47 protein-coding genes, 1 tRNA gene and 1 riboswitch are annotated in these 50,743 nt (G+C 71.1%); of the genes, 31 read left to right on the forward strand and 17 right to left on the reverse strand.

The annotated features are described in order from the left end of the window. The coding region (locus tag QL985_RS04180) for a hypothetical protein (RefSeq protein ID WP_290147593.1) at window positions 1-922 on the reverse strand (922 nt) is incomplete at its 3' end. Between the two features lie 156 nt (window positions 923-1,078). On the opposite strand from QL985_RS04180, the gene QL985_RS04185 reads away from it, so the two are divergent. Together QL985_RS04185 and QL985_RS04190 are read left to right on the forward strand one after the other, a co-directional pair. Continuing rightward, on the forward strand, window positions 1,079-2,155 hold the full coding sequence (locus QL985_RS04185) for a glutathione S-transferase C-terminal domain-containing protein (RefSeq protein ID WP_039101839.1): 1,077 nt from the start codon (window positions 1,079-1,081) through the stop codon (window positions 2,153-2,155). A 315-nt stretch (window positions 2,156-2,470) separates the two neighbouring features. Further along, window positions 2,471-3,316 carry a CoA ester lyase gene (locus QL985_RS04190; protein ID WP_039101838.1) on the forward strand — a complete coding sequence of 282 codons (846 nt, stop codon included), beginning with the start codon at window positions 2,471-2,473 and terminating at the stop codon, window positions 3,314-3,316. A gap of 51 nt (window positions 3,317-3,367) precedes the next feature. Here the strand turns inward: QL985_RS04190 and QL985_RS04195 are convergent, their stop codons facing one another. Continuing rightward, window positions 3,368-4,069 (reverse strand): HAD family phosphatase, encoded by a 702-nt coding sequence (locus tag QL985_RS04195; RefSeq protein ID WP_259905912.1) that lies wholly within the window; start codon window positions 4,067-4,069, stop codon window positions 3,368-3,370. Window positions 4,070-4,172: 103 nt separating this feature from the next. Here QL985_RS04195 and malQ point away from each other — a divergent pair, with 103 nt between their 5' ends. The 11 genes from malQ (at window position 4,173) to QL985_RS04250 (ending at window position 16,580) form a co-directional block, all read left to right on the forward strand. Then, window positions 4,173-6,404 carry a 4-alpha-glucanotransferase gene (gene malQ / locus QL985_RS04200; RefSeq protein WP_039101835.1) on the forward strand — a complete coding sequence of 744 codons (2,232 nt, stop codon included), beginning with the start codon at window positions 4,173-4,175 and terminating at the stop codon, window positions 6,402-6,404. Window positions 6,405-6,890: 486 nt separating this feature from the next. Beyond that, window positions 6,891-7,127: a 50S ribosomal protein L28 gene (gene rpmB, locus QL985_RS04205; protein WP_012397434.1), complete on the forward strand. Its 237-nt coding sequence runs from the start codon at window positions 6,891-6,893 to the stop codon at window positions 7,125-7,127. A 1-nt stretch (window position 7,128) separates the two neighbouring features. Next, window positions 7,129-7,296, forward strand: coding sequence for a 50S ribosomal protein L33 (gene rpmG / locus QL985_RS04210; RefSeq protein WP_012397435.1), 168 nt, complete (start codon window positions 7,129-7,131; stop codon window positions 7,294-7,296). Between the two features lie 4 nt (window positions 7,297-7,300). Next, window positions 7,301-7,606 (forward strand): 30S ribosomal protein S14, encoded by a 306-nt coding sequence (gene rpsN, locus QL985_RS04215; RefSeq protein ID WP_012397436.1) that lies wholly within the window; start codon window positions 7,301-7,303, stop codon window positions 7,604-7,606. A 74-nt stretch (window positions 7,607-7,680) separates the two neighbouring features. After that, window positions 7,681-7,965 (forward strand): HU family DNA-binding protein, encoded by a 285-nt coding sequence (locus QL985_RS04220; RefSeq protein ID WP_019309967.1) that lies wholly within the window; start codon window positions 7,681-7,683, stop codon window positions 7,963-7,965. 159 nt (window positions 7,966-8,124) lie between these two features. After that, a complete protein-coding gene (locus QL985_RS04225) occupies window positions 8,125-8,715 on the forward strand; it encodes a hypothetical protein (protein ID WP_039101832.1) in 591 nt (196 codons plus the stop codon). 114 nt (window positions 8,716-8,829) lie between these two features. Then, complete coding sequence (locus QL985_RS04230; RefSeq protein ID WP_039101831.1) at window positions 8,830-9,495, forward strand: copper resistance CopC family protein; 666 nt, start codon at window positions 8,830-8,832, stop codon at window positions 9,493-9,495. Window positions 9,496-9,923: 428 nt separating this feature from the next. Further along, window positions 9,924-10,706 carry a copper chaperone PCu(A)C gene (locus QL985_RS04235; protein WP_039101830.1) on the forward strand — a complete coding sequence of 261 codons (783 nt, stop codon included), beginning with the start codon at window positions 9,924-9,926 and terminating at the stop codon, window positions 10,704-10,706. Continuing rightward, window positions 10,696-11,961 carry a Dyp-type peroxidase gene (locus QL985_RS04240; protein ID WP_039101829.1) on the forward strand — a complete coding sequence of 422 codons (1,266 nt, stop codon included), beginning with the start codon at window positions 10,696-10,698 and terminating at the stop codon, window positions 11,959-11,961. Before QL985_RS04235 ends, QL985_RS04240 begins: the two co-directional genes overlap by 11 nt. Window positions 11,962-12,046: 85 nt before the next feature. Then, window positions 12,047-14,197: a cytochrome c oxidase assembly protein gene (locus QL985_RS04245; protein WP_039101828.1), complete on the forward strand. Its 2,151-nt coding sequence runs from the start codon at window positions 12,047-12,049 to the stop codon at window positions 14,195-14,197. A gap of 310 nt (window positions 14,198-14,507) precedes the next feature. Further along, the gene (locus tag QL985_RS04250) at window positions 14,508-16,580 is read left to right on the forward strand and encodes an NHL domain-containing thioredoxin family protein (protein WP_039101849.1); all 2,073 of its coding nucleotides are present in this window, start codon (window positions 14,508-14,510) and stop codon (window positions 16,578-16,580) included. 15 nt (window positions 16,581-16,595) lie between these two features. Here the strand turns inward: QL985_RS04250 and QL985_RS04255 are convergent, their stop codons facing one another. Next, window positions 16,596-17,576: a hypothetical protein gene (locus QL985_RS04255; RefSeq protein WP_052239333.1), complete on the reverse strand. Its 981-nt coding sequence runs from the start codon at window positions 17,574-17,576 to the stop codon at window positions 16,596-16,598. A gap of 257 nt (window positions 17,577-17,833) precedes the next feature. Here QL985_RS04255 and QL985_RS04260 point away from each other — a divergent pair, with 257 nt between their 5' ends. After that, window positions 17,834-18,484, forward strand: coding sequence for a hypothetical protein (locus QL985_RS04260; protein ID WP_039101827.1), 651 nt, complete (start codon window positions 17,834-17,836; stop codon window positions 18,482-18,484). A gap of 261 nt (window positions 18,485-18,745) precedes the next feature. Here the strand turns inward: QL985_RS04260 and ugpC are convergent, their stop codons facing one another. From ugpC to QL985_RS04295, 7 genes are all read right to left on the reverse strand, one after another. Beyond that, window positions 18,746-20,065, reverse strand: coding sequence for a sn-glycerol-3-phosphate ABC transporter ATP-binding protein UgpC (ugpC, locus tag QL985_RS04265; protein ID WP_135010739.1), 1,320 nt, complete (start codon window positions 20,063-20,065; stop codon window positions 18,746-18,748). A 45-nt stretch (window positions 20,066-20,110) separates the two neighbouring features. Next, on the reverse strand, window positions 20,111-20,947 hold the full coding sequence (locus QL985_RS04270) for a carbohydrate ABC transporter permease (RefSeq protein WP_135010740.1): 837 nt from the start codon (window positions 20,945-20,947) through the stop codon (window positions 20,111-20,113). 6 nt (window positions 20,948-20,953) lie between these two features. After that, window positions 20,954-21,922 (reverse strand): sugar ABC transporter permease, encoded by a 969-nt coding sequence (locus tag QL985_RS04275; protein ID WP_135010741.1) that lies wholly within the window; start codon window positions 21,920-21,922, stop codon window positions 20,954-20,956. Further along, window positions 21,919-23,235, reverse strand: coding sequence for an extracellular solute-binding protein (locus QL985_RS04280; protein ID WP_135010742.1), 1,317 nt, complete (start codon window positions 23,233-23,235; stop codon window positions 21,919-21,921). Before QL985_RS04280 ends, QL985_RS04275 begins: the two co-directional genes overlap by 4 nt. A gap of 127 nt (window positions 23,236-23,362) precedes the next feature. Continuing rightward, window positions 23,363-24,283, reverse strand: a complete 921-nt coding sequence (locus tag QL985_RS04285; protein WP_135010743.1) for an AEC family transporter — start codon at window positions 24,281-24,283, stop codon at window positions 23,363-23,365. 169 nt (window positions 24,284-24,452) lie between these two features. Further along, the gene (panD, locus tag QL985_RS04290; RefSeq protein WP_047979125.1) at window positions 24,453-24,905 is read right to left on the reverse strand and encodes an aspartate 1-decarboxylase; all 453 of its coding nucleotides are present in this window, start codon (window positions 24,903-24,905) and stop codon (window positions 24,453-24,455) included. A 123-nt stretch (window positions 24,906-25,028) separates the two neighbouring features. Further along, window positions 25,029-25,099, reverse strand: a tRNA-Gly gene (locus QL985_RS04295). A 265-nt stretch (window positions 25,100-25,364) separates the two neighbouring features. Between QL985_RS04295 and dcd the strand changes: the two genes are divergently transcribed. Further along, window positions 25,365-25,943, forward strand: coding sequence for a dCTP deaminase (gene dcd, locus QL985_RS04300; protein WP_039102152.1), 579 nt, complete (start codon window positions 25,365-25,367; stop codon window positions 25,941-25,943). A 4-nt stretch (window positions 25,944-25,947) separates the two neighbouring features. On the opposite strand, the gene QL985_RS04305 is transcribed toward dcd, so the two are convergent. Further along, the gene (locus tag QL985_RS04305) at window positions 25,948-27,369 is read right to left on the reverse strand and encodes an MFS transporter (RefSeq protein WP_039102141.1); all 1,422 of its coding nucleotides are present in this window, start codon (window positions 27,367-27,369) and stop codon (window positions 25,948-25,950) included. A 218-nt stretch (window positions 27,370-27,587) separates the two neighbouring features. Between QL985_RS04305 and QL985_RS04310 the strand changes: the two genes are divergently transcribed. The 10 genes from QL985_RS04310 to QL985_RS04355 all read left to right on the forward strand — a co-directional run bounded on the left by QL985_RS04310 (window position 27,588) and on the right by QL985_RS04355 (window position 37,869). Next, window positions 27,588-30,692, forward strand: a complete 3,105-nt coding sequence (locus QL985_RS04310; RefSeq protein ID WP_039102142.1) for a Na+/H+ antiporter subunit A — start codon at window positions 27,588-27,590, stop codon at window positions 30,690-30,692. After that, window positions 30,689-31,219: a Na(+)/H(+) antiporter subunit C gene (locus tag QL985_RS04315; protein WP_039102143.1), complete on the forward strand. Its 531-nt coding sequence runs from the start codon at window positions 30,689-30,691 to the stop codon at window positions 31,217-31,219. The genes QL985_RS04310 and QL985_RS04315 overlap by 4 nt, the downstream gene beginning before the upstream one ends. Continuing rightward, a complete protein-coding gene (locus QL985_RS04320; protein ID WP_039102144.1) occupies window positions 31,209-32,846 on the forward strand; it encodes a Na+/H+ antiporter subunit D in 1,638 nt (545 codons plus the stop codon). The genes QL985_RS04315 and QL985_RS04320 overlap by 11 nt, the downstream gene beginning before the upstream one ends. Next, complete coding sequence (locus QL985_RS04325) at window positions 32,843-33,490, forward strand: Na+/H+ antiporter subunit E (RefSeq protein WP_019309987.1); 648 nt, start codon at window positions 32,843-32,845, stop codon at window positions 33,488-33,490. The genes QL985_RS04320 and QL985_RS04325 overlap by 4 nt, the downstream gene beginning before the upstream one ends. Further along, window positions 33,487-33,756, forward strand: coding sequence for a monovalent cation/H+ antiporter complex subunit F (locus QL985_RS04330; protein ID WP_039102145.1), 270 nt, complete (start codon window positions 33,487-33,489; stop codon window positions 33,754-33,756). Before QL985_RS04325 ends, QL985_RS04330 begins: the two co-directional genes overlap by 4 nt. Continuing rightward, a complete protein-coding gene (gene mnhG / locus QL985_RS04335; RefSeq protein WP_039102146.1) occupies window positions 33,753-34,118 on the forward strand; it encodes a monovalent cation/H(+) antiporter subunit G in 366 nt (121 codons plus the stop codon). Before QL985_RS04330 ends, mnhG begins: the two co-directional genes overlap by 4 nt. 129 nt (window positions 34,119-34,247) lie before the next feature. Continuing rightward, window positions 34,248-34,520, forward strand: coding sequence for a DUF4235 domain-containing protein (locus QL985_RS04340; RefSeq protein ID WP_039102147.1), 273 nt, complete (start codon window positions 34,248-34,250; stop codon window positions 34,518-34,520). Between the two features lie 167 nt (window positions 34,521-34,687). Beyond that, window positions 34,688-34,794, forward strand: a riboswitch (TPP riboswitch). A 56-nt stretch (window positions 34,795-34,850) separates the two neighbouring features. Beyond that, entirely contained in the window at window positions 34,851-35,474 is a 624-nt protein-coding gene (locus QL985_RS04345) for an ECF transporter S component (protein ID WP_259905495.1), read from the forward strand. Continuing rightward, a complete protein-coding gene (locus tag QL985_RS04350) occupies window positions 35,471-37,069 on the forward strand; it encodes an ATP-binding cassette domain-containing protein (RefSeq protein ID WP_121566598.1) in 1,599 nt (532 codons plus the stop codon). Before QL985_RS04345 ends, QL985_RS04350 begins: the two co-directional genes overlap by 4 nt. Beyond that, the gene (locus QL985_RS04355) at window positions 37,066-37,869 is read left to right on the forward strand and encodes an energy-coupling factor transporter transmembrane component T (protein WP_121566599.1); all 804 of its coding nucleotides are present in this window, start codon (window positions 37,066-37,068) and stop codon (window positions 37,867-37,869) included. Before QL985_RS04350 ends, QL985_RS04355 begins: the two co-directional genes overlap by 4 nt. 99 nt (window positions 37,870-37,968) lie before the next feature. On the opposite strand, the gene QL985_RS04360 is transcribed toward QL985_RS04355, so the two are convergent. The 4 genes from QL985_RS04360 to QL985_RS04375 form a co-directional block, all read right to left on the reverse strand. Next, the gene (locus tag QL985_RS04360) at window positions 37,969-38,868 is read right to left on the reverse strand and encodes an aminotransferase class IV (RefSeq protein ID WP_121566600.1); all 900 of its coding nucleotides are present in this window, start codon (window positions 38,866-38,868) and stop codon (window positions 37,969-37,971) included. Continuing rightward, window positions 38,865-39,518 (reverse strand): hypothetical protein, encoded by a 654-nt coding sequence (locus tag QL985_RS04365; RefSeq protein WP_223110228.1) that lies wholly within the window; start codon window positions 39,516-39,518, stop codon window positions 38,865-38,867. The genes QL985_RS04360 and QL985_RS04365 overlap by 4 nt, the downstream gene beginning before the upstream one ends. Further along, the gene (locus tag QL985_RS04370; RefSeq protein ID WP_223110227.1) at window positions 39,488-39,931 is read right to left on the reverse strand and encodes a low molecular weight protein-tyrosine-phosphatase; all 444 of its coding nucleotides are present in this window, start codon (window positions 39,929-39,931) and stop codon (window positions 39,488-39,490) included. Before QL985_RS04370 ends, QL985_RS04365 begins: the two co-directional genes overlap by 31 nt. 88 nt (window positions 39,932-40,019) lie before the next feature. Continuing rightward, a complete protein-coding gene (locus QL985_RS04375; protein ID WP_059281876.1) occupies window positions 40,020-40,733 on the reverse strand; it encodes a TetR/AcrR family transcriptional regulator C-terminal domain-containing protein in 714 nt (237 codons plus the stop codon). Window positions 40,734-40,995: 262 nt separating this feature from the next. On the opposite strand from QL985_RS04375, the gene QL985_RS04380 reads away from it, so the two are divergent. After that, window positions 40,996-42,450 carry an MFS transporter gene (locus tag QL985_RS04380; RefSeq protein WP_259905492.1) on the forward strand — a complete coding sequence of 485 codons (1,455 nt, stop codon included), beginning with the start codon at window positions 40,996-40,998 and terminating at the stop codon, window positions 42,448-42,450. Window positions 42,451-42,542: 92 nt separating this feature from the next. Here QL985_RS04380 and QL985_RS04385 read toward each other — a convergent pair whose 3' ends face one another. Further along, on the reverse strand, window positions 42,543-44,531 hold the full coding sequence (locus QL985_RS04385; RefSeq protein ID WP_059281874.1) for a BCCT family transporter: 1,989 nt from the start codon (window positions 44,529-44,531) through the stop codon (window positions 42,543-42,545). Window positions 44,532-44,863: 332 nt separating this feature from the next. Between QL985_RS04385 and dnaK the strand changes: the two genes are divergently transcribed. From dnaK to QL985_RS04405, 4 genes are all read left to right on the forward strand, one after another. Further along, window positions 44,864-46,732, forward strand: a complete 1,869-nt coding sequence (gene dnaK, locus QL985_RS04390; protein WP_019310000.1) for a molecular chaperone DnaK — start codon at window positions 44,864-44,866, stop codon at window positions 46,730-46,732. Continuing rightward, window positions 46,729-47,355 (forward strand): nucleotide exchange factor GrpE, encoded by a 627-nt coding sequence (locus QL985_RS04395; RefSeq protein WP_082698407.1) that lies wholly within the window; start codon window positions 46,729-46,731, stop codon window positions 47,353-47,355. Before dnaK ends, QL985_RS04395 begins: the two co-directional genes overlap by 4 nt. An 84-nt stretch (window positions 47,356-47,439) precedes the next feature. Further along, a complete protein-coding gene (locus QL985_RS04400; RefSeq protein WP_059281717.1) occupies window positions 47,440-48,462 on the forward strand; it encodes a DnaJ C-terminal domain-containing protein in 1,023 nt (340 codons plus the stop codon). Between the two features lies 1 nt (window position 48,463). Beyond that, on the forward strand, window positions 48,464-48,970 hold the full coding sequence (locus tag QL985_RS04405; protein ID WP_059281718.1) for a helix-turn-helix transcriptional regulator: 507 nt from the start codon (window positions 48,464-48,466) through the stop codon (window positions 48,968-48,970). A 162-nt stretch (window positions 48,971-49,132) separates the two neighbouring features. On the opposite strand, the gene trmB is transcribed toward QL985_RS04405, so the two are convergent. Continuing rightward, the gene (gene trmB / locus QL985_RS04410; RefSeq protein ID WP_059281719.1) at window positions 49,133-49,963 is read right to left on the reverse strand and encodes a tRNA (guanosine(46)-N7)-methyltransferase TrmB; all 831 of its coding nucleotides are present in this window, start codon (window positions 49,961-49,963) and stop codon (window positions 49,133-49,135) included. Window positions 49,964-50,063: 100 nt separating this feature from the next. Between trmB and QL985_RS04415 the strand changes: the two genes are divergently transcribed. Beyond that, window positions 50,064-50,743 (forward strand): MFS transporter (locus QL985_RS04415; RefSeq protein ID WP_121566603.1); only part of this gene is annotated, 680 nt, incomplete at its 3' end.

Raw genomic sequence — 50,743 nt, forward strand, 5'->3', positions numbered from 1 at the left:
GTTCGCGTTTGATCCAGTCCGAATCGTAGTGGGTGCCGCTGGTGCCGCGCTCGCGCTCACGCAGCCGGTCGGCGTAGTCCGTGGGGCGCAGGGGCGAGTCGTCGTCGTCGGGGCGGGTGAAGCGGGCGGTCGCCACGAGCCCGAAACCCAGCCCGGCGCCCACGACCATGGTCATCCCTCCCACGATGAACGCCAGGACGTAGTCGTCCAGCAGGTCGGCGGGGACGGACGGGCCGAGCCACGAGGGCACCACGAACGCCATCCCCAGGCACGCGAAGCCGGGGACGAGCAGGACGGCGGGGATCAGCCACAGCTTGGACCACGAGCGGCGCTCGGGTTCTCCGGGGTCCTGGAACACGGGCAGGGCGCGTGTCTGGACCAGGGCGTACCCCAGCACGCCGAGCACCACGAGGATCGCGCCCAGCACCCAGCCGAACCACAGGTCCATGGCCACGAGAGCCAGTCCTGCGAGCAGCCCCAGCATGATCACGGTGAAGGAGAGCCCTCGGCCCATCCTCCGGGCGGCGCGGGTCGCGGTGGTGCGGGCCTCTGAGCCGGCCGGGGCGGCGTCGTGCGCGGTCCCGGTGGGCGACGCCGCCCGCGCACCGTGCGCGGGGCCGTGAGCTGCGGCGGTTCCGCTGGTGGGCGTCCTGTCCGGGCCCTGAGGTGGCGTCTGTGCGGGATCAACGCGGATGCCGTACTGCGGGCGGTCAGCGGCGCCGGGGCGGGTCACGGAGTCCTGCGGGGTGGTCGGACCGGAGGGAGCGTGGTCGGGTTTGCGTCCCGGGTCGCCATCTCGGGGGGTGCCGTGGTCCGCCCCCTCGGCGGCGGAGTTCCGGGCACGAGGGTTCTGGGCGTGCGGGTCCACGGCGCGGGGGTCCGGCGAGTCGTGCTCGTCCCGGGGGCGCTGATCGGGGTTCATGGTGGCGATCCGAAGGTGTGGTCGGCGGTGCCGTGCGGACCGTGCCGCGAACGGGCTGGACACCGCCACTGTAGTCCGCTCGGCCCGGGACCGTCGCGGGCCAGGGGGCGGAAAAGCGTGACGTATCATCAAGTCACACCACCGGAGGAGGACGCCATGACGGATCCCACCACGAGCACCACCCACTCCACCGCGGGGCTCTACGTCCACGCGGGGGAGGAGTACACGCGGGACACCACGTACATCGAGGACCGGATCGTGGCGGAGCCGGGGAGCGCCGAGCTCGCCCCCGGCGCTCGCGCGTGGCCGGTCGAGGCCGGACGGTACCGTCTGATCGCCGCGCGGGCGTGCCCGTGGGCCAACCGCACGCTGATCGTGCGCCGGCTGCTGGGCCTGGAGGACGCGATCTCCGTGGGGATGCCCGGACCCACGCACGACGCCCGGTCCTGGCGCTTCGACCTGGACCCGGACGGCCGGGACCCGGTGCTCGGCACGCAGCGGCTGCAGCAGAACTACTTCGCGCGCTTCCCGGACTACCCGCGCGGCATCACGGTGCCCGCGATCGTGGACGTCCCCTCGGGGCAGGTGGTCACCAACGACTTCCCGCAGATCACCGAGGACTTCGCCACCCAGTGGACCGCGTTCCACCGCGAGGGCGCCCCGGAGCTGTGGCCCGCCGAGCTGGTCCCGGAGATGCGCCAGGTGATGAAGCGCATCTACACTGAGATCAACAACGGCGTGTACCGCTGCGGTTTCGCCGGTTCCCAGCAGGCCTACGACACCGCCTACGACCGGCTGTGGTCCGCCCTCGACTGGGTGGAGGCCCGGCTGGGCACGCGGCGCTACCTCATGGGCGAGCACATCACGGAGGCGGACGTGCGGCTGTTCACCACCCTGGTGCGCTTCGACCCCGTCTACGTGAGTCATTTCAAGGCCTCCCGCAACAAGCTCACCGAGATGCCCAACCTGTGGGGCTACGCCCGGGACCTCTTCCAGACCCCCGGCTTCGGGGACACGGTGGACTTCCAGCAGATCAAGGAGCACTACTTCGTGGTGCACCGGGACATCAACCCCTCGGGCATCGTGCCGCTCGGCCCCGATCTCTCCCCCTGGACGACGCCGCACGGCCGGGAGGCGCTCGGCGGCTCTCCGTTCGCGCCCGGCGCCACGGCCCCCGGCCCGGTGCGCGCCGAGGAGCGGGTGGCCCCGGAGCACACCCCTCTGGCCTCCTGAGCGGACGGTGGGTTGAGCGGGCAGGGCGTTGAGCTGTTGCTGGGCTGATCCGGCTCGACGTGCGGTGGTGGGAACCGCACAAATCCCGGGCGGGGCCTTTTGTGCCCGCCCCTCGGGACCGGCCCCGCGCGGGGCCACTAGGGTTGAACGGGTGCTCCGCGCCTGATCCCCGCGGCACTTCCGCGCACCACCACCCCTGAGGCGGCTCGTGCGCCGTGCCCGCGCCCGGGACGGGCGGCCCCGTCCGCGCAGTGCACCACCCACCCCGGCGCCGCCACCGGCGCCCACCGTTCACGCACCCGATCGAGGAGATCCATGGCCCCGTACCGCAACCAGCGCGCAGCAGCACTTCCCGCACGGCTCTCCCGCACGTGGCTGCTCATCTCAGCGGCGGACACCTCTCTGTTCGCCCCCGCCATGGCCTCGGAGGCGGACTCCGTGGTCCTGGACATCGAGGACGCCGTCCCGGAGGAGGACAAGGACCGTGCTCGCGGGGAGATGGTCGCGGCCATGCAGGACGGCGTGTCCGCGTGGGTGCGCATCAACGACATCACCACCCCGCACTGGGAGAAGGACCTGGCGGCGCTGACCGAGGTCCCCAACCTGCGGGGCATCGTGCTGGCCAAGACCGAGCACCCGGACCACATCACCAAGACCGCCATGATGAGCCGCGCGGGCACCCCCGTGGTCGCGCTCATCGAGTCCGCCGTGGGTCTCATGAACGCCTACGACATCGCCCGGGCTCCCGGGGTGTTCCGTCTGGCCTTCGGCGTGGGGGACTTCCGCAAGGACACCGGCGCCTCGGGGGATCCCATGGCCCTCGCGTTCGCGCGCTCCACCCTGGTCACGGCGTCCCGCGTGGGGGAGCTGCCGGGGCCCATCGACGGGCCGAGCAACGGTGCGTCCGGGGACGAGCTCGAGGCGGCGTGCAAGGTCACCCAGTCCATGGGCATGACCGGCAAGCTGTGCCTGGACCCGGCCCAGACCGACGCGATCAACCACGCGCTGGCGCCGAGCGACCAGGAGATCCGGTGGGCGCGGGAGATGATCGAGCAGGCGAACTCGGGACACGGGGGAGCGGACGGTTCCTACCTCCCCCGCCTGGCGCGCGCCAAGAAGGTCTCGGAGCTCGCGGAGACCTACGGCCTCTGGAACAGCTGAGCACCGCGCGGGGCTCGGAGCCGGGGTGGCACCCCGAGGGTCCCGCGGTGCTCAGTCGGCCAGGCCCCAGGCGCGCAGCATCGGCTGCAGGGCGGGGTCCCCGAGGGACTCCACCAGGAAGTGCGTGGCCATCGGCTCACTGTGCCCGAGCGGTGCCCCCAGCACCCACAGGCCCGCGGTCCGGGCCGCCGTGGCCCCGGCGGGGGAGTCCTCCACGGCCAGGCTGTCCGCGGCGTCGACTCCCAGGCGGCGCACCGCCTCCTCGTAGATGTCCGGTGCGGGCTTGCCGCGCGGGACGTCCTCGGCGCTGACCCAGGTCTGCAGGACGTCCGCGAGCCCCACCGCGTGCATCTTGCGGTCCAGGATGGCGCGCGTGGAGTTGCTGGCCACCGCCACCGGGACGTGGCGTGCCGCGGCGCGCACCGTCTCCACCGCTCCGGGCAGCGGGTCCATCGACGCCCCGACGACGTCCGCCTCGGTGCCCACGAGCCGGTCGTGGATCTCGTCCTCGCCGGGAGCGGACGCGCCGGCGGCCTCCCGGGCGCGCGCGGCGATGAAGGTGGCGATGTCACGCGCGGACAGGCCCATGAGGCCGGCCTCGGTGCGCTCGTCGATCGTCACGCCCGCCTGCTCGGCCACCCGGTGCTGCACGCGCGCCCAGGCGCGCTCGGTGTCCATGAGCACACCGTCGCAGTCGAAGACGACGGCGCGCGGACGCCATGACGGGTCGGGGCCGGGCAGGATCGGTTGCATGACCCCAGTCAACCACGCCCCCGGGGTGCCGCCAGCCGCGGGGTAGGCGGGGCGGCGTCGTCGACCGGGCGGGTGGGCTCAGTCGGCTGACTAGAGTGGGAGCATGGCTGACGACGCAGGCAAATCAGGGGTGAGCACGGTGCATCGACTGGCCGCCGAGTACGGTGTGGCCACCGAGTACCGGGGGTTCGAGGGAGACACCGTCACCGTTCCGGACCAGACGCTGCGCAGCGTGCTCACCGCGCTGGGCGCGGACGTCACGGACGACGACGCCGCCGCGCGCACCCTGCGCGAGCGCGAGCTGGCACCGTGGCGCCGACTGCTGCCCCCCGTGGTGATCGCGGAGGAGGAGCAGGGCTCGCGCGTGGCCGTGACCACGGCCCAGGGCGATCCGGTGCGCGTGCGGGTGTGGCCCGAGGACGAGCCGGAGCAGGTCCGGGAGCTGCACCCCGCTCCCGGGGTGGAGGCCGAGACACGCGAGGTGGACGGCCTCACGCGGCGGCGGACGCAGTACGAGCTGCCCCGGGAGCTGCCCCTCGGCTGGTACCGCCTGGAGGCCGTGACGGACTCGGGCGAGCAGAGTGCCGTGGACGTGGCGGTGACACCGCGCCGGCTGAGCACCACCGACCGGCTGCGCGGGCGCCGCCGCTGGGGGTACATGGCGCAGCTCTACTCGGTGATGTCCTCGCGCTCGTGGGGCGTGGGGGACCTCTCGGACCTGGCCTCCCTCGCGGCGATCAGCGGTGTGCAGGGCGCGGACTACGTGCTCATCAACCCGCTGCACGCCGCGGAGCCGGAGCCGCCCGTGGAGCCCTCTCCGTACCTGCCCTCGAGCCGCCGGTTCTTCAACCCCCTCTACCTGCGGGTGGCGGACGTGGCCGAGTTCCCGTACCTGCGCCCCGCGGACCGCGAGGTGGTGGACCGTCTGGCCGCCATCCAGCGCAAGGCCGTGCTGGACCCCTCCACGATCGACCGCGACGCCGCGTACGCGGCCAAGCTCAAGGCCCTGGAACTGCTCTACACCGTGCGGCGCTCGCCGTACCGCCAGCAGCAGCTCGAGGCGTTCGTGGCCCAGGCCGGGCAGCCGCTGCAGGACTTCGCCCTGTGGTGCGCCCTGCGCGAGGAGCTGGGGGAGGACTCCCCGCTGTGGCGGGACGAGGCGCGCTCCCCCGTGTCCCCCTACGCGCAGGAAGCTCGCACCCGGCTGCGTCACCGCATCAACTTCCACGTGTGGCTGCAGTGGCTGCTGGACGAGCAGCTCGAGGCCGCCCAGCGTGCGGCCCACCGGGCGGGGATGGACATCGGTGTGGTGCACGACCTCGCGGTGGGCGTGCACAAGCACGGTGCGGACGCGTGGGCCCTGCAGGACGCCATGGCGCCCGGGGTGAGTGTGGGTGCCCCCGCGGACATGTACAACCAGCTGGGTCAGGACTGGAGCCAGCCCCCGTGGGATCCGGAGAAGCTCGCGGAGCTCGGCTACCGTCCCTGGCGGCAGATGATGCGCACCATCTTCCGGCACGCGGGAGGCGTGCGGATCGACCACGTGGCGGGCCTGTTCCGGCTGTGGTGGATCCCCGAGGGCAACAATGCCTCCGACGGCACATACGTCTACTACGACCACGAGGCCATGGTGGGGGTGCTGGCTCTGGAGGCCGAGCTCGCCGGCGTGGTGGTCGTGGGCGAGGACCTCGGCACCGTGGAGGGCAGCGTGCGGGAGTACCTCGGGAGCAAGGGCGTGCTGGGCACGTCCATCCTGTGGTTCGAGATGGACGGGGACGTGCCGCTGGACCCGTCCCGCTACCGCGAGCTGTGCATGGCCTCGGTCAACACCCACGACCTGCCACCCACGCCGGGCTACCTGGAGGGGGTCCAGCTGCAGCTGCGGGAGGACCTCGGGCTGCTCGCACGGTCCCCGGAGGAGGAGCGGGAGGAGGCCCGCAAGCAGCTGGACACGTTCTTCACCGCCGTCGCGGACGCGGGCTACCTCCCCGAGGGGAAGGAAGCGGAGGACCGGCGCAGGATCGAGGCGCTGTACCGCTACCTGTGCGATGCGCCCTCGCTGCTGCTCAACGTCTCCCTCGTGGATGCCGTGGGGGAGAAGCGGATCCAGAACCAGCCCGGCACGAGCGACGAGTACCCCAACTGGCGGGTGCCCCTCGCGGACGCCGAGGGACGGCCGGTGATGCTGGGCTCCCTGCCGCAGCTGGACCGGGTCAACTCCCTCGTGGACGTGGTCAACGCAGCACTCGGCACCCACCGGCGCACCGCGGACGTCAAGGCCCCCGTGCAGCCCGAGCGCCGGGACCAGGCGGACCCGTTCAGGGGCGCCTCCTGAGCCGGTGCGCCGCAGGGTTGCCTCCGAGGATCAATTAGGTAACACTGGTCTTACCTAATCTCCTGGGTGAGGGGATGGGATCGCAGGAAACACGCGGGGCGGTGGGCCGGGTCATGGACGGTCCGCCGCCCCGGGTGCTTTTTCGCCGCCGAATTGGCCGAGGGCGGGGCACGGGCTAGGATCGAGGGGCGCTCAATCGCACCGTTCTGCGTTCCGCGTTTGCGAGAGAGCCCGCAGAAGCCTAGAATCTAAGGCTGTCGTGTGGTGGAGTCCATCTACCGGCGCCTTGATCTTCACCGTCTTCGTCGTAGCGAGTGCCCTGACCGGTACTGCCGCGGGGCAGAGACCCATCACGCCCGGCGCGCGAACGGTGGCATTTTCTTGAGGTGGCGGATCACTCGTGGCCACGGCTGCCGGCGGAGCACCGCTCGGCGGCCACCATGCGTGCCGTCATTTCGTCGACATTGGACATTGGAGGAGAACACTATGGCAGCGCACTGCCAGGTGACCGGGGCCCAGCCGGGCTTTGGCCACAGCATCTCGCACTCGCACCGCCGCACCAAGCGCCGGTGGAACCCGAACATCCAGAAGAAGCGCTACTGGGTGCCCTCGTTGCGTCGCAACGTCACGCTCAACCTGAGCGCCAAGGGCATCAAGGTCATCGACGCCCGCGGCATCGATGCCGTGGTCAACGAGCTCATCGCACGTGGGGAGAAGATCTGAGATGGCCAAGGACAAGGACGTACGTCCCATCATCAAGCTGAAGTCCACGGCCGGTACCGGGTTCACCTACGTCACCCGCAAGAACCGCCGCAACAACCCCGACCGCCTCGTCATGAAGAAGTACGACCCGGTGGTCCGCAAGCACGTCGATTTCCGCGAGGAGCGCTGAATCCATGGCCAAGAAGTCCAAGATCGCCAAGAACGAGCAGCGCAAGGTCATCGTCGAGCGCTATGCGGCCAAGCGCGCTGAGCTGAAGAAGACCCTCGTGGACGAGAACGCGTCCCCCGAGGCCCGCGAGGAGGCCCGCCTGGGTCTGCAGAAGCTCCCCCGTGACGCCTCCCCGATCCGCGTGCGCAACCGCGACCAGATCGACGGCCGCCCCCGTGGCACCTTCCAGCGCTTCGGGATCTCCCGCGTGCGCTTCCGCGACATGGCTCACCGCGGCGAGTTGCCCGGCATCTACAAGTCCAGCTGGTAATTTCTGCACCGGAAGCCGACCCCCCGGTCGCGCCTTCCCCAGAGAACGCCCACCAAGTCCAGGAGGACAAGCACATGGCTATGAACCGCAGCGAACTCGTCGCCGAGGTTGCCGAGAAGTCCGGCAACACCCAGGCCGCCGTCAACGGCGTGCTGGATGCCCTCTTCGAGGTCTTCGAGAGCTCCGTCTCCAAGGGCGAGAAGATCACCATTCCCGGGTGGATGGCCGTGGAGCGCACCGACCGTGCCGCTCGCCAGGGCCGCAACCCGCAGACCGGAGAGGCCATCCAGATCCCGGCCGGCCACGGTGTGAAGCTCACCGCGGGCTCCAAGCTCAAGGCTGCTGTCTCCTCCAAGTGAGGTAGCGCGGACGCGGGTCGCAGCACCCGCAACCGTTCGAGGGACCGCTCACGCACTGCGCGTGAGCGGTCCCTCTGCGTGTCCCCGGGTGGTCGAACTCAGGCCCCCGGTGGCGCATAATGGGAGTTCCATCCACTGTGTCTGCCCCGGAGGTGTTCGGTGTCCCGTCGTGCCCGCCGTCTTGCCCGGGGCTGGGTGGCCGCCGTCGTGGCCACCACGCTCGCCGCGGGTTCGCACGCGGCGGTGGACGGCACCTGGCCCTCCCTGATGATCGTGGCGCTGTCCACGTGTCTGGCCGCACCGCTGTGCATGCTCCTGGCCGGGCGCATGCTCTCCCGTTCGTGCGTGGCCCTGAGCGTGGCGCTGTCACAGGCGCTGCTGCACACGCTCTTCGCCCAGTCCGCCGGTGCCATGACGGCCGTGGACCACAACCACCACCACGTGGCCGCGGTGGCCGACGGCCCCGCCGTGGTGATCTCCGTGGCCCCCGTGGCCCACCACGGCGGCAGCATGCTCGCCGCCCACGTGGTCGCGGCGCTGGCCACCTACATCCTGCTCCGTCACGGAGAAGTGGCGGGCTTCCGGCTGCTGGGCTCGCTGTCCCTGCGCATCCAGCGCATTCTCGCACCCGTGCTGCGCCCTGTGGCCACGGTGCCGCGCCGCGTCTCCTGGACCTCGCCGCGGTCGCTGAGCGACCAGCTGCTGCTGCCCTCCGTGTGCGGCTACCGGGGGCCTCCGGTGATCGCCTAGGCATCGCCCGGGGTGCTGCACCCCGCGGATCCGGTGCCGCCGTCAGCGTTCATCGCATCCGCTTCGCCGCACCTCGCGGCACGAACGCGCCCACCGGCGCAGGAGAGCACCCCTATGACACACCACCCCATGTCCATGCCCACCCGTGCGTCGGGAGGCCCGGGCCGCGGAGCCGACGCCGCGGCGTCGCCCGCGTGGTCCACGGCCACCGGCGGGGGGCTTCGCGCGGTCCTGCCGGCGCTGTGCACCGCGCTGCTCGCGCTGGCCCTCGTGCTGGCACCGGCCGCTCCCGCTGCGGCGCACGACGAGCTGCTGCGCAGCAACCCCGAGGCCGGGGCCACGCTGGAGAAGGCACCCACCACGCTCGAGCTGACGTTCTCCGGAGAGATCCAGGACATCGGCGGCGAGATCAGGGTCACCGACTCCCGGGGCACGGACGTCACCCGCGGCACGCTCGCCGTGCAGAACACCAAGGTGTCCCAGCCGCTGCGCGAGGGCGGGGACACGGACGAGACCTACACCGTCACGTGGCGCGTGGTCTCGCAGGACGGGCACCCCATCGAGGGCACGTACACCTACACGGTGGGTGAGGGCGCCGGGACCACCGCGTCCCCCGCGCCCGTGGCCTCGGGATCGCAGGGCTCCGCGGCGGAGTCCGGCGAGGAGACCGTGACCGGAACGGGGATCCCCAGCTGGGTCCTCCCCGTGATCGGCGGGGTTCTGGCCCTGGTCCTGCTCCTCGTGATCCTGGTGTTCGCCACGCGCCCCAAGCAGCGCTGAGCCCGGTTCACCCTCCCGGTCCACACCGGGTCCACTTGTTCATACTCAGACCGGCATGTGACACGGGCGCGAAAGCCCCGGGACGCAGCCACGGGCCGCACCGGCGGCCGGTGACAGCCACGGAGACCGCAGGCGCCCCTGCCGCGGTGGCAGCCGTGGCGACCGCCTCGGATCCGGTGCTCGCAACGCGACCACTGACGAGGCGCAGGGTCCACCGGGCGGCAGGCGCAGAGCGTGCGGCGGGCGCCAAAGATGCTCCCCGACGGTCCGCCCACGGCCCATGGGGCGCCGCCGGCGGTTCCCACCGCACGGCGTGCTCGGCGGGACTCGACTCCGCGCCCCGTACGACGTCCGGTGGCACCGCCCCGGGGCGCCCCCGCAGACCCCGTGCACGGCCGGTCCGCAGATTCACGCGAAGGACACACACCATGAACGACCACACCACGAACAACCACACCGCCGCCACGGCCCTCACGCCGGGGCTGTCCGGTCGTCCCGTCCACCGGGCCCTCGCCGCCGCGGCGGCGCTCGGCCTGGGGCTGGCGGCCCTGACGGGATGCTCCGCGCAGGGCGGTGACCAGGCGGCGTCGGACTCCGGGCAGAGCACGGCGAGCCAGAGCGCGGCCGCGGGCCCCCTCGAGCTCAGCGACGGCTGGGCCAAGGCCGCCCCGTCCGGGATGACGGCGGTGTTCGGCACCGTCACGAACACCTCGGACCAGGAGGTCACGCTCAAGGGCGCCTCCGCGCACGGGATCGCGGAGGACGTGGAGCTCCACGAGACCGCGATGGACGCCTCGAGCGGGTCCACGCAGATGAAGGAGAAGGACGGTGGCTTCACGATCGCCCCGGGGGAGAGCGTGAAGCTGGAGCCCGGCGCGAACCACATCATGCTCATGGGTCTCACGTGCTCGCTGCAGGCCGGCAGCGACCTCACCGTGCAGCTCGAGACCGACGGCGGCGCGCAGGACGTGACGGTGCCGGTGCGCGACTACTCGGGGGCCAAGGAGAACTACGCGCCCGCCGAGGACGCGAGCGGTTCCTCGGACGGGCACGGCTCCCACGAGAGCGGCTCCGGTGAGCACGGCTCGGGCGAGGGCCACGCCTCCCACGGAGAGGGTATGACCTCCTCGCCCGCCACGGAGGACCACGCGGGCCACACCGGCGCGGCGTCGCCGTCCTCCTCTGCCCTCCCGGAATGCCATGCCCACTGATCGCAGCCCCTCCTCGGGGTGGAGCCGGCGGTCGCTCCTCACGGGAGCGGTCGCCGGCGCCGGCGCCACGGGTCTCGGTGCGGTCTCCGCAGCGGCCCTGGGCGCCGGGGACCCCCGGTTCTCCGCAGTGCAGGACGCACCCCGCCCCGGAGTGAAGACCGAACCGTTCCACGGGGCGCGCCAGGCGGGGGTGGCCACGCTGCCCCAGGCGTTCTGCGCCTTCGTGGCCCTGGACCTCGACAAGGGGGCCACGCGCGACTCCCTGCGGCGCATGCTGCGGGTGCTCACGGACGACGCCGCCGCGCTCACCCAGGGGCAGGCGCCCCTCAACGACCAGGAGCCCTGGCTCGCGGAGAACCCCTCGCGGCTCACCGTGACCGTGGGCTTCGGCCCCCGGACGGTGAAGCTGATCGACCCCGCGCGCGCACCGCGGTGGCTGCGGCCGCTGCCCGCGTTCGGTGTGGACAAGCTGCAGTCCCGGTGGAACCAGGGCGATCTGCTGCTGCAGCTGTGCTGCGACGACAAGCTCACCCTGGCCCACGCCCAGCGGGTGCTGCTCAAGGACTCGCGCTCCTTCGCGAGCGTGCGGTGGGTCCAGGACGGCTTCCGCAACACGGTGGGGGCCACCCCGGACGGCCAGACCATGCGCAACCTGTTCGGCCAGGTGGACGGTACCGCAAACCCCTACCCCGGGGAGAGCGACCACGAGAAGGTGGTCTACGGCCAGGGCGGCTTCACGCCCTGGATCCAGGACGGCACCTCCGTGGTGATCCGGCGCATCCACATGAACCTGGACACGTGGGACGAGGCGGACACGCCCGCCCGGGAGGACGCGGTGGGCCGCAGGCTCTCGGACGGCGCGCCCCTCACGGGCAGCCAGGAGCACGACGAACCGGACTTCGAGGCCAAGGGGCCCCTGGGGTTCCCGGTCATCTCCTCCTACAGCCACGTGCGCCGCTCCCGCAGCGAGAACCCGGACGAGAAGATCTTCCGCAGGGTCTACAACTATGATCTGGCGGTGAGCGACGCCTCGGGACAGAGCCGCTCCGGCGACGTGTCCGGCGGGGTGTCCAGCACGGGACTGATCTTCGCGTCCTACCAGTCGGACCCCGACCGGCAGTTCGTGCCCATCCAGAAGCGGCTGGACGAGCTGGACATGCTGAACACGTGGACCGTTCCCATCGGGTCCGCGGTGTTCGCGATCCCGCCGGGCTGCCAGCCGGGCGGGTTCATCGGGGACGCGCTGTTCACGTGAGCCGCACAGCACCGAGCACGAGCCCGGGAGCACCACGCCCCGGGAGCACCGCAGCGATCGGCCGGAAGGCCTGAGGAGCACCAGGATGAGCACCACCGCACGGAGCCGGGGCGCGGCCCCGGCCCGGAAGAGCACGCCGGCACCCCCGCAGGACCGGGGTGTCAGCGTGAGCCCGTGGACCATCTCGGTGGTCCTGGTGGCCGCGATGATCGGGATGTCGGCGGCGCTCGTGTTCGGCGGCGCGGCAGCGCCCCGGCAGGTCGCGGACCCCGGGGCGCTCGTGCGGTGGGGCCTGCCCGTGGTGGAGACCGTGCACAACATCGCGATGTCGGTGGTCATGGGCGGGCTGCTGCTCGCCATCGGAGTGGTGCCGCGCTTCGCGGACACCTCGCGCAAGCGCCCCCCGCGCAACAGCCGGGACCAGGCGGGGGAGCCGGAGCACCCGGTCTACCGGGAGGTGCTGCGACTCGTGGAGGCCGCCTCCGTGGTGTGGACGGTGTCCGCGGTGGCGGTGCTCGTGTTCACGTACGCGGACGTCTCCGGCTCGGGCTTCGGGCGCGGTGAGAGCTACACCCAGGAGCTGCTGCACTACATCACCGGGCTGGCCACGGGCCAGTCCCAGGCCGTGATCGTGATGGTTGCCGCGGTGGTCACCACCCTGGTGTTCGGCGTGCGCTCGCTGCTGGGGCTGCTCTGCACCCTCGCGTTGTCCTTCGTGGCCCTCGTGGCCCTGGCGCTCACCGGCCACGCGGCCGGGGGCGCGGACCACATGGGCGCGGTCAACTCCCTCGGTCTGCACCTGCTGGGCGTGTGCCTGTGGGTGGGCGGGCTCATCGTGCTGATCTGGGTGGGCCCGCTGCTCTCCCGGGAGACCAGCGTGGTGAGCCGCCGCGGTGACAGCACCCACCGCGAGCCGCTGCTCGCGGTGGTGCTGCGCCGGTACTCCGCCGTGGCGCTGGGCTGCTACGTGCTCGTGCTGCTCTCGGGGATCGTCAACGCCGCGGTGCGGATCGGCTCCTGGGATCAGCTGACGTCGTCCTACGGGGTGATCGCGCTGAGCAAGCTGGGCCTCACCGTGCTGCTGGCCGCGGCCGGGTTCGCGCACCGGCAGTGGCTGATCCCCGGCGTGGCGGACGGCTCCCGGTCCCGCACGGCCACCCTGTGGCGCGTGATCGTGGTGGAGGTGGTGCTCATGGGTCTGCTCATGGGCATCGCGACCGCCCTGAGCCGCACGGCCCCTCCCGTTCCGGAGGAGCTGGAGCCGGACGCGTCACCCGCTCGCATCCTCACGTGGTACGAGCTTCCCCCGGAGCCCACCCTGGGCAACTGGTTCACGCTGTGGCGCTGGGACTGGTTCTGGGTGGCCGTGGTGGCGTTCTTCGCGGTGGTCTACCTGTGGGCGGCCGTGAAGGTGTGGCGCCGCGGTGACACGTGGTCCCCGCTGCGCACCGCGTCCTGGTTCGTGGGCCTCGCGGCACTGCTCTACGCCACGTGCGGCGGCGTGTCCATCTACGCCCGCGTGCTGTTCTCCGCCCACATGGTGGAGCACATGACGCTGACCATGATCGTGCCGCTGTTCCTGGTCTCCGGTGCGCCCGTCACGGTGGTGCTCAAGGCGCTCGAGCCGCGCCGGGACGGCACACGCGGACCCCGCGAGTGGATCCTGCGGCTCGTGCACTCCACGTGGGGGAAGATCGTGACCCACCCGATCTTCGCGGCCGCCAACTTCGCGTTCTCGATCGTGCTGTTCTACTTCACCGACCTGTTCAGCTTCACGCTGCGCTACCACGTGGGCCACGAGTTCATGATGGTGCACTTCCTGTTCACGGGGTACATGTTCGCCCTGGTGCTGATCGGCATCGACCCCATCCCGCGCCGCCCCACGTACCCCATGCGCCTGGTGCTGCTGCTGGCCACCATGGCCGCGCACGCGTTCATCGGCATCAGCATCATGAGCCTGACCACGGTGCTGCAGGCCTCGTGGTTCGGCAACATGGGCCGCCCGTGGGGCCCCAGCGCGCTGGAAGACCAGCAGCTGGGCGGCATGCTGATGTGGGGGATCGGCGAGTTCCCCACCTTCCTGCTGGCTGTCATCATGGCCGTGCTGTGGGCCATGGAGGGCAGCAAGGAGAACCGTCGCGTGGACCGCCAGGCGGACCGCACGGACGACGCCGAGCTGCGGGCGTACAACGAGATGATGGCCGAGCTCGCCGAGCGGGACCAGCCCCGCCGCTGAGCCGCGCCGGGGGTCCGACGACGCCGCCCCGGCACCGGGCTCCCGCGGCGCCGCGGCCTGCCGCCGGCCCGACGACGCCGCACGGCCACCGGGCCGCGGAGGGGACGGGCGTCCTCGGGGTGGGCGGCCGGCGTCGTCCCCCGCCGACGGCACGGGCCGTGCAGGGCGCAGAGCGCAGCGCGGGGGTTCGGAGCGGTGGGCCGGTGTGCGGGGCGTCATGCGATGCACGGGAAGTGTGGGCGCGCGGATAGCGTTGGATCCTGAGAGACCCCCTGACCCCCGTGGAAGGACCCCCGTGACCGCTGCACGCATGAAGACCCCCGTTCGCGCCTCCGAGCTGACGGGCCGCGCCTGGCTCAACACCGGGGGCCGGGAACTGGACCTGCAGGCGCTGCGCGGGAAGATCGTGGTCCTGGACTTCTGGTCCTTCTGCTGCATCAACTGCCTGCACGTGCTGGACGAGCTGCGCCCGCTCGAGGAGAAGCACTCGGACGTGGTGGTGACCGTGGGGGTGCACTCTCCCAAGTTCGAGCACGAGGCGGACCCGGACGCCCTGGCCGCCGCGGTGGACCGCTACGAGATCACCCACCCCGTGCTGGACGACCCCGAGCTGAGCACGTGGGACGCCTACACCGCGCGCGCGTGGCCCACCCTGGTGGTCGTGGACCCGGAGGGGTACATCGTGGCGCACCTCTCCGGCGAGGGCCACGTGTCGGGGCTCGAGTCCCTGGTGGCGGAGCTCGTGGCCGAGCACGAGGCCAAGGGCACGCTGCACCGAGGGGACGGGCCCTACGTGCCGCGCCCGCGCCCCGAGGGCGAGCTGCGCTTCCCGGGCAAGGTGGTCGGGCTGCCGGACGGCTCGTTCATGGTGAGCGACACGGGCCACCACCGCCTGGTGCAGCTCGAGTCGGACCTGAGCACGGTGCGCCGCGCGATCGGCGACGGCACGCGCGGCTGGGTGGACGGCCCGCGGGAGCTCGCCCGCTTCAACGAGCCCCAGGGCATCGCCACCCTCCCGGCGCACGTCCGCGCCGAGGTGGGCTACGACCTCGTGGTCGCGGACACCGTGAACCACCGGCTGCGGGGTGTGGACCTGGGCTCCGGCTCCGTGCGCACCCTCGCCGGAAACGGCGTGCAGCGCCTGCTCGACGACGCCCGCGCCCGCGGCACGGACCCGAACGTCATCACCGCCACCGATCCCACCGAGGTGGCACTGTCCTCCCCGTGGGACCTCGTGTGGTCCGACGCCGCCGACACCCTGGTGGTCGCGATGGCCGGGACCCACCAGCTCTTCTCCTTCGACCCCCGCACCGGTGCGCTCGCCGTGCTGGCCGGCACCGGGGACGAGGGCCTGCGGGACGGCGCCGCCCGGGAGTCCTGGTTCGCGCAGCCCTCCGGGCTGGCCCAGGACGCCCACGGGGACCTGTGGGTCGCGGACTCGGAGTCCTCCGCCCTGCGACGGGTGCGGTGCGCGGTCGGCGACGCCGCGGCGTCGCCCACCGACCCCGAGGCAACCACGGCTCCCCACGCACCCACGGCCGTGGGCGACCCGGCCGGGTCCTCCGCCGGGCCGGTCGCCGCGGGATCCGACGGGGAGGCCCCCGCGCGTCCCGACGCCGCGGCGTCGCCAACCAGCTCCGGGGCACCCGCCGCCGTGGACGCCGCTGCCGAGGTCTCGGTGGAGTCCGCCGTGGGGCTGGGGCTCTTCGACTTCGGGTTCCGGGACGGCCCCGCCGCCGAGGCGCGGCTCCAGCACTGCCTGGGCGTGACCGTGCTCCCGGACGGCTCCGTGGCCGTGGCGGACACCTACAACGGTGCCGTGCGCCGCTACGACCCCGCCACCGGTGAGGTCTCCACGCTCACGCGCGGACTCGCGGAACCCTCGGACGTGCTGCTGGACACCTCACACGAGGAGCCCGTGCTGGTGGTCGTGGAGACCAACGCGCACCGCCTCGTGCGCGTGCCCGTGCCCAAGAAGGCGCAGACCGTGGACGAGGGTGCCGCCCAGGTGCAGCGCAAGCGGACCCCGGTGGCACCCGGTGAGCTGGCGCTCGCGGTGCGCTTCTCCGCGCCGGCGGGCCAGAAGCTCGACACCCGGTGGGGGGACCCCACCCAGCTGAAGGTCTCCTCGTCCCCGGAGGACGCGCTGGTCGAGGGCGGCGGGACGTCCCAGGGCCTGACCCGCACGCTGCGCCTCGCGGACGGCGTCACCGAAGGGGTCCTGCACGTGACCGCCCGCGCGGCCGCGTGCGACGGCTCCCCGGACGGGGAGATCCCCGAGCACGCCGCGTGCCACCTCTACCAGCAGGACTGGGGCATCCCGTTCACCGTGGATCCCGCGGCCCCCGCTGAGCTGACCCTCGAGCTGCGCGGCACGGACTGATCCCGGGGCGGGACGCTATTTGGGGCTGACGGTGGCCTGGTCCCCCGTGACCTTCAGGCCCGCGGAGAACGTGAAGGGGACGTCCTGCGACACCGTGGAGGTCCGGCCGTCGTACAGGTCCACCGCGGTGAACTCGATGTGCGCCGTGCCCCTGCTGTCCGGCAGCGACCACTGGTCCGCGTGCGGACCGGCCAGGCGCACCTCCGGACGGGGATAGTCCTTGATGCTCCAGGACACCTCACCCTGGATCCGCCCCGGGAAGTCGTGGGAGAACGGGCACCCCTCGGGGTAGAGGCTGTCCTGCTCCGCGCACCGGTCCAGGTGCGCGTGGATCTGCTCGTCCACCTGCTTCTTCATCGTCTCGGACGGGACGGCCGTGAGCTCCATGGTGGTGTGCTGGTCCTCGTCACTGACCGGCACCTCGCGGGGCTCCGCCGTGATCATGGGGGAGCTGTAGGACCCCGTGTAGACCCCGGGGTAGAACACCGCGAAGTCCCGGGAGGATTCCGGCAGCGCCACGGAGGCGCCGTTGATGTCCACCGCGGTGGAGCCGGGCATGGACACGGTCATGGTGGGCAGCGTGGACGGGTCGAAGTCCCACACCGTGAAGAACCCCCACTGGGTCTCCGCCGGGTGCAGCGTGAACTCCGAGGAGGCCGGCTTCCCGTCCAGCAGGTAGCTCGCGCGCACCACCGCGTGGTCTTTGTCCGAGGACACGGTGGACACCTCGACGTCCTCCAGGTGGCTACCGGCCTCCGCGAGGGCATCCCCGTCCAGCAGCGCCGCGTTCGAGTCCGGCACCTGGGCGTTCAGCAGCCCCAGCGCCTTGCCGCCGTCCCCGTCCTGCAGGGCCTGGAAGTACTCGCGGACATCCGTCTCCGGACCGTACTGGTACTTGTTCACCAGGGCGATGGTGACCGCCGCCGCCGCGACCGACAGCACGATCAGGAAGAACCACGCCCCCACGGCCCTGATGATGCGATCGCTGCGTTCCATGGATCTTCACGTTAGTGGATGAGCGGGCAGGGAGCAGACCTGTGTCCCCGGACGGCGGGCCCATGGCTGGACCAGGTTGTGGCAGGGCCCCGGTCAGATCCCGGGTTCTTGGGCGGCGGGGCCGTGCCCACGGCGCAGACGGGTCCTGGGCCCCGCCGGTGGAACTAGGCTGGACCGGGCGACGCCGCGGCGTCGCCCCACCGCAGATCCGCCCCAGGGCGGAACCCCACACAGAACCGCCAGCGCGGAGGCAGCACATGGCAGAGACCGTCCGACAGGTGCCGCCCCGGTACGGGGAGCCCGAGCACGTGTTCCACCCGCGCATCGGATCCTACGGGCGGCGGGTGCTGGCCGCGTGCCCACCGCTGGCGCTCGTCGGTCTGGCCGTGGCCATGATCTACGTCCGCCGCGCGGGCGGCCTCGCCCTGGTGCTGCTGGTGCTGCTGGCGCTCGCGGGAGCCGTGGCCTGCTACGCCTACCTCCGCCCGGCACTCGTGGTCCTCACGGCCAGCCACGTGCTGACGTCCCGCTGGGTGGGATTCCGGGCCGTGGAACGGGAACGGGTTCCACAGGTGGTCACCGTGGAGGCGCTGCTCCCGCCGCATGCGGCGCAGGGGCGCACCAGGGGCCGGCCCCACCTGTGGTTCGTGACCGCGGCCGGACGCTGCGCCCTGTCCCTGGACGGCACGGTGTGGGATGCCCGGACCCTGCAGGAGATCGCCCGGCTCAGCGGCGCCCAGCACGTGAACTTCAAGCGGGCCACGCCCGCCCAGGTCAGCGAGCACTGGCCCCGGCTCGTCTCCTGGCGGGTGCGATTCCCCCGGGTGCGCTACGCGCTCTCCTCGGCGGCCCTCGTGGCCGTGGTGGTCGCGCTCGTGTGGTGGGCGTTCTTCCCGGGCGCGGGGTGAATCCGGGGCCGCACCGCACCCCAGCTGTGCCCTGCTGCCGCGAGTTCTCCTGGTGTGCCCCAGCACCACGGCCACGCACCACGACCGCGCACCAGTACCACGGCCACGCACGGCGACCGCGACCACGACGGCCATGAACCGCGACGCCGTGAGTGGCGCCGGTTGACGGGGTGATGCCCCACATCCGCGCACGAGAACGGCCGGTCCCCGCGGGGGACCGGCCGTTCTCGTGCAGACCGGGCGTTTCCGGGTCAGTCGGGGTCAGCGTGCGGCGCTGCTGCCGCCGTCCGCGCCCTGGCCCTCGCGTGCGGGAGCGCCGGAGGCCGTGGCGGCCCCGTCGCGCTGCCGGGCCCGTGCGATCTCGGACTCGCGCTCCTCGTTGGCCTCGCGGGTCAGCTCCGCTCCCGCCTCGGCGTCGCGGGTGAGGTTCTCGCCCGTCTCGGGGTTGAAGACGTGCATGCGGCGGCTGTCCAGCCAGATCTTGGAGTTCGAACCACCGCGGATGCGGGAGGACGCATCCAGGGACACGACCACCTGTGCGGGCATCTCGTCCGCGTCCAGCTCCTGGGCCAGCTCGTTGAGCTTGTGCTGGACCGTGTCGTCCTGCTGGTAGTGGATGTAGCCGTACTGCTGGTTGCCCAGCCACTCCGTGTGCGTGAACTCGGCATCGAACATGGTGCCGTGGCCCACCTTGGCCTCGTCCACGAACTTGGCGTCCTCGAAGTGCTCCGGGCGCAGCCCCAGCAGCACGAGCTCGGGAGCCCCGGAGAGCCTGGCCCGGACACGCTCCGGAACCTCGATGTCACCGATGGGCGTGCGGAACGTCCCACCCTCGATGCGCGCCGGGATGAAGTTCATGGACGGCGCGCCGATGAACCCGGCCACGAACAGGTTGACGGGCTGTTCGTAGAGCTCGCGCGGGGAGGCGATCTGCTGCAGCTGACCACGCTTGAGCACGGCCACGCGGTCGCCCAGCGTCATGGCCTCCGTCTGGTCGTGGGTCACGTAGATCGACGTGATGCCCATGCGGCGCTGCAGCTGCGCGATCTCCGTGCGCATCTGACCGCGGAGCTTGGCGTCCAGGTTGGACAGCGGCTCGTCGAAGAGGAACGCGTCCGCGTCACGCACGATCGCGCGGCCCATGGCCACACGCTGGCGCTGACCGCCCGAGAGGTTCGCCGGCTTGCGCTCGAGGTGCTCGGTGAGGTCCAGGGTGTCCGCGGCCTCGCGCACCTTCCGGTCGATCTCGTCATTGCTGAACTGGCCCTTGGCCAGGCGCAGCGGGAACGCGATGTTCTCGTAGACGGAGAGGTGCGGGTAGAGGGCGTAGTTCTGGAACACCATCGACAGGTTGCGCTCGCGCGGCTGCCGCTCGTTGACGCGCTCCCCGTTGATCTTCAGGTCCCCGCTGGTGATGTCCTCGAGGCCCACGACCATGCGCAGCAGCGTGGACTTGCCGCAGCCCGAGGGGCCCACGAGGATGAGGAACTCCCCGTCGGCGATGTCGATGGAGATGTCGTTGACCGCAGGGAAGCCGTCGTCGTACTTCTTGACGAGGTGCTCCATGGTGATAGCTGCCATGTTGTGTCAGTCCTTACTGTGTCTGAGCGTGTGGAGGGGCCGGGCTCAGCCCTTGACGGCGCCCTGGGTCAAACCGGAGACGATCTGGCGCTGGAAGGCCAGCACGAGGATCACCACGGGAATCGTCACGATGATCGCCGCGGCCGCGATGGCACCGGCCGGGTCCTCGAACTGGGACGCACCCGTGAAGAACGCCAGGGCCGCGGGAACAGGGCGTGCCGCCGAGGTGGAGGTCAGTCCGATGCCGTAGACAAAGTCGTTCCACGCGATGAAGAAAGCGATGATGGCGGTGGTGAACACGCCCGGCAGGGTCAGCGGCACGATCACCTTGCGGAAGGCCTGCCACGTGGTGGCGCCGTCCACCTGCGCCGCGCGCTCCAGGTCCCACGGGATCTGCTGGAAGTACGCCGCGAGCGTCCAGATGGAGATCGGCAGCGTCAGCGAGAGGTAGGGGATGATCAGGCCGAGCCAGGTGTCGTAGAGCCCCACCTGGCGCCACAGGTTGAACAGCGGCGTGACGATCGAGATGACCGGGAACATGGAGACCACCAGGGCGGTGGTCAGCACGAGCTTCTTGCCCGGGAAGTCCAGGCGGGCGATCGCGTAGGCGCACAGCGTGGCCAGCACCACGGCGATGAACGTGGCGATCAGCGAGATGCCGATCGAGTTGCGCAGCGCCGGGAGGAACAGGTCCTTGGCGTCGCCCACGAAGATCTGCTCGTAGTTCTCGGCGACGAACTCGGTGGGCAGGAACTTCCCGGAGTTCAGGTCCGAGGGGGACTTGAAGGACGTCATCAGGATGGACAGCACCGGGAACAGTGCGTAGACCAGCACCACCACGGAGATGACGGCCCAACCGATCTTCTGTTTAGTGCTCAGCATGGCGGGTCACTTCCCCTTCCCAGAGCCACCGGTCAGGTCCACCTTGAAGATCTTGATCGCCACGAGCGCGATGAGCATCACGCACGCGAACAGGATCACCGAGATGGCCGAACCCAGGCCGATTTCCAGACGACCGATGGACGTGCGGTACGCGAGCAGCGAGAGCGTCTCGGTGCCGTACTGTCCCTGGGTCATGATGAAGACGTTGTCGAAGATGCGGAAGGCGTCCAGCGCGCGGAACACCACGGCCACCATGATGGCGGCCTTCATGTTCGGCAGGACCACCCGCACCAGGCGCTGCCACGCGGAGGCGCCGTCCACACGCGCGGCCTCCGTGAGCTCACCGGGGACCTGCGCCAGCCCGGAGAGCAGCAGCAGGGAGATGAACGGCGTGGTCTTCCAGATCTCCGAGGCCATGATCACGACCAGGGCCGGGCCGGCGGAGCCGAACCAGTTGAAGTCCGGGCCGATCATGGGCAGCCACGAGAGCCAGTTGTTCACGTAGCCGGTGGTGATGTCGAAGGCATAGAACCACGCGAACGCGGAGACCACGGTGATGATGCCGTAGGGCACCAGGATCGCGGTGCGCAGGAGCCCGCGGGTGGCCTTGACCGCGCTGTGCATCACGAGGGCGAGCGCGAGGCCGAGCACGAGCTCCACGACCACGGTGACCACGGTGATGAGCACGGTGACCCCGAGGTCCCGCCAGAACACGATGTCCGAGAACACCGTGGCGTAGTTGCTGAGGCCCACGAACTCCTTGTCACCCGGTGCCGTGAGGCGGAAGGAGAACAGGGAGTCCCACAGCGCCTGCACGATCGGGTAGAGCGTGACCAGGAGCATGATGACGAACGCCGGACCGGCGAGCAGCCACCCCAGCTTCCGCTCGGAGCGGGCCCGGTCCGAGAGCTGCGCCTTCTTGCGCGGCTTCCCGGTCCCGGTGGCGCGGGTGCGCGAATCGACCGTGGTGCTCACAGCAGCGCATCTCCCTTCAGGACTTCCTCGATGAATGCGGTGGTCTCACGAGGGGTGTTCTCGTCCACCTCGCTGGGCGGGGTCCAGTGCTGCTGGATCGCGGTGGAGATCTCGTTGTAGTACGGGGTCTGGGCGCGCGGCTTGGCGGCGTCCAGGGACGTGCGGATGGTGTCCGCCATGGGGAACGCCTCCTTGGCCGCGGGGTCGTCGAAGGCCTTGGCGGACGAGGGCGGGTTGCCGTTGGTGGCGAAGTACTGCGCCTGGTGCTCGGTGGAGACGATGCACTGCACCGCGTCCCACGCGAGGTCCTGGTGCTTGGACGCCGAGCCCACGCCGAGGTTGATCCCGCCCAGCGGGGGAGCGGACGGGGTGTCCGCGTCCACGCGGGGCCACGTGGTCCACTTGATGTCGTCCACCACGGACTGCTCCAGGGAGCCGTCCTCCACCGCGGCCTTGGACGCGGAGTAGATGAACGGGTAGTTGACCATGAACGAGCCCTTGTCCCCCTGGAACTGGATCATGGAGGCGTTCTCGTCCTGGGTGGCCAGGCCGGGGCCTCCCAGGCCCTCCTTGCCGATGGTCCCGATGATCTCGGCGGCCTTCTGCCCCGCCTCCGAGTCCAGGTCGACCTGGGCGTCCTGACCGGCCTCGCCGTCCGTGACGATCTGGCCGCCACCGGACTCCACGAGCCCGTTGACCCACACGGACATGGACTCGCCGCGGGTGCCCTGCACGCCCAGGTACTTGTCCTGGGTCTGTGCCGCCTTGATGATCTGGTCCCAGGTGACGGGCTTGGACATGTCCAGCCCGGCGGCCTTGGCCACGGAGTCCCGGTACCACAGCAGCTGGGTGTTGGCCCAGAAGGGGATGGCCACGAGCTCGTCGTTCCACGTGGCGCCCTGCAGCGGACCCTCGAGGGTGTCCTTGGTGGTGGCCTCCACGACGTCCTGCGGGGGCTTGGCCAGGAAGCCGGGCTCGGCGAGCTCGGGCACGAAAGGCGGGTCCAGGCTCATGAGGTCCATGGAGGTGTCGCCGGCGGCCAGGCGGCGTGCGAGCTGCTCGCGCTGTGAGGACGCGTCGCGGGGCAGCAGGGAGGTCTGGATCGTGTACTTCCCGCCGGAGGCCTCGGAGCAGTCCTGCGCGATGACGGCCTGTCCGCCGTCGTCGGGGTTGATGTACCACGTGAGCGTGGGCGGGCCGGCCTCCCCGCCGCTGCACCCCGTGAGCAGCATGGCGGACGCGGCCGCGGCGGCCGCAACGCTGCGGACGGTGCGCGGTTTCCCGGCCCTGTGTGAGTGGTGAGTGGACTTCACGGTGGTTCCTCCCCTGGAGAGCGCATGGGCTGGGCGATGCGGCGCGTCCTTGCGCGGGTGTCGCGGCCGATCCAGCGTCCATCCAGTCTACGGGTGGCCCGCGTCACGCCGGTTGTGTGACTCGACGTCACGAGAGAAAAACTGCGACCGCCGTCATCGTGAGCATGGAGGTCCCCGTGGTGAGCAGGACGGTGTCCCGGCACACGGTGGTCGCCCGGTCGTAGCGCACCGCGGCCACGTAGAGGTTCTGGGCGGTGGGGAGGGAGGCCATGACGACCGCGGCGTACAGGGCGGGACCGGTGAGGCCCAGCGCCCACGCGAGGGCGAAGGCCAGCGCCGGGTGGAGCACCACCTTGGCTCCCGTGGCCAGCAGGGTGTCCACGCGCGCGCCGGGGACGGACAGGGGGCGGGCGCGCACCAGGGAGATGCCGAACGCGAGCAGCATCGCCGGCACCGCGGCGCCCGCCACGATCCGCACGGGTTCCAGGACCAGGTCGGGGAGGGTGAGACCCGTGGCCGCGCAGAGGATGCCCAGGGCGGAGCCCACGATCAGCGGGTTGGTTACGATGCTCCGCAGCACGGAGGACACCGTGGGCCGGCGCCCGCCCGTGAGGGTGTCCATGACCGTCAGGTACAGGGGGGTGTTCAGGGTCAGCTGGAACAGCATCACCGGGGCCACCTGGGAGGCGTCCCCCAGCACGAACATGGCGATGGGGATCCCCAGGTTCGCGGCGTTGACCTGACCTGCGGCCTGCGCTCCCATCACCACCGTGGAGGCGTCGCGGCGGAGCACGAACCGGGAGATCAGCCCGTACGCGAGCATCGCGAGCCACGCGGAACCGGCCGCCACGAGCAGCGGGACGGAGAACACCCGGTGGACGTCCGCCTCGGACAGCGTAAGGAACAGCAGCGGCGGGGAGCCCACGTAGAACGCGAGCCGGGACAGCACCTGCTGGGCGTCCGCGCCGAGCACGCCCAGGCGCCCGATGCCGTAGCCCAGCCCGATCACGGCCCACACGATGAAGAATCCCGAGAGCACTCCTGTCATGACCGGCAGCTCCTCGGGTCGGTGGTGGTGCGTGCACTGCTAGCCCGCCGGCGGGACGCCGCAGGGGACGGGGCGCACCACGGACGGCCGGGTGCGCGGCGTGCTCCCTTCCGGGAGGGCGACGCCGCTGCCGCCCCGCGGCGTCGAGCGGCCCGTCCTGCTGGGCGCATCAGGCGCCGGAGACGGCGGCGTCCTCCCGGGCGGCGTCGTGGTCCAGGGCGTGGGGTGGGCGCACCATGTCCCCGACGACGGCGTCCGCGGGGTCCGAGCCCAGGGCCACGATCCTGTTGTGCTCGTCCACGTGCACCACGTGGGGCTCGTAGGCCTGCGCCTCGGCGGTGTCCATGAGGCCGTAGGCGATCAGGATCACGAGGTCGCCGGGGTGCACCAGGTGGGCGGCGGCGCCGTTGATGCCCAGCACCCCGCTGCCGCGCTCGCCCGCGATCGTGTAGGTCTCGAGCCGGGCGCCGTTGGTGATGTCCACGATGGACACGAGCTCGCCGGGGAGGATGTTCGCGGCGTCGAGCAGGTCCTGGTCCACGGTCACGGAGCCCACGTAGTGCAGGTCCGCCTGGGTCACGGTGGCCCGGTGGATCTTGCCGGTGAACATGGTGCGCAGCATGGTGGCTCCTGGTGCGGTGTGTGGGATCCGGTGCGTCCCGGGCCGGGAGGGTGCGGGGCGGTGGACCGACGGAAACGCCCCGGGACCTTGGCAGGTACCCGGGGCGTTCACCGATCGGTGCGGAGCGGCTGACGGGAATCGAACCCGCGTATCAGGCTTGGGAAGCGTGCGCTCTACCATTGAGCTACAGCCGCACTGCTCTGGGAGCCGTTCGTGAACGGCCCGGACAGAACGCCCACCACTGTACAACACGTTGGGGCGCGGCGCTGTTCCCCCGCCCGCCGGCCCCTGCGGAACCACGGCGCCCGCCCCGGACGCCGAGGGCATCGGCGCCCGCCCCGGCCGGGGGTCCCGACGCCGGGACGTCACCGCGTCGGGCCAGCCCGGCGGATCGTGGGCCCCGGCGTCCGGAGGCGGTCCGCGACCCGTGAGCACGGCCCGTGGACTACCGTGGATGCCGTGCTCATCTCAGACCGCGACATCCGCCGCCACCTGGACTCGGGACACGTGCGCCTGGAGCCCTGCGACCCCGCCATGATCCAGCCCGCGAGCGTGGACGTGCGCCTGGACCGCTGGTTCCGGCTGTTCGACAATCACAAGTACGCGCACATCGACCCGGAGCAGGAGCAGCCCGAGCTCACCCGTCTGGTGGAGGTGGCCCCGGACGAGCCGTTCGTGCTGCACCCGGGGGAGTTCGTGCTGGGTGCCACGTACGAGAAGGTCACGCTGCCCGACGACATCGCCGCCCGCCTGGAGGGCAAGTCCTCGCTCGGGCGCCTGGGTCTGCTCACCCACTCGACGGCCGGGTTCATCGACCCCGGGTTCTCGGGCCACGTTACGCTGGAGCTCTCCAACATGGCCACCCTGCCCATCAAGCTGTGGCCGGGTTCCAAGGTGGGGCAGCTGTGCTTCTTCCAGCTCTCCTCTCCCACCGAGCACCCCTACGGCAGCGGCGCGTACGGCAACCGGTACCAGGGTCAGCGCGGCCCCACGGCGTCCCGCAGCCACGTGAACTTCCACCGCACGGTCATCGAGTAGGGCGTCACACGCGGGTGGTCGTGAACCCCTCGGGCGGTTTGGGGGTCAGCAGCAGCAGGGCCAGGCCCACCGCCACGACCGTGAGGATCCCCAGGATCCCGTAGATCTGGGAGCCCATCAGGGACACGAACAGGCCGAACAGCCCCGGGGCCATGAAGCTCACGGCGCGGCCCGTGGTGGCGTAGAGCCCGTAGATCTCCCCGTCGCGCCCCGGGGGGATGAGCCGCCCCAGGTACGTGCGCGACGCCGCCTGGGCCGGTCCCACGAACAGGCACAGCGCCAGTCCGCACACCCAGAACGCGGGCTTGCCGTGCCAGAACAGCAGCACGATCCCGGCCGCCATGACCCCCACGAGCGAACCGACGATGACCCTGCGGGGGCCCAGGGCGTCGTCGAGCGAGCCGCCCACGAACGCGCCGAGCGCGGCAATGAGGTTGGCGGCCACCGCGAACACGATGACCTCGGTGAGCGAGAAGCCGAACGAGCCGGCCGCGAGCACACCGCCGAACGTGAAGACTCCGGCCAGTCCGTCCCGGTAGACGGCGGAGGAGAGCAGGAAGAACACCGTGCCGCGCGAGACCCGCCAGAGCCCGGCAATCGTGGCGAAGAGCTCCCGGTAGGCCCCCACGATCCCGCGCCGGTGCCGCGGCTCGGGCGAGGGAGCGACGTCGGGCCCCGCGAGTCCGCCGAGCGTGGGGGTCGCGGCGGGGGACGGGCCGTGCACCTCGCCGTCGTATGCGCGGAACGGCATGGAACGTGCCGCGAAGAGCAGGGGAAGGCAGAAGACGAGGATCCACGCGGCGCTGAACAGCGCCACGGCCCGGTAGTTGAGGGCGTCATCGGTGGGGATGCCCAGGAAACCGGGCGTGACGAAGCCGAAGAGCACGAACGCCAGGGCGAAGATCCCGCCCACGTATCCCGCGCCCCAGCCCCAGCCGGAGACCTTGCCCATGCGCGCGGGGCCGGCCAGGGCGGGGAGCATCGAGTTGTACCCCACGGTGGCGAACTCCTGGGCCACGCTGCCCGCGGCCACGAGCGCCACGCCGAGGAACAGGTAGGAGGGCTCCGGCCGGGCGAAGAAGGCCAGCGCGGTGCAGGCCACGAGCACCACGGTGTTCCACGTGAGGAACGAGGCGCGGGAGCGGGGGGTGTCGCTGCGCTGGCCCACGATCGGGGCGGTGAGCGCGATCGCGAATCCCGCCACCGTCATGCCGATGCTCAGCACGGTGGAGGTGTACTCGGGGGTGCCGAAGGCCGAGCTCGTGAGGTACACCGTGAACACGAACGTGAGCATCACGGAGTTGTAGGCGGAGGTCCCCGTGTCCCAGAGGCACCACATCAGCACCCTCGCGCGGGAACCTCCCGCCGCGGCGTCGACGGGGTCGGTGGGGCCGTGTGGGGCCGTGCTCGTGCGCTCAGCGGTCATGCGGCTCACCCTACGGTGCGGCGCGCGCCAGGGCCCGCAGCCGGAGTGGGCGGGGGAGGAGATGTTCCCAGAAGTTCACCGGGACCGGGTGGGGGACACGTCAACCACCGCCTTTGTTACGATGGGGTCTCGACAACACTCCCCGCTTCCCCTGCGTGTCTGCTGCGCCTTTCCTGGGAACCGGTGTGCTCCGACAGCGGCACGAAAGGTGGGACCCCATGATCCCGGTGCTGCTGCTGCTCCACGGAGTCATGGCACTGTTCGCTCCCGCGATCCTCAAGCGCACCGGGCGCTCCGGTTTCTACGTGGTGGCCCTCGCCCCCCTGGTGGGCCTCGTGTGGCTGCTGTCCCAGACCTCGCGCGTCTACGGCCCCGAGCACGGCTGGTCCACCACTCTGGAGTGGATCCCCCAGCTGGGGATCACCCTCTCGTTCCGCATGGACGCCCTGGCCTACATGATGTGCCTGCTGGTGCTCGGTGTGGGAACCCTGGTGCTCGCGTACTGCGCCCGCTACTTCAAGGCGGATGCGCAGGACATCGGCTCGTTCGCGGCGCAGCTCGTGGCGTTCGCCGGGGCCATGTTCGGGCTGGTCACGGCGGACGACCTCATGGTGCTGTTCGTCTTCTGGGAGATCACCTCCGTGCTCTCCTTCCTCCTCATCTCCTACTCCCGGACCAAGCTGGCCGCACGGCGTGCCGCGCTGCAGGCCCTCGTGATCACCACCGCGGGTGGGCTGGCCATGCTCGTGGGGCTCATCATGCTGGGGACCGAGGCCGGGACGTTCCGGATCTCCGGCGTGCTGGCGGCCGCCCCGGAGATGCTGGGCTCCACCACGGTGGACGTCGCCGTGGTGCTGGTGCTCGCGGGCGTGGTGACCAAGTCCGCGCTGTTCCCCACGCACTTCTGGCTGCCCGCCGCCATGGCCGCGCCCACCCCGGTCTCCGCCTACCTCCACGCCGCGGCCATGGTGAAGGCGGGCATCTACCTCGTGGCCCGGCTCGCCCCCGGGTTCGCGCAGACGCAGTACTGGCTCCCGGTCACGCTGACCCTGGGGCTCGGCACCATGATCTTCGGCGGCTGGGTGGCGCTGCGGCAGTACGACCTCAAGCTCATCCTGGCCTACGGCACCGTGAGCCAGCTCGGGTTCATCACGGCGGTGGTGTCCTTCGGCACCGCGGACACGGCCATGGCGGGCATGGGCATGGTCATGGCCCACGGCCTGTTCAAGGCCACCCTGTTCCTCGCCGTGGGCGTGATCGACCACCAGGCCGGGACCCGTGACATCCGCCGGCTCTCGGGCGTGGGCCGCATGGCACCCAAGCTGTTCACGGTGTCCGTGATCGGTGCGGCCTCGATGGCGGGGATTCCGCCACTGCTGGGCTTCGTGGCCAAGGAGGCCGTGCTCACCGCGTTCTGGGGCGACGTCTCCGAACTCGCCGGGGCGGTGGCCCTGGTCTGCGCCGTGGTCGGGTCCGTGCTCACGGTCGCGTACAGCGCCCGCTTCCTGTGGGGCGGCTTCGCCCGCAAGTCCGCGTCCTTCTCGGATCTCGACGCCGCCCCCGACGGCCAGTCGGTCATCAGCGACTTCACGCCCGCGTCGTGGGCCTTCCTCATGGCGCCCATGGTCCTCGCGGGAGCCACCGTGGTGCTGGGTCTGTTCCCCGCGCCCCTGGAGGCGGGGATCAAGCCCTACCAGGAGCTGTTCCCCCACGCGGAGGAGTCCCACGTGCACCTCGAGCTGTGGCACGGGCTGACCCCGGCGCTGGGCTTCTCCGCGTTCATCATCGTGGCCGGGCTGCTGCTGCACAGGGCACGCAGGCCGGTGTCCCGCCTCCAGCGGCGGCTCCCCTCACTGCCCTCCGGTGACTACGTGTACCGCTGGATCATCAACGTGCTGGACATCGTGGCGGTGTGGCTGACCGGGCGCACCCAGCGTGGTTCGCTCATGTTCTACCTGTCCGTGATCCTCGTGACGGCCGTGGTGGTGCCGCTCGTGGCCCTGTTCTGGTTCGAGACCCCACCCCTCGCGGGCTTCCGCGTGGCGGACTCACCGGCGCAGCTGGCCACCGGGATCGCCATGGTGGCGGCGGCCCTGCTCGTGCTCACCGCGGGCAAGCGGTTCCTGGCGGTGCTGCTGGTCTCCGTCACGGGCTACGGGCTGGCCCTGCTCTTCGCGCTGCACGGCGCCCCGGACCTCGCCCTCACCCAGATGCTCGTGGAGACGATCTCCCTGGTGGCCTTCGTGCTGGCGCTGCGCTCGCTGCCCGGTCCGCTGTGGAACCGGCGCAAGGCCGGGCACCGGGTCTTCCGCGCGGTCTTCGCGGTGGTCTTCGGCATCTTCATGATGGCGCTCGCCGCCTTCTCGATCTCCTCCCGCACCGCGGAGCGGATCTCCCTGGACATGCCATCCATGGCATACGAGCTGGGCCACGGCGAGAACGTGGTGAACGTGATCCTCGTGGACATCCGGGCGTGGGACACCATGGGGGAGATCTCCGTGCTCACCGTGGCCGCCACCGGTATCGCCTCCCTGATCTTCGTGAAGGGCCGTGGCGACCGGCTGCGCAGCGAGCGCCACCGGCTGGACACCCGGCGGCTGCAGGCGCTGCGCGGCGCGGACTCCGCGGCGCACTCCACGCAGGCCAGGACCCAGGAGATCGAGGTGGCCCGGCGCTTCTCCTCCCGCCCGGACGCGGACCCGTTCCTGCTGGCCGGGCGCACGCTCGCCCCGGAGCGGCGCTCGATCATCTTCGAGGTCGTGGCGCGCCTGCTGTTCCACACCTTCATGCTGGTCTCCCTCTACCTCCTGCTCGCGGGGCACAACGACCCCGGCGGTGGGTTCGCCGGAGGGCTCATGGCCTCCCTGGCCCTGACGCTGCGCTACCTGGCCGGCGGCCGCTACGAGCTCGAGCGGGCCACGCCCGTCAACGCGGGGTGGATGCTCGGCGCGGGGCTCGCACTGGCCTCCCTGTACGCCCTGACGCCCCTGTTCTTCGGCGGGGCGGTCATGGAGAGCTACACGTTCGAGTGGGACCTGCCGCTGTTCGGGCACGTGAAGTTCGTGACCGCGCTGATCTTCGACGTGGGCGTGTACCTGATCGTGGTGGGCCTAGTGCTCGACATCCTGCGCTCGCTGGGCGGGCGGATCGACGAGCGCATCGAGCGCTCTGCGGTCGAGGACGACCGCAAGCGCACGGGCCGGGGTTCCCGCATCCGCCTGACCCGCAACGGGCCCGTGATGACGGCCACCCGCTCCGAGGACCCGGACGCCCCCGAGGGCTCCATGGTCTCGGGGGACGAGACCTCGGAGGTGCGGCCGTGACCGTGAACCTGACCCTGCTCGTGGTGATGGGCGTGCTGTTCTCCGTGGGGGTGTACCTGCTCCTGGAGCGCTCCCTCACGCGCGTGCTGCTGGGACTCATGCTGCTGACCAACGGAGCGAACCTGCTGATCCTGCACACCAGTGGGGTGCCGGGCGTGGCACCGCTCTACGACTCGTCCCTGGACCCCTCCGAGTACTCGGACCCCCTGCCGCAGGCGCTCGTGCTGACGTCCATCGTGATCTCCCTGGCCACCACGGCCTTCCTGCTGTCCATGATCTGGCGCTCCTGGATCCTGGCCCGCCGGGACGAGATCCAGGACGACCTCGAGGACCGCCGCGTGGCCCAGCAGTCCTCGTACGACGCCGAGGACGACGACGCCATCCCGCAGGACGCCTCGGAGTTCGCCACCCCGGACGCCCCCTTCACGCCCTCGCGCCACAATGCCGAGGAGGCCTCGGAGTCACCGGGCCACCACAGGGTGGAGACGCAGCCGCGAACGGACAGGAGGGATCCGCATGAGCACTGACCTGGCGCAGCTGGCACCGCTCGCGGTGCTCATCCCGTTCCTCGGTGCGGCTCTGAACTTCGTGATCGTGCACCGCAACAGGCTCCAGCGCACCGTGACCGTGGGGGCCATGGCACTGACGCTGGTCCTGGACGCCGTCATGCTCGCGGACGTGTGGAACCAGGGCCCCCAGGCCGTGCACCTGGGTGGCTGGGCGGCCCCGTACGGGATCGTCATGGTGGTGGACCAGCTCTCCGCGCTCATGCTCGTGGTGTCGGTGGTCGTGTCCCTCGCGGTGCTCGTCTACGCGGTGAGCGAGGGCGTGGCCGGAGGGGACGACGAGGGTCCCATCTCGATCTTCTACCCCACGTTCCTGCTGCTCGTGGCCGGTGTCTCCAACGCGTTCCTGGCGGGGGACCTGTTCAACCTCTACGTGGGCTTCGAGATCCTCCTGACGGCCTCCTACGTGCTGCTCACCATGGGAGGGACCGCGCAGCGCATCCGGGCGGGCGTGACCTACGTGGTGGTCTCGGTGATCTCCTCGATCCTGTTCCTCATCACCCTGGGGATGATCTACGGCGCCACCGGCACCGTGAACATGGCGGACCTCTCCGTGAAGCTCGCCGACCTCCCGCAGGGCACGCAGCTGCAGCTGCACCTCATGCTGCTGATCGCGTTCGGGGTCAAGGCCGCGGTGTTCCCGCTGTCCTTCTGGCTCCCGGACTCCTACCCCACGGCCTCCGCGCCGGTGACCGCGGTGTTCGCGGGGCTGCTGACCAAGGTGGGCGTCTACTCGATCATCCGCACCGAGACCCTGCTGTTCCCGGACCGGCAGATCAACGGGCTGCTGATGTGGGTGGCCCTGCTGACCATGTTCGTGGGCATCCTGGGTGCGCTGGCCCAGATCGACATCAAGCGCATGCTCTCCTTCACGCTCATCAGCCACATCGGCTACATGATCTTCGGGATCGCCGTGGGCACGCCCCAGGCCCTGGCGGCCGTGGTCTACTACATCGCCCACCACATCGTGATCCAGACGAGCCTGTTCCTGGTGGCCGGGCTGATCGAGCGCCGCGGCGGGTCCACCAACGTGGACCGCCTCGCGGGGATGCTGCGGATCTCGCCGCTGCTGGGCGTGCTGTACCTGATCCCTGCGCTGAACCTGGGCGGGATCCCGCCGTTCTCGGGTTTCCTGGGCAAGGTGGGGCTGCTCGAGGCGGGCATCGCGAGCGGCACCTGGCTGGACTACCTGCTGGTGGGTGTGTCCGTGCTCGTCTCGCTGCTCACGCTGCTGGCGCTGATCCGCGTGTGGAACCGCGTGTTCCTGCGCCGCGTGGAGGACGCCGAGTACCCGGATCCCGTGCTGCGGGCCACCACGGCCCAGGGGCACCGCCCGCTCAACTCGCGCGTGGTGACCGGCAACCCGGGCAGCGTGCTGTCCGGCGGCTCCGAGGTGGTCCTGCTGCCCCGGACCATGGTGGGAGCCACTACCGCTCTCGTGGTGGTGGGGGTGGCGCTCACGGTCTTCGCGGGTCCGCTGTTCGACCTCGCGGGCAGCGCCGCGGACAACCTGGTGCACCCGGACCGCTACATCGACGCCGTGCTGGCCCCCGTGGGCGAGGGCGGCGTGAGCGAGGAGGCACCATGAGTACGTCCGCCGTCCGTCGCCAGGCCCGCAACTCCCTGCGGGCCGAGCTGCCGCTGATCCTGTGGCTCGTGGTGGTGTGGGGAGCTCTGTGGGGGGACTGGAGCCCCGGCAACCTGGTCTTCGGGCTGCTGCTGGCCCTGCTGGTCACGCGCACCCTGGTGCTGCCCCCGGTGCGGCTGTCCGGGCGCTTCAACGTGGTGCACTTCGTGCTGTTCGTGGTCACGTTCGTGTGGCAGGTGGCCAAGGCGAGCATCCACGTGTTCCGAGTGGCGCTGGTGCAGGGACCGCGCGTGCACAACGCCGTGCTGCGGGTGCCGCTGCGGCAGAACAACGATCTGCTGATGACCGCCGTGGGGCACACCATGGCGCTGATCCCCGGGTCACTGGTGGTCGAGGTGGACCGGGGGAACGGGATCCTCTACTTCCACGTCCTGGACATCGCCACGCCGGAGCAGGCCGAGGCGTTCCGGCGCTCGGTGCTGGACACCGAGGCCGCCTGGATCCGCATCATGGGCTCGCGGGAGGACCTGGCGCTGCTGCCGGTCAAGGGTGACCCCGACCGCACGGAGGCCACGGGCGCCGTCGAGTCCCCCACCGAAGACATGGACGAGGCCGGGAGCGGGCCCGGAGAGGAGCGGTCATGACCCTGTCCGACGTCGCCGTGTGGGTGTGCGGTGTGATCCTCGCGCTCGCGGCCGCGGGCACCATCTACCGCCTGGCCAAGGGGCCGTCCCTGCTGGACCGGGTGATCGCCACGGACGTCCTCCTGGCCATCGTGGGCGCCGCTCTGGCCGTGGAGATGGTGTACCACCGCCACACGGACAACCTGGTGCTGCTCGTGATCGTCTCCCTCGTGGGGTTCCTGGGCTCGGTCACGGTGGCGCGCAACGTGGGGCTGGACCGCTCATGAACTGGCACACGGTGACGGACGTCGCGGCAGTGGTGTGCCTGGTCGCGGGGACGTTCATGTCGCTCGCGGCCGCGGTGGGCCTCGTGCGCTTCCCCGATCTGCTCTCCCGCATGCATGCGGGCACCAAGCCCCAGGTCTTCGGGCTGCTCCTGCTGCTCACCGCCCTCGCGCTCGCCAGCGGGGAGCCCCGGATGATCCCCCTGCTGGTCCTCGCGTGGATCTTCCAGCTGCTCACGGTCCCGGTCTCCGCGCACATGGTGGGCCGTGCGGCCTACCGTTCCAAGCACCTGCACGAGGAGAACCTCGTGGCGGACGAGCTGCGTGACGTGGTGGCCCGCGCCGGTGAGGACCGGCCCGACTGACGACACACGCGGTGGCGCCACCCGGGCAGGTGACACCACCCCGGCTCACGGGTTCGTATGCTGGGGTGGGAGTACGACGCCGCCGGCCACCACGCGCCGGCGGCACTTTCGAGAACTGAGGAGAATCCCATGAACAAGGCGATGGACATTTTCGGCACGGTGGCCTCCCTGGGCGGCGTGGCCATGGCCAACAAGGCTCTGACCGTGGCGTGGAAGCAGGTCACGGGCAACGAGCCCCCCGCCAAGAACCCGGACGAGGACGAGGCCTGGCGCGACATCATCATCTGGGCCATGATCACCGGTGTGGTGGGCACGGTCATCAAGGTGGGCATTGCCCGCCAGGTGTCCAAGATGCAGTCCGACGACAACGACTCCTCGAAGTCCTCGCAGGCCGAGATCTGAGTCCTGCTCCCGCGGCACTCCCGCCGGCGAGGCCACGCGCTTGGCGCGTCCTCACGGCGGGACTCCGCGGGACCGGGGTGCGGTGCACGGCCCGCACCCCGCACCACAGCGGTCGGCCGGGGCGCCTCGAGCACCCCGGCCGACCGCCGTGGTGGTCTAGACTGGTGGCTCAACGACAGGGGAGCGCCACCGAGGCGCTGAGAGTGCGCGCGAGCGCAGACCCTCGAACCTGATCCGGTTCATACCGGCGCTAGGGAGTCGAGCATCTCAAGAGCCCGTCCGCGGTGCGCGGGGGCTCTTCCCCTCCTGGAACCTTCAGGAGGAGTTCTCATGACGCAGCTCAGCAGCACCCCCACTGGAACCGCACGGGGTACCGCCCGCACGCAGTCCTGGCGGGTCGTGGACATCGTGGTGGCGGCGGTCCTCGCCGCGGCGTGCGCGGTGATCTTCTGGATGTGGTCCAACCTGCTGTACCCCGTGGTCTCCACGGCCGCGGTGGCGTATCCGCCCTCGGCGGGGCTCATCTCGGGCGGCTGGCTCGTGGCGGGCACCCTGGGCGCGCTCATCATCCGCAAGCCCGGCGCGGCCCTGTTCTGCGAGCTGCTCGCGGCGGTGCTGGAGGGCTTCCTGGGAACCCACTTCGGGTGGACCGTGGTGATCTCCGGTCTCGTCCAGGGTCTCGGAGTGGAGCTCGTGTTCCTCCTGACGGGCTACCGCCGCTTCGGCCTGGCCGTGGCCACCGCGGCCGGTGCGCTCTCCGGACTGTTCCTCGGGGCGAGCGAGGACATCATGTACAACTATGAGTGGGCCCTGGACCAGAAGGTCGTCTACGCCGCGCTCACCACCCTCTCCGGTGCGGTGATCGCCGGTGCCCTGATGTGGCTCGTGGTGCGCGCGCTGCAGGCCACCGGGGTGCTGGGGGCCCTGGCCTCCGGCGCCACGCGCCGTCGATGACGGAACCGGCGGGGTCAGCGCCCACGGGTGCGGCCGTGCGGCTGGAGCGGTTCGGGTGGCACTATCCCGGCCGTCAGGATCCGAGCCTCCGTGACGTCACCGCCGTGCTCGAACCCGGGGAGCGCGTGCTGCTGCTGGGGCCGTCCGGCGCCGGGAAGTCCACGCTGCTGCAGGCCCTCGCGGGGGTGGAACAGGATCCGGACGGGCAGTCCCGCTCCGGCGGGCTGAGCGTGGACGGCGTGGACCCACGGGAGGCGCGCGGGGCCGTGGGCTTCATGCACCAGGACCCCGAGACCCAGGTGATCCTCTCCCGCGTGGGGGACGACGTCGCGTTCGGGCTGGAGAACATCTCGGTGCCCCCCGAGCAGATCTGGCCCCGCGTGGACGAGGCGCTCGCGCGGGTGGGGCTGACGCTGCCCCTCGCGCACTCCACCACGGCCCTGTCCGGCGGGCAGAAGCAGCGCCTCGCGCTCGCGGGAGTCATGGCCATGCGACCCCGGCTGCTGCTGCTGGACGAGCCCACCGCGAGCGTGGACCAGGAGGGCGCGGAGCAGCTGTGCCGGGCTGTCTCCGAGGCGGTGTTGCGGGACGGCATCACGCTCGTGGTCGTGGAGCACCGGGTGGCCCTGTGGGAACCCGTGGTGGACCGGGTGATCGTGCTGGACGAGCACGGCCGGGTGGCCTTCGACGGTCCCACCCGCGAGACCCTCCACGACGCCCGCCACCTGCTCCAGGAGCAGGGCACGTGGGTGCCCGGCTGGGTTCCGACCACGCGCGCACCCGCCCCGGCGGACACCCGCGGCCCGGACGCCGGGGAGGTGCTGCTGAGCGCCCGGGACCTCGCCGTCTCCCGCGTGCAGCCGACGCGGCGCGAGATCGCCCGCAGGCGGCGTCGTGCCCGGAAGGCCTGGCGGCGCGGCACGGACGCGGCTGTGGACCCCCTGGACGGCTGGGACGCGCCCGTGGCCGCCGAGGGCATCAGCCTGGACGTCCGCGCGGGCCGTGCGCTCGCCGTGACCGGCGTGAACGGGGCGGGCAAGTCCACCCTGGCGCTGACGCTGGCGGGTCTGCTCGTGCCCGTGCGCGGCACGGTGCGGGCCTCCGCGGCGCTCGCGGACGGCGCGCCGCAGGACCCCTCGCTGTGGGATGGCGGGGAGCTGATCCCGCGCGTGGGCACGGTCTTCCAGCACCCCGAGCACCAGTTCCTGCGTCCCACCGTGCGCGCCGAGCTCGAGTTCGGACCGCGTCAGCTGCTGCGCCGCGCCGGAGCCTCGAAGGACGAGCTGCCGGAGCACGACGCCGCCCGGGTGGAGGACCTGCTGCGTCGCCTGCGCCTCGAGGACCTCGCGGACGCCAACCCGTTCACGCTGTCCGGTGGTCAGAAGCGCCGGTTGTCGGTGGCCACCGTGCTCGCGGCGGCCCCGCGCGTGCTGATCCTGGACGAACCCACGTTCGGCCAGGACGCCCAGACCTGGAGGGAGCTCGTGGACCTGCTCGTGGCGGAGATGGACCGGGGCACGGCGGTGGTCGCCGTGACCCACGACCGCGACCTCGTGGCGGCGCTGGAGGCGCAGGACGTGAGGCTCGGCTCATGAGCACGCCCGTGGCGCCGTCCATGTTCGGTCCCCGCACGGGGCTGCTGTCCCGCGCCAACCCGGTGGTCAAGCTGCTGGGGGCGCTGCTGATCACGCTCGTGATCGTGGTGAGCGCGGACCCCGTGACCAACGCCGTGGCCCTCGCGGGGCAGCTCGTGCTCCTCGCGGGGGTGGGGCTCGGCCCGTGGCGGCTGCTGCGGCTGCTGTGGCCCCTCGCGGTGGCCGCGCTGATCAGCGGCTGGGGCACCGCGATGCTCTCGCCCGCGGGCGGCACGGTCCTCGTGGAGGTCGGCTGGCTCACGATCACCACCGGGTCCCTGGCCGCGGGCGGCGCGATCGCCCTGCGCGGACTCGCGATCGCCCTGCCCGGGATCACCGTGCTGCTGACCACCGACCCCACGGATCTCGCGGACGGGCTCGCCCAGACCCTCAGACTGCCGGCGCGGTTCGTGCTCGCGGCGCTCGCGGCCATGCGGCTGGTCGAGGTCATGGTCACCGAGTGGAGCGTGCTCGCATCCGCCCGCCGGGCACGCGGCGCGGGGGGCCGGAGCGGCCCGGTGGGGGCCGCGCAGGAGTTTGGCGGTCAGGCGTTCGCCCTGCTCGTCCAGTCCCTGCGCCGGGCCACGCGGCTGGCCATGACCATGGAGGCGCGTGGCTTCGGCGCCGGGCCGCGCACGTGGGCGCGGAGTCTGCACTGCAGCCGCGTGGACGTTCTCGTGGGCACCGCCGTGGTGCTCGCCGCGGTGGGTGCCCTGGTGGTCTCCCTGGCGCTGGGCACGCACCGCTTCATCTGGCAGTGAGGCCGCCGCCGACGCCGCCCGGCGTGACGGCTCTCTGCGCGCCGGAGGTGGCCAGTGGGGGGAAGTGCGCACTTGCGCCGGGCGCTGGCCCGGGCCGGGTCAGCCCACCAGGAAGCCGGTGAGCGTGCGCGTGAGCTCCGGGTCCGTGGGCACCGGGTGCCCGTCCACGGCGGTCACGGGGACGGCCAGGCGGACCGAGGACGTCAACCACACGGCATCCGCTCGCAGCAGGTCCCGTGGGTACAGGGGGCGGTGCTCCGCCGCCCAGCCGTGGGCGCGGGCGGTCTCGAAGATCCGCGCCTGGGAGGTCCCGGGAAGGATCCCGCGGGACGGTTCGGGCGTGACGAGGGTGGGCTGGGCGCCCGGCGCGGTGCGCGCGCAGATCACCGAGGACGTGGCCCCCTCCAGGATGCGGTGGTCGGAGGATGTCATGAACACGGCGTCCTGCGCCCCGTGCTCCCGCGCGTGGCGCACCGCGGCCATGTTCACCGCGTAGGACAGCGTCTTCACCCCGGGCAGCAGCCACGGCAGGTCGGTGTCCTCGGCGGGATCGTGACCGCGTTCCAGCAGCAGGACGCGCAACCCGTCCCGGCGTGCCGCGAACGTGGCGGCGGGAACCGGGGAGGCGGTGAGCCATGCCCAGGGTTCTCCGCCCGGGACGCCCCGAGAGATGCTGAGCTTCACCGCGTGCTCCGCCCCGAGGCCCAGGAGCTCGTCCCGGGAACCGGGCCCGGCGGCGTCGAGCGCCATGCGCAGAGCGGTGCGGCACGTGGCGGCGGAGGGAGCGGGCAGTGCGGCGCTGCGCGCCGAGGAGCACAGCCGATCGTGGTGGGCGGCGAACTTGTAGGCGTCCCCGTCCAGGACGTGCATGGTCTCGAACACGCCGTCCCCGCGGGTCAGTGCCTGGTCCTCGAGGACCACGTGCGGACGCTCAGGGTCCACGAGCCGCGGTTCACCCGCGGGTGAGATGACCACGGCCGCGCCGCCGCGTGGGGTCATGAGGGGTCCCGGTCCTCCGGGGCGGGCTCCCCCGAGGACGGGCCGGGGTGGATGATGTCCGCGCACTCCCACACGGGATCCTCCGCGAGGTACTCCTCCTCCTGGGCGGCCCACTGGTCCCAGTGGCCCTCGTAGGCTGCGCCGTCACGCTCCAGGGCGCGCCGTCGCCGCTGGGAGGTGGGCAGCTCCACCCACACGGACGTGTCCAGGAGCACCCGGGCCTCGCGGTGGCACGCGCCCACGCCCTCCAGCAGGACGATCTCGGCGGTGCGGGTGAGCCGCGGGGTGCCCGGCTCACTCGTCAGCCAGTCCCACGCCGTCCAGTGCGCGTCCTGGCCGTGGCGCAGGGGCTCGAGGATCTCCGTGCGGTACGCGGCCATGCCCTCCAGCAGGCCGTCCCACCCGGGATAGAGGTCCTCCAGGCGGAAGACCACGACGTCGTGCGAGCGGCGCAGCACGGCGGCGAGCTGGTCCGTGAGCGTGGTCTTGCCAGCCCCGGAACGCCCGTCGATGCCCACCAGGCAGGGCCTGCGCGTGGCCGCCGGGAGCAGCCGCGCCAGGTTGACCCCGTCCGGGAAGTTCTCGATCTCCTCCGGCTGGAACACCTCGTCGGGGGCGATCACGAGGCGGACACCCGTTCGCCCAGCCACGAGACCACCCCGGGCACGGCCGCGCTGATCTGCTCCCACGCGGTGTTGAAGTCCTCGGACCCGCCGTACCAGGGGTCGGCAATGTCCAGGTCCGTGTGCTCGGGATCCACGGCCGGGTCGAAGCTGCGCATCAGGCGCACGGTGTCCGGGTGGCCCTCGGGCAGCCGCTGACGCAGCCTGCGGGCGTGCTCGGCGGTCATGGCGAGCAGCAGATCCGCCTCCGCGAGCTCGCGGTCCGTGACGCGGTGCGCGCTGTGCTCCCGCAGCTCCAGCCCGTTGTCCGCGAGGACGGCGCCGGCGCGGGGGTCCACGGGGTTGCCGTGCTCCTCGTCGCTCACGCCGGCAGAGCCCACGGTGACGGCGTCACCGAGCCCGGCGCGCTCGATCTCACGGCGAAGCAGGGCCTCGGCCATGGGGGGAGCGGCAGATGTTGCCGGTGCACACCGTGACGATTTCGATCATGGCCACCACTGTACGAAAAATCCGTCGGCGGCGAGTGCGTCACCGTGCCGGGCGTCCCGCCCACGTCTGGCGCTCGATGCCCGAGAGCAGCAGGTCGAGACCCGCCGCGTACTCGGCGCGGTCGTCGTGGCGGCGGAACTCGCCCAGCACCGAGTGCACGAACGGGAAGTCCTGCGCGCTCGCGTGGTCCCAGCGTTCGAGCTGCTCGCGGAACATCTGCTCGGCGTCCTGCTCGTGGCGCTGGGCCTGGCGCTGGGAGATCTCCGCGCCCATCCCGGAGGCGTAGTTGCTCACGGCCATGGAGGCGTGGAACTGCTGCGAGGTGCTCAGCTCCATGCGCTGCAGGATCTGCCCGGTGCACTCCCACGTGCGCAGGGCGTTCTCCTCGTCCGGGCCCGCGTGCACCAGCTGCTCCGCGAGCCAGAGGTGCTCCAGCATCTGGGCGAACAGGCACAGGGAGAGCCGGCGCAGGTCTACGAGGGCTTCCCGGGTGCGGGCGCTCGTGCGGGGGTCCGGTTCCGGGGCCCGCAGCTGCGCGAACTGCTCGGGCGCGCTCTGCCCCGCCGCCCGCAGCGTCTCGAACTGCGCGAGCGCGCGGCCCAGCACCTCGTCCGCGACCATGGCCATGAGCTCGTCCTTGCCCGAGGCGTACCAGTAGAGGCTCGCCACGCCGCTTCTGAGCTCGGCGGCCAGCCCCCGCAGGGTCAGTCGCGCCGCGCCGTCCCGGTCCAGCATGGCGATCGCGGTGTCCACGATCGACTCCACGGACAGGCTCGCACGACGCCGCCCGCCCGCCCTGGTACTCGCGCCGCGAGTCCGCGGAGCGGGGCTGCCATCCTGCGGCTCCCGCGGCGGCACTCGTGCGTGCGGGTCGGGGGAGGGCTCTGCTGCGGGTCCGCGGGCGGCTGTCATGGGGATCACGGTACGCAGGGTGTTGCGTGGAATCAAACACCGTTCTATTCTCGAACACAATTCGATTATCGAACGTTGTTCGACCTTTCCGGAAGGACCTGTCATGACCCAACTCGTCGTCGGCGGCGCACGGCACCGCGCCGCCACCGCACCCCAGAGCCTGCGTGCCGCGTGGCCCGCACTGCTGGGCCTGTGCCTCACCCAGCTCGTGGAGATGGTGGACAACTCCATCCTCAACGTGGCCGTGCCCGTGATCGGGCGGGACCTCAACGCCAGCCCCACGGACCTGCAGTGGATCGTGGGTGCCTACTCCCTCACCTTCGGCGGGCTGCTCATGGTCGGGGGCACTCTGGGGGACCGTCTCGGGAGGCGCCGCACCATCTCGTGGGGTCTCGCGCTCTTCGGACTCGCGGGACTCGCCGTGCTGCTCGTCCAGACCCCCGCGCAGCTCATCGCGGTGCGCGCCGTCTCCGGAGCCTTCGCGGCGCTGATCGCGCCCATCACCATGTCCCTGCTGTTCCGGCTCTTCGACCGGGACGACCTCCGGGTCCGCGCCATCGGCCTGGTCATGACCGTCTCCCTCATCGGCTTCGCCCTGGGGCCCACCCTGGCGGGACTCGCGCTCGAGCACATGCCGTGGCAGATGCTGCTGGTGCTCAACGCCCCCGTGGCGCTCTTCGCGTGGATCGGCGTGCGCGCGGGGCTCTCCCCGGACCGGGATGAGGACCGTCGCGGCGGCGGCACGGACGTTCCCGGGGCCGTGCTCTCGGTGGCGGCGCTGGGGCTGCTGCTCTACACCTTCACCGCGGGAGTGGAGTACGGGTGGCTGGACCTCCGCACCCTGGGCATCCTGGCGGGAGGGCTGCTCGCGCTCGCCGGGTTCGTGTGGCGGGAGCGCACCGCGGTGGACCCGATGCTGGACCTGTCCCTGCTGAGCATCCCCACGGTGCGGGGGTCCGCGATCCTGCAGACCTCAGTGATGACCGCGATGGCCGGCGTGATGTTCGTGTCCACCCAGCTCTACCAGTTCGCCTGGGGGTGGAGCCCCCTGCAGGCCGGGCTCGCCAACCTGCCGTTCGTGGTGGGCATGCTGGGGGCGGGGCCCTTCGTGGACCGCGCGGTGGCGGCCTGGGGGCACCGGCGGACCTCCACCGGTGCGGTCCTGCTGCTGCTCGCGAGCCTCGGGGTGTGGGTCTACGCCGTGGGCCACGGGTTCGTGTGGTGCGCGCTGGGGATGCTCATGATGACGGCCGCCATGCGGACCATCATGACCACGGGGGCCGTGGCACTCATGGGGGCGTTGCCCGAGAGCCACACCTCCATGGGATCGGCCATGAACGACACCGCCCAGGAGGTGGGCAATGCCGTGGGGCTCGCGCTGGTGGGCACCGTGATGGCATCCGTGGTGGGCACCGCCCTGCCCACTGGCGCGTGGGACCCCGCTACCGTCCTCGCGTTCGTGCACTCGCAGCAGATCTCGTTCGCGCTGCTCGCGGTGCTGGTGGTGGCCGCCGTGGGTCTGCGCACGCCGGACTCCCGGCAGACGGGGGAGCACTGACGGGTGCCGCCGCCCATGAGCAACGGGGTGCACGTCCGTGGACGTGCACCCCGTTGGTCGGTGCTTCTCAGGAGGGCGTCACCGCCCCCGCACTACTTCTGGTTGGCGTTGTGGGGGGTGGTCTGTTCCCACGGCGCCTCGTCCTGGGGCGTCTGATCCACGATGTCGTCCACCGCGGAGGAGACCCAGCGGGACTTGTACTGGAAGTCCGTCTCGTCCCCGTTCTCGTCCGTCTGGCGGTACCACTCGGTGATGGCCGGATCGTGCGAGTCGAAGGAGTCGCCGGCGGCACGGTGGCCCTCGGCGTGCTCCACCTGCAGCGCGAAGTTGTCGCCGTGCTCGGCCAGGCCCGTGGACACGGCCTTCTCCACCGCGGACAGCGCGAAGCGCGTACGCAGGGTGGCGGGATCGTTGCGCAGGTCGCGGTAGAGCGCCACCATCATGAACGCCAGGATGAACGCGAACGGCAGCGCGGAGACGATCACCAGGTTCTGCATCCCGGCCAGGGCGTCGTCGCCGCCCACCAGCAGCATCACGATGGCGATGCCGGAGAGGCACACGCCCCAGAAGACCACGATCCACTTGCTGGGCTCGGGGCGCCCGCGCTGGGTCATGGTGCCCATGACCACGGAGGCGGAGTCCGCGCTGGTGATGAAGAAGATGCCGATCACGACCATGGCGAGCACGGACGTGACCCCGGTCAGCGGCAGCTGGTCGAAGAGGCCGAACAGCATGGACTCCGCGCCGTCCTCCACGGAGAGGTCCGCGCCGTTCTTGGCGAAGTACATGGCCGATCCGCCGAAGACGATGAACCACAGCACGCACACGGAAGCCGGGACCACGAGCACCACGGTCACGAACTGGCGGATGGAGCGCCCGCGGGAGATCTTGGCGATGAACATGCCCACGAACGGGGACCAGGAGAGCCACCAGGCCCAGTAGTACACGGTCCAGGTGTTGGAGAACTCGGCGCTCTCAGGTCCCCACGCCGCGGACTGGCCGGTCATGAAGAGGAATTCGGAGATGTAGGTCGAGAACGTGGAGGGGATCAGCGTCAGCAGGTAGACGGTGGGTCCCACGAAGAACACGAACAGCGCCAGGACGAACGCGAGCGTCAGGTTGATGTTGGAGAGGTAGCGGATGCCGCGGGAGACGCCCGAGACCGCCGAGATGATGAAGCCCACGGACAGCAGTGCGATGAGCAGGATCAGGACGTTGTTGCCCAGCTCGCCGATGCCGCCCACGATCGAGATGCCGGAGCCGATCTGCATGGCGCCCATGCCCAGGGAGGCCGCGGTGCCGAACAGGGTGGCGAAGATGGCGAAGACGTCGATGAGCTTGCCCAGGGGCCCGTCCACGCGCTTGTGACCCAGCAGCGCGGTGAACACGCGGGAGATCAGGGGTGCGCGGCCGCGGCGGTAGGCGCCGTAGGCCACGGAGACGCCGACCACGGCGTAGATGGCCCACGGGTTCAGTGCCCAGTGGAAGGCGGACTGCACGAGGGCGTACACCGCCATGGACTCCTCCCCGGCTTCGGCCACGTGGGAGAAGCCGGGAATTCCGCTCTCGAAGTAGGTCATGGGCTCGAAGGCCCCGTAGAACATGAGCCCGATGCCCATCCCGGCGGCGAAGAGCATGGCGAGCCAGGAGAAGAAGGAGTACTCGGGCTCCTCGTCGTCACGGCCGAGCTTGATGCGCCCGGTGCGGGTGAAGCCGATGAAGAGCATGAAGAACACGGCTGCGGTGGAGAGCAGGATGAAGAACCACCCCGTGTTCTCCGTGACCCAGGCCAGCGCGGTGGAGGAGACGGCGGAGAGGCTCTCGGTCCCCAGCACACCCCAGGCGATGAAGCCCACGATCAGCAGGGCGGTGATGATGAACACCGCCTTGTCCGTGGAGAACCGCACCTTGCGGTCCTCCACACCCACGCCCGGAACCAGTGCCGGGTGGATGCCGTGGGGGTACGTCAGCTCGTCGAAGATCTGCCGCGGCCTGCTGCGGGTCGTGGATCCGGCGGAGGAGCCGTGGTGGGCGGGGGGTTGCTGCGGTTCCGATTCCGGGGAATGCGGTGGCGTGCTCAAGACAGTTCTCCTGACTGCGGCGGGGGAGTGTGCGATCTCGTGAAGGTGTGTGGTCTCCCGTGGACGTGGTGGGCGCGCGCCCGGAAGCGGGCAGTATTTCGCCCTGGGCGTACAAACCCACGATTGTAACGTCGAATCGGTAGTCGCCCTAACTCATCCGCAGAATTCCGGGGACCGCCGACTCCGCAGTCTTGAGTGAAGCGGACTCAACTTAGGTTGACACCGCCGACTCAATGAGTAAACTTGAGTCTCGAAAGCTCAAGGATTGACGGTCCGGATCAGGAGCCCTACGGGGAGCCCCGGACCGCCCCGCTCCAACGAAAGGACAGAGAATGTCTCGTGCAGTAGGAATCGACCTCGGCACCACCAACTCCGTGGTTGCAGTGCTGGAGGGCGGCGAGCCCGTCGTCATCGCCAACGCCGAGGGTGCGCGCACCACCCCGTCCGTCGTCGCGTTCTCCAAGGACGGCGAGACCCTCGTGGGTGACGTGGCCAAGCGCCAGGCCGTGACCAACGTGGATCGCACCGTGGCCTCCGTGAAGCGCCACATGGGCACCGACTGGACCACCGAGATCGACGGCAAGAAGTACACCCCGCAGGAGATCTCCGCCCGCACGCTCATGAAGCTCAAGGCGGACGCGGAGTCCTACCTGGGTGACAAGGTCACGGACGCCGTGATCACCGTCCCCGCGTACTTCAACGACGCCGAGCGCCAGGCGACCAAGGAGGCCGGCGAGGTCGCGGGCATGAACGTGCTGCGCATCGTCAACGAGCCCACCGCCGCGGCCCTGGCCTACGGCCTGGAGAAGGGCAAGGAGGACGAGCTCATCCTGGTCTTCGACCTCGGTGGCGGCACCTTCGACGTCTCCCTGCTGGAGGTCGGCAAGGACGAGGACGACTTCTCCACCATCCAGGTCCGCGCCACCGCCGGCGACAACCGCCTCGGCGGCGACGACTGGGACCAGCGGATCGTGGACTGGCTGCTGGAGCAGGTGAAGTCCAAGACCGGTGCGGACCTGTCCAAGGACAAGATCGCCCTGCAGCGCCTGAAGGAGTCCGCGGAGCAGGCCAAGAAGGAGCTCTCCTCGGCCACCTCCACCACCATCTCCCTGCAGTACCTGTCCGTGACCCCCGAGGGTCCGGTGCACCTGGACGAGAAGCTCTCCCGCGCCAAGTTCGAGGACCTCACCAAGGACCTGCTGGCCCGCACGGAGAAGCCGTTCAAGGACGTCATCACCGAGGCCGGGATCAACGTCTCCGACATCGACCACGTGGTGCTCGTGGGTGGTTCCACCCGCATGCCCGCCGTGGCCGAGAAGGTCACGGAGATGGCCGGCAAGGCTCCCAACAAGGGCGTGAACCCGGACGAGGTCGTGGCCATCGGCGCCGCCATCCAGGCCGGTGTGCTCAAGGGCGACCGCAAGGACGTGCTGCTGATCGACGTGACCCCGCTGTCGCTGGGCATCGAGACCAAGGGCGGCGTGATGACCAAGCTCATCGAGCGCAACACGGCCATCCCCACCAAGCGTTCCGAGACCTTCACCACGGCGGAGGACAACCAGCCGTCCGTGTCCATCCAGGTCTTCCAGGGTGAGCGCGAGTTCACCCGGGACAACAAGAACCTGGGCACGTTCGAGCTGACCGGCATCGCGCCGGCCCCGCGCGGCATGCCGCAGATCGAGGTCACCTTCGACATCGACGCCAACGGCATCGTGCACGTGTCCGCCAAGGACAAGGGCACCGGCAAGGAGCAGTCGATGACCATCACGGGCGGCACCTCGCTGTCCAAGGAGGACATCGACCGCATGGTCAAGGACGCCGAGGCGAACGCGGACGCCGACAAGCAGCGCCGCGAGGCCGCGGACCGCCGCAACAACGCGGAGCAGACCGCGTACTCGGTGGAGAAGCTGATCAAGGACGACGAGGGCGCCATCCCCGAGGACGTCAAGACCGAGGTCCAGGCGGACGTGGACGCCGTCAAGGCCGCGCTCGAGGGCGATGACGACGACGCCGTGAAGACCGCGTTCGAGAAGCTGCAGACCTCGCAGACCAAGATCGGCGAGGCCCTGTACGCCCAGTCCCAGGCCGAGGGTGCCGCGGGCGCCGAGGCTGGCGCCGCCGGTGCCGAGGGCGCCCAGGCATCGGACGACGACATCGTCGACGCCGAGGTCGTGGACGACGACAACGACGGGAAGAAGTGAGCATGAGCGATTCCGAGAACACCGAGGGCCACGGCCAGTCCGTGCCGGAGGATCCGGAGCAGCCCGCTCAGCACCAGCAGGACGCATCCCAGAACGGGGGGCTCACCGTGGACGACATCCTCGACACCCCCCAGTCCCAGGACGCGGAGTCCGCGGACGCGGCGTCGTCGACCGGCGACGCCGCCCCGGAGGGCGACTCCGAGGCCCAGCGGCTCGCGGACGAGCGGCTCGAGGACCTGCGGCGCCTGCAGGCGGAGTTCGTGAACTACAAGAACCGCACGGTGCGGGAGAAGGACCAGCTGCGGGACTTCGTCTCGGGCGAGCTGGTCTCCGCGCTGCTGCCGGTGCTGGACGACATCGACGCCGCCCGCAAGGCGGGCGACCTCGAGGACGGCCCGTTCGCGGCGATCGCCACCAAGCTCGAGGACGCCCTGGGCAAGAAGGGTCTCACCCGCATCGGTGAGGTGGGGGAGAGCTTCGACCCCAACGTCCACGAAGCCGTGATGCAGCAGCCCACCGACGAGGTGGAGCCAGACCACGTGTCCATGGTGCTGCGTTCGGGCTTCAAGGTGGGCAACCGGGTGGTCCGGGCGGCCCAGGTGGCCGTGGCGGCGCAGCCGTAGAGCACACCAACACCTCGGGGCGGGTCCACATGACGGGACCCGCCCCGAGTCCTACTGAGGAAGATTTCACAGGAAGGAGGCGTCATGGCCAGTCAGGACTGGATCGACAAGGATTTCTACAGCGTCCTGGGCGTCTCCAAGGACGCATCCCCGGAAGACGTCAAGAAGGCGTACCGCAAACTGGCCCGCAAGTACCACCCGGACCAGAACCCGGGGGACGCGGCCGCGGAGAAGAAGTTCAAGGACATCACCGAGGCGAACTCCGTGCTCTCCGACCCGGAGGAGCGTGAGCAGTACGACGCCATCCGGGCCATGGGCTCGGGTGCACGCTTCACGGCCGGTGGGCCCGCGGGCGGCACCGGGGGTGCAGGTTTCGAGGACATCTTCGGGGACCTGTTCAACGGCGGTGGCGGCGGCCGCAGGCGCTACACCACGTCCAGCGGCGGCGGGTTCGAGGACCTGTTCGCGCAGTTCGGCGGTGCCCAGGGTGGGGACACCCGTTTCAGCACCGGTGGTGGCTTCGGCGGCCAGGGTGGTTTCGGCGGCTACCAGGCCCCGCCCACCAAGGGCGAGGACATCCACACGACCACCACCATCCCGCTGCGCTCCGCGTACCACGGCACCACCGTGAAGCTGCGCCGGGGCAACGGGCAGACCACCACGGTGCGCGTGCCCAAGGGCGTGAAGGACGGCCAGCGGCTCAAGATCGCGGGCAAGGGCCACACCGGCCCGGGCGGCAACGGGGACCTGTTCGTGACCGTCAAGGTCAAGGAGCACCCGTTCTTCACCCGGGAAGGCCAGGACGTCCACGTCACGGTCCCGGTGACCGTGAGCGAGGCCGGTCTGGGTGCCACCGTTCAGGTGCCCACCCTGGACGAGGGCCACGTGAACCTCAAGGTCCCGGCGGGCACGTCCTCCGGGCACCGCATGCGCGTGAAGGGCAAGGGATTCACGTCCGGGTCCACCACGGGCAACATGATCGTCACCGTCCAGGTCCAGCTCCCCGCGGATCTCGACGACGCCGCGCAGGAGGCCCTGCGCGAGTTCGCCCGGGCCACGGAGGGCTTCGATCCCCGTGCGTCCCTGAGCGAGGAGGCGGCGGTCTGAGATGCCCATCGACTTCACCCAGCCCGTCTTCGTGATCTCGGTGGCGGCCGAGCTCGCGGACATGCACCCGCAGACGCTGCGACAGTACGACCGCATGGGGCTCGTGACACCGTCCCGCGCCTCCGGCAGGGCACGGCGCTACTCCCAGATGGACGTGCAGAAGCTGCGCCAGATCCAGGAGCTCTCCCAGGAGGGGGTGTCCCTGGAGGGGATCAAGCGCATCATGCAGCTGGAGAACCAGGTGCAGGCGCTGCAGTCCCGGGTCACCGAGCTGAGCGAGGAGCTCGACCGGGAGCGCGAGGCACGGCGCGAGCGGGACATGATCTTCACCGCGGGCTCCGAGGGGGACGTGGTGCGGATCGCCCGCGGCACCCGCCGGGCGCCCCGCAAGGTCTCGCAGGCGCTCATGCTCTACCGCCCGGCCCGGCCGGAGCACGGTGGCCGCGAGACCGCCGCCACTGATGCCCCGTCCGCACGCGGGACGAAGCGCAGCCGCAGCGCGTCCTGAGTGGAGCGAGGTGCCACGGCACGACGGAACCCCGCACCACGAGCTGGTGCGGGGTTCCTGCGCATCTGCCCACTCCGTGGCATCCCGGGCGGAGGGTCACGGGGTCACATCCGTGGTCTCAGCGGCCGAACCGCCCGGGTCGGCATTCTTCTCGCCGCCGGGTCAGCGACGCCGGTAGGTCAGGTCCCGGGGGACGCGCCCGGCCTCGGTGGCCTTGCGCTCGAAGCTCGTGAGGATCCGGCCGTCCCAGCGCGGTGCCCACCCGGTGTCGGGGTGCTCGTCGTCCGCGGCCGGGCCGGGGTGGACGTTCTCGAACTCGGCCTCTGCGGCGTCCAGGACCTCGCGCATGACCACGGCGTACTCCTGCCAGTCCGTGGCCAGCCGCCACAGTCCGCCCGGTTCGAGCACGCGCGCGGCGAGCTCCGCGAAACCGGGGGAGACCAGGCGGCGCTTGTGGTGGCGGGTCTTGTGCCACGGGTCCGGGAAGAACACCCACAGCTCGCGGACCGATGCCGGTTCGAGCATGTGCTCCAGGACCTCGGGGGCATTGGCCTGCGCCACACGCACGTTGGTCACCCCCGCCTGGGCGGCCTTCATGAGCAGGTCCGCCACGCCGGGCTTGTAGACCTCCACGGCCAGGTGGTCCAGCTCCGGGTGCGCGGCGGCGTGCGCGACGATCGCCTCACCCAGCCCCGAGCCGATCTCCACCACGAGCGGTGCCGTCCGTCCGAAGACCGCCTCGTGGTCGAGCCGGTAGGAGGGATCCACGGAGGTGTCGGTCATGACGCGGGGAATGTCCAGGACCCACTCACCGGCGTGCTCGTCCCACGACTTCTGGCGCTTGGGGGAGAGCCGGTCGCCGCGGCGCACGAAGGAGTACGGCTGGCGGTGGAAGGCCGCGGGCGTGGCGGTGCCCTCGGGAGCGTCGGCGGGGGAGGCCGGCAGGGCGGCGTCGTTCTGGGGAGCCTGGGGTGTCTGGTCGCTGGATTCCATCGAGGAACATCCTAGGCGGGCCGTCACGGGAGGTCACGGCGTGGCGGGCGGACCCTACGATGGAGGGCCACCCGCCACCCGCGCCGCGCAGGAGAACCGCATGCCCCAGGACCACGAGCCGCACGCCTCCGCGCCCGGCAGGCCCGGGGCCGTCCGCAGCCGGCTGGGGCTGCCGCCGCGCTGGGACCGGATCGCGCTCGTGGGCTCGCTGGGTGTGCTCTCGGCGGTGAGCCCCATGGCCACGGACATGTACCTCGCGTCCATGCCGGAGATGGCGCAGTGGTTCGGCACGCCCGTGAGCCTGGTCCAGCTGAGTCTGACCGCCTACATGGTGGGCATGGCGGGCGGGCAGTTCCTGCTCGGCCCGCTCTCGGACGTGGTGGGGCGCCACCGGCTGATGGTGGCCGGCAACCTGGTGTTCCTGCTGTCGTCGGTGGGGATCATCCTGGCGCCGGGAATCGGGGTGGTGCTCGCGCTGCGGCTGCTGCAGGGGATCTCCGGGGCGGCCGGTGTGGTGATCGCCCGCGCGGTGGTCTCGGACATCGCCCGCGGACACCGGGCCGCACAGATGTACTCCGTGCTCTCGCTCATCACCTCCCTGGCGCCCGTGGTGGCCCCGCTCGCGGGAGGGGTGATCGCCACCGTGGCGGACTGGCGCACCGCCTTCGCGGTGCTCGCGGTCTTCGGGGCGGTGATGCTCGCGTGCTCGGTGCTCGTGATCCCGGAGACGCTGCCGCGTCACGCGCGCGCCGCGGGAGGGGTGGGGCGGATCCTGCGCAA

The sequence above is a fragment of the Kocuria sp. APC 4018 genome, assembly GCF_030407675.1.
In the GTDB taxonomy this organism is placed as follows: domain Bacteria; phylum Actinomycetota; class Actinomycetes; order Actinomycetales; family Micrococcaceae; genus Kocuria; species Kocuria rhizophila.

Excerpts from the sequence above, each read along its gene's own strand:
- QL985_RS04240 (WP_039101829.1), top strand. The coding sequence starts at position 10,696 with ATGCCCACTGATCGCAGCCCCTCCTCGGGGTGGAGCCGGCGGTCGCTC.
- rpmG (WP_012397435.1), top strand. The coding sequence starts at position 7,129 with ATGGCCAAGGACAAGGACGTACGTCCCATCATCAAGCTGAAGTCCACG.
- QL985_RS04340 (WP_039102147.1), top strand. The coding sequence starts at position 34,248 with ATGAACAAGGCGATGGACATTTTCGGCACGGTGGCCTCCCTGGGCGGC.
- QL985_RS04270 (WP_135010740.1), bottom strand. The coding sequence starts at position 20,947 with ATGCTGAGCACTAAACAGAAGATCGGTTGGGCCGTCATCTCCGTGGTG.
- QL985_RS04195 (WP_259905912.1), bottom strand. The coding sequence starts at position 4,069 with ATGCAACCGATCCTGCCCGGCCCCGACCCGTCATGGCGTCCGCGCGCC.
- QL985_RS04325 (WP_019309987.1), top strand. The coding sequence starts at position 32,843 with ATGAGTACGTCCGCCGTCCGTCGCCAGGCCCGCAACTCCCTGCGGGCC.
- QL985_RS04310 (WP_039102142.1), top strand. The coding sequence starts at position 27,588 with ATGATCCCGGTGCTGCTGCTGCTCCACGGAGTCATGGCACTGTTCGCT.
- QL985_RS04230 (WP_039101831.1), top strand. The coding sequence starts at position 8,830 with ATGACACACCACCCCATGTCCATGCCCACCCGTGCGTCGGGAGGCCCG.
- QL985_RS04355 (WP_121566599.1), top strand. The coding sequence starts at position 37,066 with ATGAGCACGCCCGTGGCGCCGTCCATGTTCGGTCCCCGCACGGGGCTG.
- QL985_RS04220 (WP_019309967.1), top strand. The coding sequence starts at position 7,681 with ATGGCTATGAACCGCAGCGAACTCGTCGCCGAGGTTGCCGAGAAGTCC.
- QL985_RS04250 (WP_039101849.1), top strand. The coding sequence starts at position 14,508 with ATGAAGACCCCCGTTCGCGCCTCCGAGCTGACGGGCCGCGCCTGGCTC.
- QL985_RS04350 (WP_121566598.1), top strand. The coding sequence starts at position 35,471 with ATGACGGAACCGGCGGGGTCAGCGCCCACGGGTGCGGCCGTGCGGCTG.
- QL985_RS04305 (WP_039102141.1), bottom strand. The coding sequence starts at position 27,369 with ATGACCGCTGAGCGCACGAGCACGGCCCCACACGGCCCCACCGACCCC.
- QL985_RS04360 (WP_121566600.1), bottom strand. The coding sequence starts at position 38,868 with ATGACCCCACGCGGCGGCGCGGCCGTGGTCATCTCACCCGCGGGTGAA.
- QL985_RS04255 (WP_052239333.1), bottom strand. The coding sequence starts at position 17,576 with ATGGAACGCAGCGATCGCATCATCAGGGCCGTGGGGGCGTGGTTCTTC.
- malQ (WP_039101835.1), top strand. The coding sequence starts at position 4,173 with ATGGCTGACGACGCAGGCAAATCAGGGGTGAGCACGGTGCATCGACTG.
- QL985_RS04235 (WP_039101830.1), top strand. The coding sequence starts at position 9,924 with ATGAACGACCACACCACGAACAACCACACCGCCGCCACGGCCCTCACG.
- QL985_RS04185 (WP_039101839.1), top strand. The coding sequence starts at position 1,079 with ATGACGGATCCCACCACGAGCACCACCCACTCCACCGCGGGGCTCTAC.
- trmB (WP_059281719.1), bottom strand. The coding sequence starts at position 49,963 with ATGGAATCCAGCGACCAGACACCCCAGGCTCCCCAGAACGACGCCGCC.
- QL985_RS04370 (WP_223110227.1), bottom strand. The coding sequence starts at position 39,931 with ATGGCCGAGGCCCTGCTTCGCCGTGAGATCGAGCGCGCCGGGCTCGGT.
- QL985_RS04245 (WP_039101828.1), top strand. The coding sequence starts at position 12,047 with ATGAGCACCACCGCACGGAGCCGGGGCGCGGCCCCGGCCCGGAAGAGC.
- rpsN (WP_012397436.1), top strand. The coding sequence starts at position 7,301 with ATGGCCAAGAAGTCCAAGATCGCCAAGAACGAGCAGCGCAAGGTCATC.
- QL985_RS04330 (WP_039102145.1), top strand. The coding sequence starts at position 33,487 with ATGACCCTGTCCGACGTCGCCGTGTGGGTGTGCGGTGTGATCCTCGCG.
- panD (WP_047979125.1), bottom strand. The coding sequence starts at position 24,905 with ATGCTGCGCACCATGTTCACCGGCAAGATCCACCGGGCCACCGTGACC.
- QL985_RS04345 (WP_259905495.1), top strand. The coding sequence starts at position 34,851 with ATGACGCAGCTCAGCAGCACCCCCACTGGAACCGCACGGGGTACCGCC.
- mnhG (WP_039102146.1), top strand. The coding sequence starts at position 33,753 with ATGAACTGGCACACGGTGACGGACGTCGCGGCAGTGGTGTGCCTGGTC.
- QL985_RS04285 (WP_135010743.1), bottom strand. The coding sequence starts at position 24,283 with ATGACAGGAGTGCTCTCGGGATTCTTCATCGTGTGGGCCGTGATCGGG.
- QL985_RS04260 (WP_039101827.1), top strand. The coding sequence starts at position 17,834 with ATGGCAGAGACCGTCCGACAGGTGCCGCCCCGGTACGGGGAGCCCGAG.
- QL985_RS04190 (WP_039101838.1), top strand. The coding sequence starts at position 2,471 with ATGGCCCCGTACCGCAACCAGCGCGCAGCAGCACTTCCCGCACGGCTC.
- QL985_RS04380 (WP_259905492.1), top strand. The coding sequence starts at position 40,996 with ATGACCCAACTCGTCGTCGGCGGCGCACGGCACCGCGCCGCCACCGCA.
- QL985_RS04320 (WP_039102144.1), top strand. The coding sequence starts at position 31,209 with ATGAGCACTGACCTGGCGCAGCTGGCACCGCTCGCGGTGCTCATCCCG.
- rpmB (WP_012397434.1), top strand. The coding sequence starts at position 6,891 with ATGGCAGCGCACTGCCAGGTGACCGGGGCCCAGCCGGGCTTTGGCCAC.
- QL985_RS04405 (WP_059281718.1), top strand. The coding sequence starts at position 48,464 with ATGCCCATCGACTTCACCCAGCCCGTCTTCGTGATCTCGGTGGCGGCC.
- ugpC (WP_135010739.1), bottom strand. The coding sequence starts at position 20,065 with ATGGCAGCTATCACCATGGAGCACCTCGTCAAGAAGTACGACGACGGC.
- dnaK (WP_019310000.1), top strand. The coding sequence starts at position 44,864 with ATGTCTCGTGCAGTAGGAATCGACCTCGGCACCACCAACTCCGTGGTT.
- QL985_RS04400 (WP_059281717.1), top strand. The coding sequence starts at position 47,440 with ATGGCCAGTCAGGACTGGATCGACAAGGATTTCTACAGCGTCCTGGGC.